This window comes from Reinekea sp. G2M2-21, assembly GCF_015687175.1.
Taxonomy (GTDB): domain Bacteria; phylum Pseudomonadota; class Gammaproteobacteria; order Pseudomonadales; family Natronospirillaceae; genus Reinekea.
This window is the reverse complement of the sequence record NZ_JADPQG010000004.1, coordinates 346,029-403,699: the sequence shown is the minus strand read 5'-3', so window position 1 is coordinate 403,699 and position 57,671 is coordinate 346,029. Positions and strand designations below refer to the sequence as shown.

The following is a 57,671-nucleotide window of genomic DNA, read 5'->3' as shown; positions in this document are numbered from 1 at the left end:
GCTTATCCGTGCAACCGATGTATGTCGGGCTTTATACCATCGCTATGACCATTAGCGGCATTGTAGTCAGCCAGTTCCTCGGGCATCGAACGGACCGAGGCATGAACGCAAAAAAAATCTTTTTGGTTGCGACCAGTGCCCTTGTCTTCGCCACCTTTATCTACGCCAACGCCAACGCGTTCTGGCAAGTTCTTCTGGTCGGCATCTTACTGATGGGCATCGCCAGTGCCGCCCAACCCCAGCTCTTCACCATTATTCGCTGGTACGCTGACCGCCAGGGTAAAGCCGCGGTTAGCATCAACTCAAAAATGCGCTCCCTGATGTCCGCTGCCTGGATCGTCGGACCACCTATCGCATTTCTGCTGGTTGACGCATTTGGCTTCCAAGCGTCCTTCCTAGTGGCAACGGTTCTTGCCGTAATTGTGTTGATCTTTGGCTATGTTGCACTGCCGGATTTAAATGCGCAGCCATCTAACACAAAAGACAGCGCAACCCCTGAGCATGCTCAAAACACACCTGTCAGAAAGCCCGTTTATTCTGCAGCCCTTTGGCTGATGAGTGTTGCCATGGCCTTCGGTTTTTTGGCCAACAGTCTTTATATCACAGCAATTCCACTGTATTTGGTCAATGAAACCGAATTGCCAGGTTATACCGCGGGTATTTTAATGGGGCTGACCGCAGGGCTTGAAATCCCGTTTATGCTTATGGTTGGTCGTTGGAGCGCTCGTTTTGGAAAAATCAAACTCTTGCTGATTGCTGCAACCAGCGGCGCCATTTTTTACACAGCAACGTTATGCGTTACGACCTTCTGGTCTTTGATTGCTATTCAGGTATTTAACGGTATTTATTTTGGTATTTTTGCCGGTCTGGGAATAACTATCATCCAGGACCTGATGCCCGGGCAAACTGGCACAGCGTCGGCTCTTTACAGCAACCTGTTAAAAACCGGCTCCGTTATTGGAACGTCGTTGACGGGTATTATTGCCCAGGTTCTCACGTTCAAAGCAGTTTTTGTCGGCGCTCTCATCGCCATTCTGTGCATGATTATTCTGATGCTGGTTTATCGACGCCGACAAAATCAAGAGTATTTCTGAAACGCGAGGGCAACTCTGAGTAATTGCTATCTACCTCAGCGGGTGTAGAAATGGGCAAATTTCGAGGCAAGTTCTACGGACCATATTCATTATCTTGGCAAAGGACTTAACAAAGAAATTTGGCATTTCAGGTCCGCCCTTCGGGCCCTTCAGATCGATGACTGAGCATTGTTGTGTGTTTTTAAAAGGACTTGCCATTCTCGGCGACACACGCCTCGCTCATCCTTCAATCTGATAGGACTGAGGTGATTTGCATTAATCAGAGTTGCCCTAGTTAAAATCCAAGTTGAAAAGCCGTTGCATCTACCTAAATTCGCTCTATTCTGAAGCCACTGTCACGGCTTTGGACGCCGATGGGGTTAATAAATGTTTGAAACGTTCACATGACCTCATCCATCTGTAAACTAAGTACGTACTAAATGTCGTTTTACCCATAAAAAGAAGAGCAACTGACATGACACCCTCCCAGCAAAGCGATGTGCACATAGTGATTCCTGCCGCCGGTGCCTCCTCACGCTTAGGGGTAGCCAAACAAAACATTGCTGTGCACGATAAACCCCTGTGGCGTCATACGCTCGACAAGGCTTTGTCGTTGAACTGCCCGGTCAGTCTAGTGACAGGTTGTTGGTCTCCTAACGAATCAATTCCACAGGGTGTCAACCTATTGCACTGTCCCGACTGGCAACAAGGGTTGGGAAATTCCATCGCGTTTGGTGTTTCAAATATCGTACCACCGTCCAAAGGCTATCTTATCCTGTTGATTGACCAATGGCGCCTCACTGGCAAAGCTTTATATGAGTTTATGCAACAGTGGGATGGCAAGCAGATCCAAGTCGCTAAAGATCTCAAATACACCGGTCCACCGGTTCTTTTTCCAGCGCATTTCCGCCAACAGTTAAGCACGCTTTCCGGCACTAAAGGTGCTCAAAAATTATTACACGAACAACGCTGTCATGTGGTTGCCGTAAAAAATGCTCGGTGGGATCTGGATACCCCGCAGGATCTAACCACGATGCAAGAACTCATCAACTCGAATAAAGAAAAGGAAGAGCACTATGATCTCACTTAACGTGAATGGTAAAACCATGACTGTCGATGTTGAACCCGATACACCTTTGCTCTGGGTGGTCCGGGAGAATCTTGGCTTAACCGGGACCAAGTTTGGTTGCGGTATCGCACAGTGTGGCGCTTGTACCATGCTGATTAACGGACAGGCAACGCGAACCTGTGTGTTTCCTGTGTCTGCGGCGGAAGGGCTGGATATAACCACCATCGAAGGCTTGAGTGAAGCCAACGATCACCCCGTTCAACAAGCTTGGCAGGAACTCGAAGTGCCCCAATGTGGCTATTGCCAGTCAGGTCAGATTTTATCTGCGGTGAGCTTATTGAGCCAAAACCCAAATCCCAGCGATGAGGATATAAACATTCAAATGATGAACATCTGTCGTTGCGGTACCTACCCGCGCATCCGCAAAGCAGTGCATCGCGCGTCTGAATTGTGGAACAACGCGGCAGCAAATCTGGAGACAAAAGGAGCCAACGTATGAACACGCTTTCCCGACGCCAATTTTTGCAGTCATCCGCGGCGCTAACAGGGGTATCACTGTTGATTGGCTGCAGCTCCAATGGTCAGGTGATCGTACAACCCGGCGAGTCTGAAACCATCGACAACCAGCTTTGGCTCAGCGTCGCCAGCGACAACCACATCCAGATCACGGTACCGGCAGCGGAGATGGGTCAAGGTGTAAATACGTCCTGCGCAATGCTGATTTCTGAAGAGCTCGGCTGCGATTGGCAAAATATCAGCGTAAAAACAGCACCGTGGAATAAGGCATTCAACAATCCCACTTTCCGTATGCAAATGACTGGTGGATCAACGACGATTTCCGGCTATTGGAAACCACTACGCAAAGTAGGTGCAACGGCCCGGCACATGTTTTTGCAAGCTGCAGCCAACCGTTGGAATACTGATCCTTCAGCCCTACGCATCGACAATGGTTATGTTTTCAATGCCAACGGTGAACGACTTTCGTTTGGCGAACTCGTCACTGAAGCGTCGGCATTGGATGCACCCGAAGACGTCAGCTTAAAGCCCCTAAGCGAGCATCAGCTCATTGGCAAGTCAGTACCACGAATGGACACGCCACCAAAAACCGAAGGCAGTGCTGAATTCGGTATTGACGTGAATTTCGACGGGCTCAAGGTAGCAACCATTCAGCACGCACCCGTCCTGAACGCAACTGTCGACACATTCGATAAGCAGGCCGCGCTGGCCATTAAAGGCGTTGAAGACGTTGTGTTACTCGAACATGCAATTGCGGTCGTTGCTGATACGTATTGGCACGCCAAAATGGGGATTGCGGCGCTGAAGGCAACCTTTGCCGGCGGCGAAATCGATCTGGACGATGCTGCGGTCAAAGCGCATTTGGTGCAACAACTTGATGATGAACCCTTGCCGACCATCAAAGGCGCCGCAAAAACACACGACTTCGAATATGAAGTGCCCTATCTGGCCCACTCAACGCTGGAGCCAATGAATTGCACGGTAAAGCTAACTGAAGATCGATGCGACATCTGGGTGCCCAGCCAATCACAATCGCTCACGGGTCAGATTGCAGAAAAACTGACCGATCTCAAACAAGAACAGATACATGTGCATCTGACCTACTTGGGTGGTGGCTTCGGCCGACGGGGTGAAATCGATTTCGTTGCGGAGACCATCGAAATCGCCCAGGCTACCGGCAAACCCATCAAGCTGGTTTGGTCCCGCGAAGAAGATACCAGCAACGACTTCTACCGACCCACCGCACTCACGCGGTACCGAATCGGTGTTGACGAAAAAGGTTTGCCGATTGCCTGGCATAATCAGTTGGCCAGCCCTTCAATTTTCGAGCGCATCTTTAAACTCTTTGCGCCCGGTTTTATCAGCTGGGTCCCGTTTACCCGAATCATCGATGACCCGGTTGCGGTAGAGGGAATGAAGGAAGTTCCTTACGTGCTTGAACCGGATTTTGAGTATCTGAAATCAAAGTTGCCCGTCCCGGTGGGATTCTGGCGCAGTGTCGGAAACAGCTATTCCGCGTTTTTCACCGAAAGCGTCATCGACGAACTGGCGCATCTTGCTGGACAGGACCCCGTGCAGTACCGTCTTAATACCATGCACGATGAGCGAGCAAAAAAAGTGTTAAGCACCGCGGCTGATTTGGCGAACTGGGGTCGAAGCAACGTCCATCAAGGTGTGGCATTTCACAAATCATTTGGCTCCTACGTTGCACAGGTCGTTGATCTGACGATTGATGACAATAAAGTGATTACATTACACAAAGTCACCATTGTGATAGATAGCGGCATTGTCGTGAATCCGGATACCGTTGAAGCGCAAATGGAAGGCGGCATGATTTTCGGACTGGTTGCCGCAGCGGAAGGGGAGATTAATTTCAAAAACGGGGAAAACGTACAGAAAAATTTTGACACTTATCCGATGCTCAGGATGTATCAAACGCCCAATATTGTGGTCAAACTTCTGCCCAGCGGTGACGCTCCTGGCGGCGTTGGTGAGCCCGCGACCCCCCCCATTGCGCCAGCGCTGACGAACGCTATCTTTGCCGCCACCGGCGAGCGAATTCGCAGTTTGCCGATCCGGAAAGCTGGCTACTCAATCGGTACGCGTGTAAATACCTGATACGAAAAAGGGCGACCAATAGGTCGCCCAATCACACTGACATGACTGACTGTTAGTACAACAACGTAAACAATTTCCGTTGATATTTAGCGGCTAGAGGGTCGCCCTTGCCTAAGCTGCTGATTATATCCAGCATGGTTTTCCGGGCAGCGCCTTCTTTATAATTTTTATCTCGCTGCAAAACTTCCAGAATAGTTTGCAGTGACTCTTCAATTCGCTCAGCCTGACTCAGTTGAATGGACAACTCGTATTTCAGTTCGAGATTATCCGGATCATCAGCCAACTTTGCCTGCAACTCCAGAATGGCTGGCGTATCTGCCGCTTCCAACATCAGCTCCAATCGAGACATCAGCTCCTTGTAGTGTGGGTGCAGCTGCTGCTCCATGGTAGCGCTCTGCAGCAGGACCTCGGCGTCTTTCACGCGCTTCAGATGCAGATAACAATCGGCCATCATCAGGCCAATCTCATACAATTCACCACTCACAGTATACGCCTCACGCAACAGAACCAGCGCCTCGTCAAACTTCTGTTCAGCGGCTAGCGCCTGTGCTTCGCGTACACCAGCTTCCCAGGGTGCTGGCAAGTGTTGCTGTAAGCGTTCACGAATAGCACTTTCGGGTTCTGCCCCCTGAAAGGCATCAATTGGTTGACCATTCTTAACAATGGCTACGGTAGGTAAACTGCGAATTCCGAATTGCGCCACAATATTCTGTTGTTCATCTGCGTTAATTTTTGCCAGTAGAATTTGACCATTGAACTCATGGGCTAGTTTTTCCAATACCGGAGTCAGCGCTTTGCAGGGTGCGCACCAATCAGCCCAGAAATCCAACAAGACTAGGCGTTGAGAGGATTCCTCGACCATCACCTGCTGAAAATTAGCTTCGGTGACGTCTACAATATTCACGGATGGCTGTTGCATAGATACCTCAATACATTCTTTGCCACCACTATAAGGCCAATTTTGTAAATCTCCAGCCATAACCGCCGTAGCATACAGCGAGGAAGTGCTTCTGGCTGGTGTAACTACCCCACCCTCGGTAAACTAGCCGTTTTTCAATAAGATACATTTTCGAGGATTCAGCTATGAAACGAGGCGTAACGCTCGCCTTAGTGGTCATTTTGGTCGCTACTGCCCTGGGTGCGGGCAGCTACTGGTTAAACAGCAAACAAAAACCAGAGGTAAACCCATCGAACATTGACATCAGCAACTTCGAACAACGTGTCTTTAAAACCGTTACCCTGAAGAATGGCCTGAAAGCCGTTTTGGTTTCCGACCCGAGTTCCGATAAGTCTGCGGCGGCATTAAATGTATTTACCGGTTCTTGGGCAAATCCGACGGACGTGCAGGGGATGGCGCATTTTCTTGAACACATGCTGTTTCTGGGCACGGAGAAGTACCCGGAAGTCGACGGTTACCAAACCTTCATCGAACAGAACGGTGGCAGCGATAACGCCTATACCAGCAACGAGAACACGCTCTACTATTTCGATATTAATGCGGATCAGTTGGAACCGGCGCTGGATCGTTTTTCACAATTCTTTATTGCCCCTTTATTTGACCCTGAATTTTCGGAACGTGAGCAGAACGCGGTGCATTCTGAGTATTCCGCGTCGCTGCAGAATGACGAGCGTCGTATCGAAGATGTCATCCGCGAACTGGTGTCAGCCCAACACCCAGCCTCGAAACTGGCCATCGGTAACCTGGTCACGTTAAACGCTCCCGATATTCGGGATCGTTTACAGGCTTTTTTCCGCCAATATTATGTGGCCGGAAACATGTCCGTCGCGCTTGTCGGTCCACAGGATATCGCAACACTGGAAGCGATGGTGGAAACCTATTTCTCGGGTATTCGAGATGTTGACTCCGATGAACAGCGCTATCTGCAACCGATATTTGATTCGAACACCCTACCGATGCTGGTCGAAATAAAACCACGTCGTGAAATGCGCCGTTTGGAGTTCCGTTTCCCAATATCCGGAACAGCTGATCAACTCGACTTAAAACCCCACCAATATGTTAGACATTTGCTCGGTCATGAGTCGACAGGCTCCTTACTGTCGGTACTGAAAGAAAAAGGTTGGGCTGAGAATCTGATGGCAGGCGGCAGCGAAGTGACACACTCTAATACAACCTTTGATATTCAGATCGAATTAACCCCTGACGGACTGAAAAACTGGCAAGCCGTTGCAGAACTCCTATTCAGCGAGATAGAACTGATTAGCACCGAAGGCGTACAACCGTGGATATTCGAAGAACAAAAAAACATCAATCAGATCTCTTTCCAATTCGCCGAAAAAGTCGCACCAGCATCGACTGCTGTAAGACTGGCTGAACGCTTGCGCTATTACCCTGCTCAGCAAATTTTGTCTGGCCCTTATCATTTAGGGGAGTTTCAGGCGGACCCTATTCAGCAGATTTTGGCACAGTTGAAACCCGACAACGCCCTGGTTGTTTTGGTCCATCCGGATGCCAAAACCAAGCAGGAAAGTGAATACTACAATACCCCATACACAACTTCTGCCTTAACTGGAAACGCCGTCGCGAGCTGGCGCAACCCATCCCAAACAGCAGAGTTAAAATTACCGGAACCTAACCCTTTTGTACCAACAGAGCTGACCGTTCAACCGCTCGAACGTGAAGAGTCGATTCTATACAAGTACAACCCACAATTAGTCGCCACCGGGGACAATCGAGTTGTTTGGTTCGAACAGGACGATGAATTCAAAACACCAAAGACGGACATCAACCTGTTGTTAGAATCCAACATCGGCAATGAATCGGTTGCCAATGCCGTTGCGTTGAACCTGTACATAGAATTGGTTAACGATGCCTTGAATGAAGTTCGCTACCAAGCCGGATTAGCCGGTTCCGGCTATGGCATCAGTCTGACGGATCGGGGCGTTCAAATTCGCCTGTATGGGTATCAGAACAAACTGGGGCTCCTATTGGATACACTGATCCTGGAACTGGTTGAGCACCGCATTGAACCGGAACGTTTCGCCATTAAGCGGGAAGAATATTTGCGACGGTTACGCAATGGCAGTGAAGACCCAGTCATCAATCAGGTCATCCGCCGCGTAAACGAATGGATGGTGTCCAATAGTTTCAGTTTGAGTGACCAAATCAAAGCCGTGGAAAAGCTCAACGCGCAACAGCTGCTGGACGTGCGAACGGGGTTACTGACCAACGCCAAGCTGACCATGTTAATCCACGGCAACATGCTCGAAGCTCAGGCCAAAACGCTGGCGGATAGAGTCGATGCCGTCATCCCACAACAGGGAACTCAGTCGGCCTATCGCAAGATTGCCAAGATCGACAATAAGAATTACATAGACCGGATGAATATTGATCATGCGGACTCTGCGTTCCTGCAATTTCACCAGGGTCTGAATTCAAGCTTACGCGAGCGTGCACTTTACGCTTTATTGGCTGAAGCGATGAGTGCGCCCTACTTTGCCGAATTGCGTACCAAAGAACAGTTAGGTTATATCGTCCTGGCTCGTGCTTATCCGATGGATGGCATGCCCGGGCTGATTCTGTATGTGCAATCACCAACAACAGACCCCGCTTTGTTGCAACTTTACTCTGATCGATTCCTCAGTCGATACGCCCAAGCGATTTCGGACATGAACGAACCCACATTTGAGGCGTACAAGCAGGGACTGGTAACCACATTAACGGAACCGGATAAAAACCTGTTCGAGTTGAGCAGCCGTTACTGGAGTAACATTTTGGAAAACAACAGTCATTTTAATACCCGATTACGGATCGCCAATGAGGTCGATAAAATCAGTCTGGATGGTTTCAGGCGGTTTTATAACAATCGCATTCTTGGAGACGAACGTCATTCACTGACAATTCATCAAATAGGAAAGGGAATGGGCGAAGATTACAGTGAACACGAAGAAAACATTATCGGTTTTTACCCAATCGACACGCCAAAAAATTGGCCGAAGGAGATCAAGTGGATAACACCAACCTTCAACAATCTGAAGGCCGTTAAGGTCGCGGATTAAAGCTAAAAAAGCCCCTTTTCAGGGGCTTTTTTTAATTATTGCGCTAATAAATGACGAGTTTTGACGCTCGCCAGATAAGTTGCCAGCGTCAGTTATAGGTCATCTCGTCATGTCGATCCGCCTCTTCTGGGTTTCTCGGCAGTACCACCAGCACTTCAACACCCCGGGCGCTGTTATCAATATCAATCGTGCCATTCAGCATTTGAGCCATACGCCGAGCGACTACGAAAGACAAACCAGGACCGACTTCCTGCCCATCTTCGATAATAGACACATATTCGGTCATCAGATGCTTAAGTTGTTGTTCCGAAAACTGACGGCCATCAATGCTGAAACCAATGCGTAACGCATCCCCCATTTCGGCATCCAAATATCCGATCAAATGCAAATGCAGCACCGTGTTTTCGTTCATGCGCAGCAATGCTTGAACGACACGGCTTAACAGATTGTCAATCCAATTCAGATCAGAATACAAGGGAATCTGATCTTCCGGGTTGTCCAACTTGATTTTTATTTTACGCATTTTGGCAAGAGCCGACCAACCTTCACTCAAGGTGTTCAATTCCTTAATGAAATCGAGTTCATCTCGAACCGGAATTTCGGATTTTAATTCCAGTTTCGCCAGCGCTTGTAAATCAGCGGCATATCGCTTCATGCCTTCGGCACGGGTTCGGATAAGCCCGAGTGCTTCCTCGTCTGTGTTTTCCGTCAGTTCAACAATTTCATTCATCACGTGGTCCAGTGCCTGCGCCATATTGCGTAACGAATGGTCTTTCTCCTGTGTCGAATTCAACACGATCCGTCGAATCTCACCGGATTTTTTCGCGTCATATTCGAAACGATCAATTTTCAGTTGATGTTCCTGTACCAAACGTTTGGTCCGACTGTGTTGTTTATTCACTTCTGCCACATGGAGTTGCGATTGATTGATGGCCATCAGGCTCACGGCCGCTGCTGCAACTAACAATACTATTAAGCCAACCCACAACGGCAACATTAGACTTTGGAAAGTCAAATAACCCACCAGACTCAAAGCCAACAACCAAAGTACGACACTGACCACCACATACTGTTTTAACCGGGACCGGTAATTCACCCAATATTCTCCACAAAAAAAAATAGCTCGGATTGAGCTGAAATCAATCGATGTTTGAACCCGGCATTTTGCCAGATTTAAACTAACTTTAGCAGTAACTCATCGAAACTTTGAAAATTATGGATGTTGGTATTATCAACCCGTTTCTGGAAGCCACGTTGGATGTGACCAACAGCATGGCCCAGTTAACCGCGGTTATAGGTGCGCCTGCACTGAAGCATGGCAAAATCGCGCAGGGTGAAGTCACCGGCTATATAGAACTGAATGGACCTCTGTACATTGGCTCGTTAGCCATTTCGTTCAGTAAAGCAGCTCTTCTGCTGATTTATGAGCGTATGCTTGGTGAAAACCTGAGCGAGTTGGACGATTCAACGGTCGACCTGGTCGGGGAAATCACCAATATGGTATGTGGCGGCGCCAAAAGACGTCTTGCCGAAAAGGGCTATCAATTCAGTCTGTCACGCCCGAAACTGTTGACCGGTCAGCAACATGAAATCCAGCATCAGGGCCCAGGGCCTGTAATTACGCTTCCGTTACGACTCGGTGACGGCGAAATGTTCATCGAAGTCTGCTTAAATCATTGAGTTAAATATGGTAAGCCCCTAGAATACTGAAAAAACTGACCTAACGGACAAGAATATGACAAAGTTACAAGAAGAAGCCCGCCTGGCATTGTCTCTAATGGATCTGACATCTCTCAATGAGGATGATACAGCCGCAGTCATCAGCCAACTGTGCGCTCAGGCAAATACCCCTGAAGGTTCGCCTGCTGCAGTATGCGTTTATCCTGCGTTTATCAGTACAGCTCGCAAAGCTCTGGCACAATTAGGCCTGCATGGCGTAAAAGTGGCGACCGTAACAAACTTCCCGCATGGCTCTACCGATATTGACCGCGCCGTTGCGGAAACCAAATCGGCTGTTGCCGAAGGCGCCCATGAGGTAGACGTCGTATTTCCGTATCGGGCACTGATGGACGGTGATACAACAACCGGACACGATCTTGTGGCCCAATGCAAGCAAGCCTGTGGCGATGCCGTTCTACTGAAAGTGATTATCGAAAGCGGTGAATTAAACAGTGACGAGTTGATTAGACAAGCGTCTGATATCTCGATCGCCGCTGGTGCCGATTTTATTAAAACCAGTACCGGTAAAGTACCGGTTAACGCGACGCCAGAAGCCGCCCGCATCATGTTAAGCGCAATTAAAGACAGCGGTAAAGACGTTGGTTTCAAGGCGGCGGGTGGCGTCCGCAACGCAGAAGATGCGGCACTGTATCTGGATATCGCGCGCACCATCATGGGTGAAGACTGGGTCAACACCGACCATTTCCGCTTCGGCGCCAGCAGTTTATTGAATAATTTACTGGCAGCATTGGGCCACGGCTCTGAATCCAGCAACGGCGGCCAATACTAAGCCACTAATAAGGACAACAATATGTTTTTGCCACAAGAAATTATCCGCAAGAAACGCAATGGGCTGGTACTGTCAACGGCCGAAATACAATGGTTCGTACAGGGTATATACGACAATTCGGTCACTGAAGGCCAAATCGGCGCCTTTGCGATGGCTATTTTTTTCAAGGGTATGAGCATCGATGAACGCGTTGCTCTGACACTGGCCATGCGTGACTCGGGTACCGTAATGACCTGGTCAGACCTCGACGGTCCGGTCGTAGATAAACACAGTACAGGCGGTGTCGGCGATGTCGTCAGCCTGATGTTGGGTCCTATGGTGGCCGCCTGTGGTGCATTTGTACCGATGATTTCCGGTCGTGGCCTGGGCCACACCGGCGGCACGCTCGACAAGTTCGAAAGCATCCCCGGCTATGACCCCTATCCATCACCAGAATTGTTTAAGAAAATCGTTAAAGACATCGGTGTGGCCATTATTGGACAAACCGGCAACCTGGCGCCTGCTGATAAGCGGTTCTATGGCATTCGGGATGTCACAGCCACCGTTGAAAGCATTGACCTGATTACCGCCTCCATCTTGTCTAAAAAACTGGCCGCAGGTCTCGACGCCTTGGTCATGGACGTCAAAGTGGGTGATGGCGCCTTCATGCCCACCTATGAAGACAGTAAGGCCCTGGCCGAAAGCATTGTGCAGGTCGCCAATGGTGCCGGCACCCAAACAACCGCCCTGCTGACCGATATGAACCAGGTCTTGGCGCGTTCCGCAGGTAATGCCGTGGAAGTTCGCGAAGCGGTGCGCTATTTGACCGGTGAATACCGAGACGAAGCCCTACACGAAGTCACGATGGCCTTATGCGCAGAAATGCTGTGTTCCGCGAAACTGGCGACCGACTTAACCGATGCCCGACAGCAGCTGCAAACAGCCTTGGACAGTGGTCTGGCATTGACTAAATTTTCGCAAATGGTCACAGCTTTGGGTGGTCCAGAAGATTTTGTCGAAAAAATGGACACCTACCTGCCCAAAGCACCGTTGGTTATTGACTTACCGGCACCGGCATCCGGCATCATCAGCAAGATTCATACGCGTGAAATCGGTCTTGCCGTGGTGCAGTTGGGTGGTGGCCGGTCGCGTGCAGATCAGCAGATCGACCATGCAGTGGGATTGGATCAGATCGTCAAACTGGGCGAAACCGTGACACAAGGCAGCCCATTGCTGCAGGTTCACGTTCAGTCACAGAAACAATACGACGAGGTCAAAGCCCGTTTACTGGAGGCGTTTGAAATTTCAGATTCCGCACCCACGTCTCCTACACCGGTTTATGAAACCGTACGCTAACAACGAGGTTCTGGTTATGAAACGTGTTCACATTATGGTCCTGGACTCCTTCGGGATTGGTGCCAGTGACGACGCCGAAAAATTCGGTGATGTCGGGGCCAATACACTTGGTCACATTGCCGAACAATGCGCACTGGGCAACGCCGATATCGGCCGGTCTGGTCCACTCACGCTGCCGAACCTGACTCGATTAGGCTTGATTAATGCGGCGACTGAAAGCGCGGGCAATGTCGTTCCGGCGGGGCTAAGCGAAACGCAACAGCCCATTGGCAGTTACGGCTTTGCTGAAGAATTATCTTCCGGCAAAGACACACCCAGCGGTCACTGGGAAATTGCCGGAGTACCGGTGTTATTCGACTGGGGTTATTTTGAGCAGAAAGAAAACTCCTTCCCCGAGGAGTTGCTGCAAGCGTTTATTGAGCGGGCCAAAGTGCCCGGCATACTGGGAAACTGTCACAGCTCGGGGACTGAAATTCTGAAACAGCTTGGCGAAGAACACATGGCCACTGGCAAGCCCATTGTTTACACCTCCGCTGACAGTGTTTTTCAGATTGCCTGCCACGAAGACACTTTTGGTCTGGATCGGCTCTATGAGTTATGTGCCATCGCCCGTGAGCTGGTGAATGAGTACAACATTGGCCGTGTTATTGCCCGCCCCTTCATTGGCCAAGGCGCGTCAAGTTTTGAACGTACCGGAAACCGTAAAGACCTCGCCGTACAGCCACCGTCCACTACCGTTCTGCAAAAATTGGCAGACGCAGAAGGTCACGTCATTTCCGTCGGTAAAATTGCGGACATATACGCGCACACCGGCATCACCGAAAAGCACAAGGCGACAGGTTTGCCAGCGCTGTTCGACAAAACGCTGGAGGTCATCAACACCGCGAAAGACCGTAGTATTGTGTTCACCAACTTTGTAGACTTTGACTCCAGCTACGGGCATCGTCGCGATGTTGCCGGTTACGCCGCCGCTCTGGAGTATTTTGACTCCAGACTACCAGAGCTACTGGATGCTGTCGCAGAGGATGACCTGGTCATCTTCACGGCTGACCATGGTTGCGATCCGACCTGGCCGGGTTCCGACCATACCCGCGAGCACATACCGGTATTGGTCTATTGTAAAAATCGTCAACCGGCTAACCTTGGACTGCGCCATTCGTTCGCGGACATTGGTCAGTCGATCGCCGATTATTTTGGACTTGATGCCATGGATTACGGCACCAGCTTCCTTGCCCAAATGCCCAAAATCGCCTGAGCGACATCACCTAAAGGGAGGTAACGCCGTTACCTTCCCTTCATTCAGCGGCACTGACACTTTTGTTGAAAACATTTGAACGATACCGTTCACGTACAACGGTTATACTGTGTGCTCATTGAGCTGGAGTGCATTATGTCTGCCATCAACGAAATTTTTGATCTGGGTTTTCCGTGGCAAACGCTGGACCCATTTTTATTCTGCGTCTATCACAAAGACGATTACCCAAAAGCTAACGGACAATTCGGTCCAGCTGCGTCGTTGAGTGGTCGTAATATTGGTCAGGATTTCCAAATGGTCAATGGCTGGAACATGTACCATGGTGACCGTATACCCGGATTCCCGGCACATCCCCATCGTGGTTTTGAAACGATAACTGTCGTTAACGAAGGGCTGGTGGATCACGCTGATTCGCTGGGTGCCGCCGGACGCTACGGGGGGGGCGATACCCAATGGATGACAGCAGGCAAAGGCGTGCAGCACTCCGAAATGTTTCCTCTGTTGAACACGGAACAGGATAATCCTTTGGTCCTGTTTCAGATCTGGATTAACCTTCCTGCCCGCAACAAAATGGTCGAACCGCATTTCGCGATGCTCTGGAATGAACAGATTCCACTGGTCGAATGCCCTGATGAGCAGGGAAATATCACCACTGTAAAAGTCATCGCCGGTGAGTTTAATGGTCAACAGGCACCCAAGCCACCACCAGAATCCTGGGCTGCCGAGTCGAATCATCATGTTGCGGTCTGGAATATAAAAATGCCAGCGAATGCAACGTTTGAATTACCGGCTACCGCCGCTGATGTAAATCGAATTGTGTATTTTTATCGCGGCGACCAGGTTCAGCTTGAATCGCAAGTTATGTCAGAAAAACAGGGGGCTCATCTGGTGTCAGACCAGGCCGTCGTCATCCGCAGTGGGGAACTGCCGTGCGAACTGCTGCTGTTGCAAGGCAAACCCATTGCCGAACCGGTCGTGCAATATGGTCCCTTTGTGATGAACACCGAACAGGAGATTCATCAGGCATTTGCAGACTACCGAAAAGATCAATTTGGGGGTTGGCCATGGCCGGATGCCGATCAGGTGCATAAAGACGCAGAAGGTCGATTTGCGAAACACGCAGATGGCCGACTCGAAACCAAATAGCAACCTGAAATCAATAAGCCAGCGGTTCAGCGTTTGATCACCTGATTCAGCCAGAGGTATTGGCGCATGCGCCGCACAAACAATGCCGCTTTAAACGCTTCCTCTATCGAAATACCCACAAACGCGCCAATCATGCCGAGCTGGAAATACACACCTAACAGCCAAGCTAACGGCGCACCACAGACCGCAAAACTGAGCAAGGTAATGTGCATTACCGCGGCGGCATCGCCACCGGCGCGCAATAAACCGGGAATAACCGCATTGACGGCGGTGAAAAACAGACTGCCGGCCAATATCCAAGTACACACATAGGCCAGCTGTTCGGTTTCGGGTGTTATCGCGTACAGAGCCAACAACGGTTTGGCAAAAACGATCAGCAGCAACGCTGGTATTGTCATGATCGTCATACCCACCACAATGGCAATCAAAGCGGTGGCCTTGGCCCGCTGAAACTGCCCTGCCCCGAGCAAATGACCTATGCGGACGGCGGTAGCGGTTTGCAATCCGCCAATGGGCAGCATAAACAGGGATTTTAACGTTCTGACAATGGTATAAGCGGCGTAGGCGAGCGCACCTATTGCGTTCATTAATACGGTGTAAAACACCCGAGCCCCCTGCCAGTAAAAACCGTCGACGGAGTTCGGATAACCCAATTTAAAAATGTGCCACTGTGTTGCGCGGTACCCGCCAAACAGACGGCGCAAACTCAGCTCAATACCATTGTCCTTCTGCCGTGCGATCCAGAATAAAGTCATGCCTTGTGCGGTGGCGGCAATTAAGGTGGCGATGGCGGCGCCCTGAAACCCCAAGGGAGTAAATAACGGTGCCCAAAGGCCGGGAAAACCCATTCCGAATATCAAGACATAGTTTAAAACGAAATTTACCACGTTAAAGGCGATGGCTATCTTTACCGGTGTTTTGGTATCACCAACCGCATTCAGGGCAGCAGTCAGTAACTGTCCCAGCAACATAAAGGGCATGGCAAAGGCCACCAGGCGCAAGTAGAGAGTTGCTTGTTGCGGCACCAGAGAGCGCGCTGTTTCTGGTTTGAAAACATCTGTTGTCAGTAACCCGACCAAAGGCTCACCAAAGAAAAACAGAATCGCACCGAGTATCAGGCCGGCAACCAAGCCGATCTGCACCATAGCCAGCGCACTTTCGTCAATCGCTTGGGGGTGGCCCGCACCTTTGTACTGCGCGATCAGAACACTTCCGCCAATGGACATGGCAGCCATTAACAGAAACAGAAAGCTCAACAGTTGCTGAGCGTTGCCGAGGGCAGAAATGGATAGCTCGCCAAGCTGGCCGATCATCAGCGCATCCACAAAACCCATCAGGTTCATTAAGACGCCCTGCACCATGATAGGCACCGCCAGCGTCACAATGGGCATGGCCAGACGTCGTGAAAATAACCGCTTCATCAACATCACGTTTGCAAGTACTCATCGATCGCGACGCGTAATCCATCGACAGTTTCCTGGAGATGAGTGAGTTGATAAGAGAACCAATCCGCGTGCGCCAAACACTCTTCTTCGCTGTTGGACAGGTTAAAAAAACGCACGGTAAACAACGGTAACGCTTTGGCGAACACTGGCAATAGGGCTATTTCTTTGTCGGGCAATTCATTGTGCTTACGGTATTCATCAATCATAAACGCCATGGCTTCACGCACCACCTGTGCTGACTGTTCGGTCGTTGGCTTCTGGCCCGAAGACGACGGCTTAAAACCGAACAACTGGGGACAAATGTAGGTCCACATGATGGAACGGCTGGCCCAGTAAAAATCTACCAGGCGATAATCCCGGCGGATGAAATCGAAATCAACGATGCCGCTGTATGATTGTTTGTCTTCGCTGAAAATCAGATTAAAACAATGCAAATCTCCGTGAATATACGCCTGCTGCAATTGCGATAAATCGACCTGTTGCAGATCTGCGGTCAAGTCATCCGCCACGGTCAGCAATTCGGCGACCAACGGCCGCATTTTCTTCACGGAGACACGCCCCGACGTATCGTCGTCAAGTTGCTGACTCAGATTCAACAACCAGGCTTTCGCCGCATCGATATCCAACGCATTTAGCCGTTTGTTGTCGAAAGGAGGTTTAAAGTTCTTAGTTGCACGATGATATTCAGCCATTGCACGCATGGTTTCACGGGCTAACGAGGGTGACAGGTTTTCTTCCCAGGTCGGTGTATAGCCATTCATGAATTCGCTCATGATGTAATAATGGCCATCGTATTTCAGGTATGGGTCGCCTTTAGCCGTAGGCACCAGAGCCGGGCAAGGAACGTTCTGTTTATTCAAGAATTCGATAAGTGCCGCTTCATTGGCAACCAGCTCTTCGGTGTTGTTTTTAAAACAATTCTTAACGACAAATTTGCCTTCTGCAGTGGTGATAATGTAGACCTCGTTGGCCAGGCCAAAATAATTGAGAATGACGTTTTCAGTTGGACGTTTGCCAAAGTGTTCTAGAACGAATTGAAGTCTGCGTTGAACGGGTTCACCGGCCATAATCTGCTACCACTGCCTACTGCGAATCAATGGATAGTAAAAGCTGATCTATCATTCGCAAGTGGATTTTATGACGGACAGGATTCTGGCGATGTTGTGAATTGTGCCGGCCATTAAAAGCGGGACTGTCGGATGGCCTGATAACTGCCCTGCACCAGTTTCGGCGCCACGGCATCTACGTTTTCTTCACACGCCATCAGAACATCTTCTTCAAAGCCGCGCTGCACCAACTCGCGACCGGATACAGTGTTATGCATACGCTGACCAACCTCACCCACAACACTTAAATAGGCCATTTCCGCGACCGCGGCTTCCGGGGAGCGTTCTCCATCCAACTCATTAATGATGGCACCGGCGCCAACCAGATCTTCCCATGCGGGTCGCAAACTATCATCCTCCCAGCGCTCCCCAGTAGGAATGACACCGATCGTTGACCCTAAGTGCATCGCAGCCGCGGCAACGGTACGGGCGTTACGCAGACATCCGGCCAACACCGGTGTATTGCCAGCCATTAACGACAAGGTTGCGCCATTGGGCGATGGTAAGACTATATTCTCGCCGCTGCTCAGGTTTTGCATGGACAGTGGCGACAGACAAACCTGATCGGAATCCGGCTGCCATTGACTGCGTTTTACGGCCAAACGGGCATTGTTTTCTTTCGCCAGTTCCGTGGCACTGTCTGAGTCCAACGCACAAGGATACACCTTTACACCTTTTGCACAGGCGATACTGACACAAGTGGAAAATGACAGAACATCGACGATAATCAGAACATCGCATTCATCGCGCAATTTCGCGACACCATGATGCCCCCATTCACAACGAACATCGAAGAGCGATTGTTTCATGGTGCCGTATCCTTTGGTTGACGTCGTGTGATGAACTTGACCCTAGTTTAACCCAGTGAACAAGCCTGTAAAGTCTGGCGTGGAGAGCGTCACGAACCCAACGCAGCCAATTCTTTTTCGATTTCTTCCAACCGCGCTTCGTTCGTCAACAGCGTCTGTTGCAAGGTTAGGCGTTCTTGCTTCAGACGGCGTATGGTTGACGATGATAAGCCGCTGCCAGCCAGCAACAGATCAATTTCCTGAATGCGAGCCGTCGCTAACGGTTGCTGCTCAAGAAGAGTTAACTTTTCCAACCTCAATTGATCAATGCGATCCTGTTTCTGACGCCGACTTTCACCATCGCTGTAGCCACGAAAGTACTCACGATGTGTGGTCCGTGAACAGGCCTCACTGGCCGCCACGCCCGCTAAAGCCATGTCGTATCCGCGTTCGACAGTACACCAGCTGAGTAAGCCGCGACTCAAGCCGTTTCGGTAGGACGAGGTATCCGGCGCAATCTCGAACCGAGGACAATTCAAAATCCTGAGTTGACTGCTCAACCCTTGCGCACCATGCTGCTTACCTAATTGCAGCCAATCATCGGTCAGGCACTGCAAATGCGCTTTCTGCAATTGACTGTCCGCGACCAACGCTTGCTCCTCTTTGGTCAACGCCGCAATTTCGTTAATAATTGTCAACCGTTGCGCACGGGTCAGACCGCTCTGATTCAAATCGTTGGTCAGCAGGTCGATCTCTTGCTGCATGTTCGCCAGCACCTTTTCCGATTGAGCAACCTCAACGGTAAGCAGCCGTTTCAGTTCAGTGCGTTGATAGGCCCGGTAGGCCGGCAGGTATCCGTCGAGAAAATCAGCTTCTGTACGCCGCGGACAGACATTGGCGTATTCAAGACCCTGAGCACCGACCTGTTGGCCGTTCGCTGCCGTGCAGTAATTGACCAACCCTAACTCATAACCGATGCGGAACTGTTCAGTATCCACCCGCAAACCATAGGCCTGACAACTCAGACTGTCGTTTTCATATACTGCGCCCTGTTCCCCAGCCTCAAAACCAATGGCTTGCCAATCCGCAATATAACAGTTCAACTCTGTCGCTGTTTCTTTCAGGTTTACCTGTTGTCGGGTCAGATCCAAACGAACACGATTTAGTTCGCGGGTCAGAGTCAGCTTCTGTTGACTGGTCAGGTCGGTTCGCTGCAATTCATTCTCCAGCCTAGCTTGCTCCTGCTCTAGCGCAGGTAGACTTTGTTCCAAGGTGTCGCGACGCATTTTCAGTCCGGCAACGGTAACCTTTGCGTTGTAATCCCGCAGTCCCTGCTCGTAACCCGCTTCGATATTTCGTTTGCCGGCACCCTGACAAAGATTGGACGGTGACCGCCCTCTTAAACCCAGGGCTTCACCTGTGGCAAAGGTACAATAGCGCTGAATACCCTCTGACTGCCCCTTGATGTATTCAGACTGACTGGGCAGTGGATGGTAGGTGTCGCATTGACGAACATGGCGCTTGTAGGTTGCACCGCTGCGACCGGCCAGACCATCGGTCAATCCTGCGGAATACCAGTCGCCGGAAGCACACGCTAGTTTGCCCAGGGCGGCCAGGGTGGATAACTCAGTGTTTTGAATCCGACCATTGAGATCATCGACGCTTTGCTGAGCGCTTGATTTCTGTTCGTCGCCAACGGCGCCATAAAGTGTCGCCGTCGCGCTTATCAATTCGTTTTCCAGGCTGGCAACATCACGCTCGCCTCGTTTAATTGCCTGCTCTGCGTCGCTGATGTCTCGTTTGAGTCGGTATTCCTGATATCCCCGTTCATACGCGGCAGCAAAGGCACTCTGCATATCCGTCGGGCAAACCGTCGGTAAACTGCGGCCTTTCAGTCCCTGTTGATAACCGTTGTCGGGTTGGCAAAACCGGCGAATGCCCTGTTCATGACCGATTTGATACTGATTTTGATCGATGCTTATGTCGTGTTTCGCACACATGGCGACATAGTTAGACACTCGGTTGGCAGTGTACCCAGCTTGCCCGTCCTGCACCCCCATCTGAAACCAATCCGCATTCACACAGTCTTTTTTTGACAAGCTGGAACAGCCCGTCACAAACAGACAACACACAACAACAGCAACAGTAATCGAACGAGACATCGTAGTTCCTACTTCTTACGAGACAATCAGCATAGGTTATACGCCAACGGTGAGTAACATTGACCCCAAACGTAAGGGATTGTAACTGAATATCACCTTAAGATGACATTGACATCTGCCTTGGTCAGGGCATTCTAGCGGAATCTATCTCTGTTCTGGATACTAAAACCCATGTCTTACCCGTTTCATCTCGCCATACATGTCACCAACCTGGATACCACTCGAGCCTTTTACGGCGACCTGCTGGGATGCCAGGAAGGCCGGAGCACAGACACCTGGGTCGATTACGATTTTTTTGGTCATCAATTGTCATTACATCTGGGTAAACCATTCCTGAAATCAAAAACCGGACAGGTCGACGGCGAACTCGTGTCCATGCCTCATTTTGGCGTGGTGTTACCGATGTCACAGTGGCATGCACTGGCCGAGCGTCTGCGTAACGCCGATGTGGTGTTCGAGTATGGACCGACAGTCCGCTTTGCAGGAGAAGCAGGAGAACAGGCGACCATGTTTTTCCGTGATCCGTCCGGCAATCCTTTGGAGATAAAAGGTTTTAACGATGTTAACGGCTTGTTCAGCAAATGAATCCAGTCATCCCTGTTTTTGGCGACCTAACGGACCCTGAACTTCATCATTGGTTGACGGCGTTAGGCAACGCCATACCCGGTGAACGCTTTATGGCGCTCGCCGAAATGACGGCTGAACAAAAACAACGGGCAACCTTTGCCATTGTTGCCAATCCGCACCCGTCGCTACTCCAACAATGCCCTAACCTGATCTGGGTGCAGAGTTTGTGGGCCGGTGTTGAAAAATTGTTGGCCACCTTCCAACAGACGGACATAAAACTGGTTCGGTTAATCGACCCGGGGCTGGCCAATACCATGGCTGAGGCGGTTCTCACCTGGTCGCTGTACCTGCATCGACAAATGCATATCTACCGTCAACAACAACTCAACCACACTTGGCAACCATTGCCATATGTGGCCCCAGAAGATCGCATTGTCACGCTATTGGGGCTGGGTGAATTGGGAAGAGCAGCCGCTGAGAGCCTGATTAAACAGGGCTTTCAGGTTCGGGGATGGAGCCGTCAGGTGAAACAGATTCAAGGTGTCCACTGTTTTCACGGGAGCGAGCAGTTGCAAGCGGCGCTGGATGGCGCGGACATTGCGATATGCTTATTGCCTTTGACACCGCAGACTCAGGGTCTAATCGACACACCACGATTGGGAATGTTGAAACCAGGCGCTTGTCTGATCAATTTTGCGCGAGGCGCGATTGTCGACGACCAGGCATTACTGGCTAGTCTGGAAAGCGGGCATTTGGCTCACGCGGTTCTGGATGTATTTATGACCGAACCGCTGCCTAAAGATCACCCCTACTGGCGGCATCAACAGGTTACCGTTTTACCGCATATCTCCGCCCAAACTCGCGCCGACACTGCCTGCAAGGTGGTGGCGAGAAACATCAGGCAATACCGACGTGACGCGGTCATTTCCGATGCGGTTGATTTTACGCGCGGTTATTAACAGCAAGTCTGGTTCGGTCAAATCAACGCAGTCTCGGTCAATGGCGTTTGAGGGTGTTGCGGAGTCAATGAACGATCTTTTGCAAAGCACCCAGCAACGCCTGTTAAAACTGATCAGCCAGACCTTGTGGGAGCGAAAGTATGTCCATCGCACACACCCTCTATAGGTTCAGGCCACTTGCTGCTGCATGTACTGCCCAATACGACTAACTATTTTGGGTTCATTCATGCCATAGCCGGTAAAAAAAACACTGCGGTACAGTTAAATTAATACCCCAATGGCTTGGGCGGATATACGATCACCATGGCTGCCTTGAAACAATTCAAAAAATGTCGTCCGCATAAAAATTCTGCTGCATTGTCATTAACACCACATGTTCTGAAGTCGGCGATGATTGCAGGCGCTGGGTCATCTGCAGCAACGCTTGGAGCAGCTATTCTGCCGCGTAAACGTCCCGCTTTGGCAGCTGTTTCAACACAATGGCTCTGGCTGTTGTTTTCATGGTACCCCCAAATAACCGCTTTTCGATCCCGTTGAGTTTGCCGCATACCGGCGTAAACGCTATGACACCCGCCGCCATCGGCATGGCAATTCAGCTCACAGAGAATGGCTCTCAATTCCGCTTTTTGAGACCCTGTGGTAGGCTAAACCGCCTCAGGAATCTAAAAGCGGCCATCAACACCAGTGAACGGGTCGCAACAAAAACAGTACACGATTCAGAATTCCGGCTGGCATACCAGCTGCACTAAAACTGTCTGTAATCGGCACACACCAAACTGTTCTCGCCAGATGCTGCGTTTCAGTCGCGTCTTGCGAGCTCAATAACGAAGCAACTGAGACTCATAAGGATGCACTCTATGACGTTAAGTGACCCATCGACTATTGAATCGTTGATTCAGGCGCTGTCGGTTTTTTCTGCCAATCACGCCGATATTCATGGTTGGAAGTTGCGCGCCAAAACCACGGAAGGCCGACAATCGTTGATGATGTCGACCGCCATGAACCAAATTCGGGTCTATCAAGATCGTCGCGTCACTGACAACAGTTATGAGGTTGAGCTGTTTATTCCCACCGCTGATGGTCAGCAAATGGGCACGGCCAAGGGCAGCCTGGATCCCGATTCAGACCTCACCGCTCAACTCACTACCCTGAGCAACAACGCCAAGCTGGCACTGAACCCCTACTTTGAATTGCCCGAGAAACCGACCGCAGATTATCCAGAGATACCCTCAGCTGATCCAAATCTGTTGGAACAACTGGACGCCAGCCATGAGGAGCTTTTGCAGCGTATCCAACAACACTGTCCAGGCTTAACGTCGGTGATCGTTAACAGTGCAGAACTGTACTGCAATCGGCATCATGAGGTTTTGATCACGTCGAAGGGGGTCCGTGCGTCGAAGAATACAACGGACATCTATTTTGAAGTTGCCATGGAAAAAGACCCGGCACCGAATGACCAGGAAGTGCTTAAGTACTGGCATTTTATCAGTCTGCCGGAGGCCGATATTGAACATAAACTGGATGCAGTGGCACAAGAAACCCTGCTGACATTGACAGCGACACTACCCCCGACCCGAGGCAACGCTGCGTTACTGATCGACAGCTACGCCATCAGCAAAATGATGGCTGCGGTCGCCAGTCAGCTCAATGCTCAGGCTGAATATTTTCAGGGTCCACATTTTAAGACCGGTCAACGAGTCACGGCAGGCGACAGCCTCGCTGGATCCGATCAGTTGACCATCGGTCTGGATCCCAAGCTGCCACAGATGGCAAAAAGCACGGCTTACACCGACGAAGGACAAATCGCCCAACCAGCCACGCTGATTGAAAATAATGTAGTCCTTCGGCAAACCATCGACTCCAGAATGGCGCAATATCTCAGTAAAGAAGCGAATCACATTGTCGGCAATCTGGTCGTTAGCGTCGGTTCGGAATCCAGGGAATCCTTGATCAGTGATCGCGAAGAAATCTTTGAAATTCTTGATTTCTCATCGTTACTGGTTAATCCAAGCTCGCTCACCTGGAGCAGTGAAATCAAACTCGGCCTCTGGCATCGTGTCGGTCAACCCTCGCTGGTACTTAAGGGGGGTATCATTTCCGGCAATATCAAAGAAAGCCTGCAAGCGTTCAAATTCAGCAACCAACAGGTTAAACGCAATACGACGGGTGGATATTTCGAGCCAGCAAACGGCTTTGTCGGCCCACAACACATGTTAATTTGGCATGGCGTCAGCATTGCTGGCCAACAGGAGAATTAAGATGAGCACAACCACACTCTTTCATCCAGAATTACCGGTTCGGCTGCAACAGTTACAAAAAGTTTTGAAGCAATGTCAGCAATCGATGGAATCCGGGCGCAGCAGCGAACTCTATGCGTTTGCTTGGTACGAAGAGAAACTTTCCTATGTTGTCGAAGCCGGACGGACCGTTAACACCAGCGAAAGCAAAGACAAGGGCATCGTGTTACGGATTCTGTGCGACGGCGTGCAGTACGAATCCGCCAGTAACAACCTCAAAGAGGAGGCTATTCAGGAACTGGCGGCAGAACTGCGCCGAACTGTCGACGCTAAACATCCGCAAGCCCAGCAAAAATCGTATTTACCTACCACTTGGCATCAGGAACTCGCGGAAGGTCTGCCAACTGAACTCGAGCAACAGATTCCGCCGCACGCGACCCAGGATACACCTGCGCACTTTGCTCCTTCATGCACCATGGACCCAGAAAAAATCACCATTGCAGATTTACTGCAACGCGTGCACGCGTATCGGGATCAAGCCCTCGCTCTGGCCAATCAGGTTAACCCCCAATTGAACGGTGCCAGCTGCCTAGCCGACGTTCAGCTGATGGCTCGTTTCCGAATGACCTACAATATTTTCGTCGATCGTGAAAAAACCATGTCTCAAGCTCTGCCTATAAGTGTTATCGGCGGTGGCGGTGTCACCACAACCGGGCAATCGTTGCGAGTGACCAAAGGTGGCCTTGGGACACTGGAATTGATAGACATGGATGAAGCCGACTTTAACGACATGGCCGTTGTGCCACAGGAATTGTCTTGCGCTGAAAAAATAAAACCGGGGCGATACAAAGTTATTACCGGTCCGGCTATTTCTGGGGTGATCGCGCACGAAGCGTTTGGTCATACTCAGGAAGGGGATACCTGGATGAAAGGACGCAGCATCGCCAGAGACCTGCACGCCAACAAAACACGTGTTGGCAACGAACACGCCACCATCATGAATAACCCGGCGATATTCAGCATGGAAGGCCAACAGGCTGGCTGTAACGGCAGCTATTTTTTTGACAACGAAGGACAGTTGGCACGGCCGCAAACTATTTTGGCCCAGGGCTATCTGTCGACGCCGATGACCGACCTGACCTCGGCGCTCGAATTAAACGCGCCACGCACGGCTAATGGCAAACGAGAAAGCTGGCGACGACCGCTGATGACCCGACAGACCAACACTTATTTCACACCTGGGGATAAAACACTCGAAGAGCTGATCACACTGGTGGATGAAGGCTTCATGGCGGTTGCCCCCCGTGGCGGCATGGAAGACCCAAAAGGCGGCAGCTTAACCGCCGGTGCGGCTTATTTTGAAGAAATCAAAAAAGGTCAGTTAACCGGTCGAAAATTCATCGGCCCGGCAGGCGGTCATATCGAGCTAACCGACTCCGTGTTTGATGTATTGGACCGGATTGAAGCCAAAACCGGTGTCACCCATGCGGACAAGACACCGGCCGTTAAACTGGGGGGCTGTGGTAAGTATCACAAAGAACTGGTAGACGCGGGCGTCGGTGGCCCTTACATTTTGTGGAGCAGCATCAACTGCGGTTAAACCTCGGTGAGCACTCTCCGTACAAGCGAAAATGGGTATGTCCGCTAAACTGATGACGTACATACGCATTGCAACTCTCAGCAGTACAGGATCCTTATGACTGAACAATACTTCAACAACCCACTGCATGGCCTCAAGCTGGAAGCGCTGGTCACCGAACTGGTGGATTTTTATGGCTTCGAGATTCTGGCTGCCGCATTGAATTTCAATTGTTTTAAACTTAATCCGTCCATAAAAGGCAGTGTTAAATTTCTGAAAAAAACGGAATGGGCTCGCCAGAAACTGGAGATATTCTACCTGTATAAATACAAAAACCTGCCCCGCCCGGATGCCAAACAATATGAGCTCCCACCGCGCGATCGTATTATTCCAGCGCATCAGAAACCCAGAGATCCGATTATTTTTGATCTGGATGAACTGTTGGCAGAACAGGCGCTAAAGGCACAACAGGCAAAAGACAGAGCCCGGCACCCTCGCCAGGATGCGCGCGCAGAACGCTCATCCGATACCCGTCCTGCGTCAGCACGAAAACCTAATAAAGAAAAATACGGCGCTCGCGCGGAAGACAAACCAAGACGCCATGTGAACAGCCGTACAGAAAAACCACGAGCACCCCGCTCATCCGACGTACCTCTGAACGATGACAACCCTTGGGCCAGCGCAAAAAAAGTATTCGATGAAAAACAGAAAAAAGACTGACCGACAGCACTACAAACATCGCGAAGACCTAAGCACCTCTGATTAATTCAAATCACGTCGGTATGGTCAGATAAATGACCCAAGCCCTGCGCTAAAATGGCAAATCTCTTTGTTAAGGGCATCTCTAGAAAGTCCATCTGACTCTGGATTTTAGAACGGGATTAGCGGTCCGACGGGTCGGGCGAGGCGAAAATTTGCAAACCTAGCGGGCTAAGTTAAGAATTTCCAACAATGCCATAAGTTCGTTCTTAACTCCCCGCAGGGCGCGGGCTAACAACGCACAACACATCGTTAAACACTTTGAAAAGGACTCGTCATTCCCTTCAGTGTTTGCCTTGTTTTGCACGTTGTTAGCACACGCGCAGAGATTGACGGACTTTTTAGAGATGCCCTTAAGTTCTTTGCCAAGATATTGAATAGTTACTGCAGAACTCACCTTGAAATAACCGAAATTCTGTACCCTGAAGTAGATGACCATTATTCTGAGGAACAACTGACTTGCCCGATCCCACCCATTTAGACGCTTCGCAGATTGCGGCTGCAGTCAACGCTCGGCAATTGAAATGTGTCGACATTATAGATGCGCACCTGAAGCGAATTGAACGGATAAACCCACAGGTCAATGCAATCACCCACACCTTGTCTGAGTCGGCTCTGTCTATGGCTACTGCCATGGATGCCAATCCTGAGTGTAAACCTTTAGCTGGCGTTCCGTTTACCGTAAAAGGCAATATCGATCTGTATGGCAGCCCGACTCATCAGGGCATACCGGCGTTCGCGTCCACAATGCCATTTGCGAACGCGCCCATAGTCGACCGGTTGATCGCCGCCGGCGCGATTCCGATTGCCCGCACCAACCTGCCGGAACTGGCCATGCGACTGTGTACGGATAATCCGTTGTTCGGCGCCACACTTAACCCTTGGAATGAATACCTGACTCCTGGAGGCTCCAGCGGTGGTGATGCGGTTGCCATTGCCACCGGCATGACACCGGTGGGGCTGGGCAATGATACCGGTGGTTCACTGCGCAACCCAGCATACTGTTGCGGAGTTGCAGCTCTGAAACCGACCGTAGGCCGGATGCCGACTGTGCGTTCGACCGGCCCCAAAGACATGGGGTTGGCGATGGAAGTCATGCAAGTGGAAGGTCCTATGGCCCGTTCCGTTGCCGATCTGCGCACGCTGTTTCATGTCATATCCGGTCACCATCCGGGCGATGCCCGGACACAGGACCAGCCGTTGACCGGTCCAGCCTACCAACACAAAGTCGGCTTGGTGTCTGCAGTCCCGGGCGTGACGCTACCCTCGGTCACACAATACGACATTGAGCGAGTCGCCACCCTGCTGACGGACGCAGGCTACGAAGTTGAGTCTGTTGAACTGCCTCAACTGAATGCGGTGAATAACCTCTGGGGAGACCTGCTGGCCACAGACCTTCAGCACACGATACGCACGCTGCAACCAGTACTGTCGCGTCCGGTCCACCTGTTCCTGGCTGACATGGTGCGCGCCTTTGATACGTCACAAACCCGTGAGCAACTGCTGGATCGCAGATCCCATTTGCAATCGTTATGGACCGCACTATTCGAGCGTACGCCTTGCCTGCTAACGCCAACCTGGACGCAACTGCCCTGGCCTGTCGATGCGGATCTGGATCCGATTTACGGCATTCCGCTGTTGCGCGATACTACGGCGACGGTCACACCGGCCAACATTCTTGGTTTTCCTGCAATCGCCCTGCCCACCGGTGTGGCCGATGGCATACCCACCGGAATCCAGATCATGGCACCTTGGTGGCGAGAAGATATCTGCCTGGATATTGCACAGGTCATAGAACGCCATTGCCCAATGCCCACGCCGATCATGCCGAGCTAACAGGCCATTCACCACCATAGAATTTGAGAAATCGATTCATATCTGCCAATCGCCGGTGGCAACAGTAACCCATCCATGGCCTCTGCGGTCCGATTCGCAGCCAATGAAGTCGTGTTTCTGAAAACACCCTTTCCCCGGAAGGAGGACAAGATTGTGACCAGCCGGATATACTCCAGCGACCTCATTTCGACGACCAAATAACCAAGGAGTCTGCATGGCAACGCCATCCCAACACGATCTGCGCAAAGATTTCCGCGCCTTACTCGACAGTAATCAGTGCTATTACACGGCGTCAACATTTGACCCGATGTCCGCTAGAATAGCAGCAGATCTCGGGTTTGAAGTGGGAATTCTCGGCGGCTCTGTCGCGTCACTGCAGGTGCTGGCGGCGCCCGATTTTGCGTTGATCACCCTCAGTGAGTTTGCTGAACAAGCCATGCGTATTGGTCGGGTAGCGCGTCTGCCGATTATCGCAGATGCCGATCACGGCTATGGCAATGCACTCAATGTCATGCGTACGGTTGTCGAACTGGAACGAGCGGGCGTGGCCGCACTGACATTGGAAGACACACTGTTACCGGCGAAATTTGGCCACAAATCAACCGATCTAATCCCCCTGGATGAAGCTATCGGCAAAATCGAAGCGGCACTGGAAGCGCGCATCGACCCTACCATGGCGATCATCGCCAGAACCAACGCAGGCCAACTCAGTATTGAAGACACGGTTAAACGGGTAAAAGCCTATCAAGCCAGTGGCGCTGACGGAATATGCATGGTGGGCATTCGAGACTTTGATCATCTCGAAGCCATCAGCCAGCATGTCAGCGTTCCGTTGATGCTGGTCGCCTATGACAATCCGGAATTAAGTGATCGTCAACGCTTGGCAAATAATGGTGTACGTATTGTCGTCAATGGTCATGCGGCGTACTTTGCGGCTATTAAAGCCACATACGATTGCCTGCGCGAACAGCGCCATGTAGAAGCCAGCCCATTAAATGCCTCAGAGCTTTCAACGCGTTACTCAACACTGGAAGAAAATCGGGAGTGGGCCAAAAAATACATGGAAGTACGCGAATAGTTCCGCGACAGCCGTTGTCAGGATGCTCGCGTGAACCACTGTTATCGATTATCCGGTTTCGCTAAGCTGCCCGGCCATTTTCTTAAACCATTGAGAGCGCCGGGAGCGACCATGCTGCAAAAACTGTTTACCGATTATATTAGTGCCTATGCCGCGAAAGATATCGACGCTATAGGCGAAATGTTTGCCGACGATATTTTACTGCGCGATTGGAAAATTTCCGTTTCCGGAAAAGACCGGGCACTTCAGGAAACCGCCATAAATTTTGCTAACGCCCAAACGATTTCCATCGACGTATTGCAGACCTATGCGTCAGACAGTGGGGTTGCCGGCGAGCTGAAGATTGTCGTCAATCATACGGAAATACTGTATGTAACGGATGTGATTCAGTTTAACGATGAAGCCAAAATATCCGCCATTCGTGCTTATATCGGTCGTGCAGATTAAGGAACAGATCGCGCCAGATTCCCACACAGAAATCTTCCATTTAAGAAGACTCAGTCGTTCTATTTCTGATCCGCTAAGAGCTATTAAGACATAAAAAAGGGTGCCAATGGGCACCCTTATCTTATGAGTCTCTTACCACTATTTTGCCGCAGCAGGTACACCCTTCATATGCCAAATGTAGTCTGCATAGTCCGCAATTGAGCGGTCGGAGTTAAACTTAGCCAAACTCGCGGTATTAATGATCGCCGCACGTGCCCAGGCTTTCTCGTCTCGATATAAGGCATCGATACGCTTATGCGCTTCGGAGTAAGCTTCAAAGTCTGGCAACACCATGAATGGATCAGATTCAACCAGGTTGCGCTTCACTTCACTCAACAAACCAGGTTCGCCCGGCGTAAAGAAATCGCCGTCCAGCCAATCCAGTACGGCTTTCAACTCATCATTGCCGCGGTAGAAATCGCCTGGGTTATAGCCCTTCTTCTCCAGAGCGACCACATCGTCGACTTCCATACCGAAGATAACCACGTTTTCACGACCCGCTTCTTCCGCAATTTCGATGTTAGCACCATCCATGGTTCCGATGGTGATCGCACCATTCAGAGCCATTTTCATGTTACCCGTACCGGAGGCTTCTTTACCGGCCAAAGAAATCTGCTCAGAAACATCGGCAGCCGGAATTAATTTTTCTGCCAGAGACACTCGGTAATTTGGCAGGAAGACCACTTTCAACTTGTCGTTGATGCGCGCGTCGTTATTGATTTTTTCCGCCACTTTATTGATCGCGAAAATAATTTCCTTCGCCAGCTTGTAGCCTGGTGCGGCTTTCGCGCCAAAGATAAATACACGTGGGTGCATATCGTAGCTTGGGTCAATCAACAGGCGACGGTACAACGCCATGATGTGCAACAGATTCAAATGCTGACGCTTGTATTCGTGCAAACGTTTAATCTGTACATCAAAGATGGCGTCGGCGCTGACTTCAACACCAGTCAGATCTTTAATGATCTTAACCATGTCTTCTTTGTTTTCTTTCTTAACCGTCATGTACGCTTTCTGGAATTTCGCATCGTCAGCCAAGGGCTTCAGACCTTCCAGTTTTTCCAGATAACGTGGCCAGTCAGCATCGATATGCTGCTCAATCAACGAAGACAGACGAGGGTTACAGGCTTTCATCCAACGACGTGGCGTAATGCCGTTGGTGACGTTGACAAACTTACCTGGCCACAGCTCATTCATTTCCGGGAATAGGTCAGTTTTAACCAACTCGGAGTGAATCTGCGCTACACCATTCACGGTGTGAGAACCAATGGCGGACATGTGCCCCATACGGATCATCTGAGCGCCACCTTCTTCGATAATCGACAACTTACGCTTGATCTCGTCGTTACCTGGCCATTTAGCCTCGACTTCGTCGTTCAGGAACCGAGCATTGATTTCAAAAATAATTTCCAGATGCCGTGGCAGTACCTTTTCGATCAATTTCAAAGGCCATTTTTCCAACGCTTCCGGCAACAACGTGTGGTTGGTATAAGCAAACGTCGCGCGGGTCATTTTCCACGCCTGATCCCAGGTTAAACCTTCCTCATCAACTAATACACGCATCATTTCAGGGATGGCAACGGCCGGGTGAGTATCGTTCAACTGCATCGCGTTCAGTTCGGCAAACTTGCTCAAATCGCTGCCATGGGCTGTTTTGTAGCGGCGCATCACATCGGCAATAGAAGCTGCACTGAAGAAGTATTGCTGGATCAAACGCAATTCTTTACCGGCTTCGGTTTCGTCGTTCGGGTACAGAACTTTAGATACCGTTTCTGCCTGCACAGACTCCGCATAAGCATCCACGTAACCACCTGAGTTAAATACATCCCAATCGAAGAACTTATCCGCACGGGATTCCCACAAACGCAAAACGTTTACGTTTTGACCGCCATAGCCAACAATTGGAATATCCCACGGAATAGCCCGCAATGTGCGACCTGGGTGCCAAACCTTCCGCGACGCGCCATTTTCATAAACGGTTTCCACATAACCGTACAACTTCACCGTCTGTTGCGATTCAGGACGACAGATTTCCCACGCAGAACCGAACTCGCGCCACTCATCTGGGCGTTCAACCTGGCGACCATTAAAAAATTCCTGACGGAACAAACCGTGCTCATAGTGAATACCGTAACCTACAGCAGGCAGATTCAACGTGGCCATAGAATCGATAAAACAGGCAGCCAAACGACCCAAACCACCGTTACCCAACGCCATATCCGGCTCTTCTTCAAGAATATCGGTCAGACTGTGGCCCAGATCAGTCATCGCCTCATCAGCAATTTCGTATAAGCCCAGGTTCTGCAGGTTGTTGGACATCAAACGACCCATTAGAAACTCAAGAGACAGATAATGCACCGCACGTGCATCTTTAGAGGCGTGAGTCTTCCGTGTACGGCTCACACCATCATAGACAAATTCATTAACAGCAGCAGCGACGGCAAGGTTCCAAGCCTGTTTAGACGCCTTTTCTTCATAGGTGCCTAAAGTAGAGTGCAAATGCTTGATAACAGACTCTTTAAACTGCTTTACGGTTAATTTCGGCTGAGGGGCCGCTGACTTTTTACTCGGCATAGTGAATACCACCCGTTTGTGTATGAAATTGGCTCTGTAAGCCTAGACGACTTACACAAGTAACAAATATTTCTTGAGGGCGAATCATAATGACCGAGCCTGAAAGGAAAAGTATGAAATGTAGGAAAACTACCAGGCAGCTTAGCTCCACCCTCAAGGTCCAAAAGAGAGCAAAACGGCAAATAAACTGTTCCAAATCAATAACTTGCTTGATTCGCCTTTACTTTGGACAGATTAGGCACTGCGTACATAGCCAAACTGGTTAAAAATCGCCCTACGTAAGAGGGTGTAATTCAGATTATTAAAACATTTTGAGGTTCTTGTTCAATTTTCTCAGACAATCCGCTGAGCGCAGCCTTCACGTAACAAAGGGGCACTTAACAACAACAGGAAAAACTTAACATGAAACTGACACAAATCATCGCGACCACTCTACTGTCTATCGCCGCCATTGCGTTTAACACCGCACAAGCTGCCGGGCATTCCATGCAGAAAGATATCGTCGACACCGCTGTAGGTGCCGGAAGTTTCACAACATTGGTCACCGCAGTACAAGCAGCTGGCCTTGTTGATAAATTGAAGGAGGCCGGTCCCTTCACGGTATTTGCGCCAAATGATGACGCCTTTGCTAAAATTCCAGCAGAGACGTTGAACGCTCTGGTAGCCGATAAGGAAGCCTTGACCAAGGTGTTGGGCCTACATGTCGTGGCAGGTAAGTTTATGGCCGAAGACGTCGTGGGTATTTATCAGGCAACTACCATAACCGGCCGAACGCTAAACATTAAAGTCAGCGGTGGCGAAGTCTTCGTGAACGGCTCTAAAGTGATTGCCACGGACATTGAAACATCCAACGGTGTTATTCACGTCATTGATACTGTCATCACTAAGTAATCCTCTACTTTTCGCAAGAGCGCACGGCTCTTGCGATTCTTTATCGTTGATTTCAACACCAGACGTTCGCAAAAAACCGGTAAACCCACTTGAAGCTGGGATGAACTGTCGTTAGTTTTCGCACTCCTTTCCAGATTCAGACGTGTTGAGAAATATGGACAGCAGCGCAGCGATAAAGTCATTAAATACCGCCCTTCAGGCCCGTATTATCGGTCAAGAAAAGCTCATTGAATCGTTAATTATCGGTCTGTTGGCCGACGGTCATTTACTCGTTGAAGGCGCTCCGGGATTGGCCAAAACCACTGCAATTAAAGCCCTCTCTGAAGGATTCAACGCCTCATTCAAACGAATTCAGTTTACGCCAGACCTCATGCCCAGCGACGTGACCGGTTCGGATATTTACCGAGTGGAAGAGCATCGTTTCGAGTTTCAACAAGGTCCGATTTTCGCCAACCTAGTGCTCGCCGATGAAATCAACCGCGCTCCCGCGAAAGTGCAGTCCGCCTTGCTTGAAGCCATGTCAGAACGTCAAGTATCGGCCAGTGGGCAAACCTATCCGTTGCCCAAGCCATTTCTGGTGATGGCGACGCAAAACCCAGTTGAACACGAAGGCACTTACCCTTTACCCGAAGCACAGCTGGATCGATTTTTACTGAAGGTTTCACTGGATTACCCAAGCCCGGATAACGAATTGAAAATTCTGCGTCTGGCTCGCGCAGAACAGGCCAATGAACTACCCGGTTATGAATCCATCAGCATCGATGAAATTCTGCAAGCCCGACATGCCGTAGAAGCCATACACGTCAGTGACGCAGTGGAACAATATATCGTGCAGTTGATCCACGCCACTCGACAGCCACAACTGTTTGATTCCACCCTGGCAGACTACATTCTCTATGGTGCTTCACCACGCGCCACCATTGCATTGGACCGTTGTGCTCGCGCGGTTGCCTGGTTGCAAGGGATGGACTATGTCACGCCCGCCCACGTCCAAAGTGTTGCTCACCGTGTTATCGGTCACCGGCTGGTGTTGAGTCTCGCGGCACAGGCAAACGGGGTCGATGGTAACGCGATGGTCGATTCGATACTGGCCGCCGTTCCGGTCGCTTGATAACCATGCAGGATTTCGTCATACAAGGCACCGAGGTCAGGGTCGAAGATTTATTGAAACTTCAGACCCTCGCGTTGGATTTGAAGAAACTGAATGCGCGACCATCCCGATCGCGTCGAATCGGCGAACAACGTTCCAAATATCGTGGTCAGGGTCGTGAATTCATTGAAATGAAACACTATCAAACCGGCGACGATGTGCGCCAGATAGATTGGCGGCTAACCGCGAAAAAACAGGAGCCTTTCGTTCGGGTGATGCAGGAAGATCGGCATATCGAACACGTCATTTGGCTGCCATTGAACGCCCGTCAATACTTTGGTACCCGAGTGTGTTTCAAGTCAGTTCTTGCCTGTCACTGGGCTGCGTTTCTGGTATGGCGGTTTCACCAACTAAAGCATCCGGTTCGTTTGCTGATAGACGTAACACCGGGTTGGCACCGGCAAATAAAAATCGCCAGCGCCCGACACGCAGCACAGGCCTGCAAACTCATTGTAGAGAGCCACGCCTATCTGGCACAGAATTTCAATCACAGCGCAGAACCGGCACTGGAGGCACCGCACTGGAGTGGCCACCCCAATTTATGGATCATTTCTGATTTCCTCGACGATCAACTGCCTTTGTACCAACAGGCGATTGCCTCGAAACCCGTTGCCACCGTGACCTGCCTGCAAACCATGGACAGTTTCGACGAACGTTTGCCGGATGTTGGATCGCTACCGGTGAAAAACCAACAGCAAACCGCTTGGCTACATACCTCTGAGCCATCTTTACAGCAACAATATCAGCTCTATTTCAAAGCTCACATCGAGGCGGTAAAACAGTTTTGCTGGCAACATCAGGGCGAATTGATTCAGCATTACAACCATAATTTTCACTGGAGGGAGGTGCAATCATGGCCGCTGTACCAGTGAATCAGACAATGGACCCTGCCCTGACAGAATTGTTGAACAATTTGGAACCCAACATTCTGCCAGCGGAGCCTTCGGTGTGGCCATTGGCCGTCGGCTACTGGCTTATCCTGTTCGCAACGCTGGTGGTTATCGGAGCGTCGATATACTGGAGGCGAAGCACCCGTCTGTCCCGGCAGGTCAAGCGAGAACTAAAACGATTGTCGCGACTAAACGATGTCAACGAACAACAGCAACAAAGTCATCGCCTGATCCGTTGGTTGTGTATTCACGCTGCGGGGCAATCCGCGGCGATGACCGATATTGAACTAGCAAACTTCGTGGCCAGCTTAACCGGTCGTATACCCGATTGGTTAAACAGCCACTATCAGAAATCCAACACAACGCCTGTGGATTCAAGCGAACTCTCCGCCTTGACAGAACAACTGTTACGCAAGGGGGCTGCATGAATATTGCGTGGCCATGGCTACTCGCCCTGCTGCCCCTGTATTGGCTGTTACCGACCGCCAAGAAGTCATCCACCGATGGGGCGTTGGAGCACGCTTTTTTAATGAGCCTGGCGCATCAGATTCCACAAACGCCACCATCGCGTCGTTTGAGCCAATGGTTGCCCGCCGTGATCTGGCTGAGCCTGATACTGGCGTGTATTCGCCCGCAATGGATCGGTGACCCTATCGACAATGAAACCAATGGTCGCAGCCTGTATTTGTCAGTGGATTTATCCGAAAGCATGTTGGAACGAGACATGACCTGGAATGGTCGGGCAATTGAACGCTATCAAGCCGTGCAGGCTGTTGTCGGCGAATTTATCGAAAGCCGTAAAAATGATTTCATCGGTCTGGTGGTATTCGGCAGCTTTGCGGAGATTCAATCTCCACTGACACCAGATACCCTTGCCATTAAAGAATTGCTCGCTGATTTGCGACCCGGCATGGCCGAAGGCAGCACTGCCATCGGTGATGGTTTAGCACTGGCGGTCAAACAGTTACGAGAATCGGACTCCCCGGATAAAGTGATAATTCTGTTGTCGGATGGTGAAAATAACAGTGGTTCCGTGACCCCTGAACAGGCAACCCAAGTCGCTGTGCAGAGTGGCATCAAGGTTTACACCATAGGCTTTGGCAGCGATGGCAGCAACTCAATCTTCGGTCGACTCGGGTTTGGCGGCAGTGGTATTGATGAAGCAACGTTAAAAGACATTGCCGAACAAACACAGGGGCAATATTTCCGCGCCACCAGCACCAGTGATTTGATCGATGTTTTCAACTTGATTGAACAACTCGAACCCAGTGAAGAATTCCAGGATCAGCAACGCGTTGTTACGGAACTCTATTGGTTACCGTTGAGCATGGCGCTATTACTGCTGATCCTACAACACTTTTTTCCTTTGTTTAACCGATGGGTCCAAACACGATGATATTGCTGCGACCAGAATTTCTGTGGCTGTTACTGTTGTGGTTACCGATCAGCGTCTGGTGGTTCCGACATCGACGCACCAGCGGATGGCATCAGGTAATAGACCCGTCACTGATCTCTGCCCTTACCCCCAGTAAAACATCCGCACGGATTGCCACGCGTTGGTGGCTGCCATGTTTGTTGTTGCTGGTTATTCTGGCGTTAAGTGGACCTGGCTTTTCCAACAGCCAACAAAAAACGGCCAGCCAGGGCAACCTGTATGTCATTCTGGATAACAGCTTATCCATGGCTGCTACCGATATCTCGCCCGACCGGCTTACCCGTGCAAAACGAATGATCATTGATTGGGCGAAAAGCGGCCTGTTTGATAAAACCAGCGTTATAACCTATTCCGCGTCTGCTCACACCCTGACACCCTTAACCAGCGACGCGCAGACCATCGAACTGCAGCTGCAAAGTCTGACACCCTATATCATGCCGGAGTTTGGCAATCGACCAGAGCTGGCTTTTGCTCAACTGCAGAAAACCTTGACCACCAACAATGAGCCGAAACCCCACATTTTGTGGCTGACCGATGACATTCCAGACAGCAAAGTCGATGCGCTAAAAAATGTTTTGCCTGACGTGAAATCAGCCAGTCTCGTTGCGCTGGGCACCGCGGCAGGCAGTCCCATCCCCTTGCCAAACAATCAAGGATACTTGATGAACGGCAATGAAATGGTGATCGTTAAAACAGACAGTTCACAGATTCTGGCTAACGGTCAGAAGCTGGGATTCAGTCCGGTCAGCCTGGGTGCGCAACCCAATCCTGATCGTTTTAACAGGCTTGACGCGCAAGACAGCACTCAAACCGGGAACAAAGATGTTGGTTACTGGTTGTTGTTTCCGGTACTGGTACTGTGGCTGATGTTTGGTCGCCAGCGTTCTATGTCACTAATCGCCGTTCTGGTGTTGAGCTTTGGTTTTACAACCAAACCGGCATACGCCTTTGACCTGTTTAAAAATTCAGAGCAACAAGCCTACGAAGCTCTGCAACGCAAGGATTCAGAGGCGGCGTTATCATTGACCGATCGTACCGACATTCGCGGGCAGGCTCTGTTTGACAGCCAACAGTATGAAGCCGCGGCGGAAGCATTTGCCCAACAGCAGGATGCAGACAATTTTTATAATCTGGGCAATGCATTGGCCCATGCTGGCAAATTGCGCGAAGCGATTAAGGCCTATGATCAGGCAATCGCGCTCGCCGACAATCCTCAGGCGCAAACGAACAAAGCCAAAATTGAGGAATATCTGAACAATCAAAATCAGAACAGCTCGCAGCAACAGTCCGGAGAACAAAACGACAATACGGAAAACGGTCAACAGAGCAGCGACCAGAACTCCGAGGCGCAATCCGGGCAAAACTCACAACAGAACCCGCAGGATTCGTCGTCTTCGCCACAGGACGCAGCGTCGGAAGCTGACGCTCAAGACACAGAGCAACAAAACGGATCGCCGCAAGACGAACAGACCTCGCAAGAAGCCGAACAACAAACACCGGCAACGGAACCTGCCGATGAACAAACTGGACAACCCCAGCAGGGGTTAGACCCACAACAGATGCGAGCAGAACAGGAAGCAGAAGCGGTCTTGAATCAATTGCAGTCGAACCGCAATTCTTTGTTGCAACAGAAATTCCGGTTTCAATACCAACAAAACCCAACTGAATCGGACGGTACACTATGGTAAGACAATTCCTTCTCATGTTCGCCCTGTTATTGACAGCCGTGCATGGTGCAGCACAGGTCACCGCGACGGTGAATCGCACAGAATTGTATGACGATGAATCTCTGTTGCTCACCGTCAGTGTGTCCCCTATTGGTGAACTGAACCAACGTGACCTCGACGCACTCGCCAGTCTGTTTACTATCGAGCAGAGTTTCCGTCAGGAAAGCCGACAATCGATTAACGGTAAAACCACCACCAAAGTAGACTTTCAGTTTCGTCTGACACCCAAGCAATCAGGCACACTGGGCATTCCAAACTTTCGCGTCAATGGCGAGCAAAGCCAACCGATGTTCATCACCGTGCTGGAGTCGACCAAGCGGGTGGATGACCTCGCAGAAGACGCCGTTATTTTTACAGCGACGTTAAGCAGCCAAGAACCTTATATCGACCAGCCAATCACCCTGACTCTCGAATTGGATTATAAAATTCAATTCCGCGACGCCAAGATTGCGGACGTACCCATGGACGACTTTGATACCGCATTGCTGGCTGAAAACCAGACTACCAAAACGCTGAATGGCCAAACCTATAACGTGTATTTGCGGACTTATCAGCTGACACCGAAAAAACCGGGCCTCTATCGGCTACCCGACTTCCGGTTCACCGCAGAATACCCGAACCAGAAGCAAGGTCGATTCATTCGCTTCACCCGTAAAGCTGAGACCCCCGCACTGACGGTGCGTGATATTCCAGCGGACTTTCCTGCCGGTGCGTATTGGCTGCCGTTGTCCGACCTGACGTTGACCGATAACCTGAGCACCCGCATTGAGAGCGAACAAAATGAGCACATCGACTGGCAGGTAACCATGACAGCGCAAGGTCTTCCCGCGAATCGTTTACCCGATGTTTTGAAAGGTCTGGAAAACTCTCTGTCCGATGACGTGAAACTGTACCGAAACGCACCCAAAATCACCGAGACCCAGCGTTTGGATTCGGCGGCGCTGTCGTTCCTGCAACCCGGCACAAAAACATTACCCAGCCTGCAAGTTCCTTGGTGGAATACGCGCACCGACTCTCTGGAATGGGCAACACTTCCCGGCAAAACTTTCTTGATCAACGCCAACCCTCAGGCTCAATCGCCACTACTAGAACCGGCCCCGCTTATTCAGCCAACGCCAGTACTGGAAGATATCCAAATGACGCCGTTACCAAAACAACCGGCGGAATCCAATGTATGGCAATGGCTCGCTATTGGCAGCGTGATGGGCTGGCTGTTAAGCAGTGTCATCTTTATCGTGATGTGGCGTCGTTGGCAACGACAGCTGAACGCAAAAGAGGATTCGGTAAACCCGCCAGCTAAACGCCACGCAGAGCCGGTCACGGCGGGGCAGTGTTATCAAGCATATTTACGCCTTCTGAGAACGCAGAAACTGGACGACGATGCATTGAGTGCTCGGCTCGCAGACGACGAAATTAAGTTGTTACAACAACTTGAATCGTCGCTGTTTTACAACCAATCGGCCTCACCGGACATCACTGCCATTCAGAAAATTCTGAAGAAATTAGAGAAGCCCCGACCAACACAAGAGACGCAGGGAGGTTTTAATCTTTACCCGTCTTCATAACCCATTTAACGGTTTAAAAGCCGTGCATCAAATCAACTTCGCCATCTGCAGTTCATCAACAAAGTCGCCATTCACTTTCAGCGAATGGCGTTTAATTCCTTCTTGGCGATAGCCGCACTTTTTGTAGAGTCTGATCGCTCGTTCATTGTGACGCATCACAGTCAGCTCCAAACGATGAAAATGCGTATCTCTGGCCCAGGCTTCCAGAGCATTCATCAGTCGAAAACCGATACCGCGCCCACTAAACTCCAGATCGACGCCAATCGCTATCACCAACGTATGCCGATTTCGGTTAGCATTACCGCCATTGCCAACCACGATGCCAACCATCTGCTGCGCAGACTTAGCCACTAGCATCTGTCTGCGTTCGGAATTCTGAAATTCACCGATGCGCTGAGTTTGTTGTTCAACATTGATGACTCGCTCGTCTGGCTCAAACAGCATAAAACTGGTTTGCGTATCCAGTTTTTTAAACAGATCGATAAGCAGAGATGCGTCACTTTGACGTGGCGGGCGGATTTGAATGGTCATAATACTTGGTTGTCAGTGGCCGAGAATCGAACATAGCATACTAAGAAAGGTAGCACCTCTGTCAACTTCTGAGTGAGTGATACCCATCATGCACAAGGGTTAGCCGACGTGGCTGCTCCGTCTTCAACCGACGACAGTACGATCGCGCCCCTCTGCCTTGGCCAGATACATAGCTTCGTCCGCGCGACGGATAACCTGATCCAGACTTTGCGGACGCTCCCATTGCGCGATACCAGCGCTGTAGGTTACCTTCAAGGCTACTTCAGTTTGCGCCGCTAAAGATTTGCGCAACTCTTCGTCCATCGTTTGCATTTGAATACTGTTGCCTTCGGCGACCACCAGAAATTCTTCACCACCAAGCCGTCCGACGTAACCTGAAATCTGTTCACTGTGTTGAGTCATCAGATCGGCCAACAGTACCAATACCTTGTCCCCTTCCTGATGGCCATACAAATCATTGATTTGTTTAAAGTGATCGACATCAATCAGCATCAAGGTAAATTCATTGCTGGTACTGCGCAGCCGTTCCACCTGAGCCAAAACAGTTCGGTGGTTCAAAAGTTTGGTCAGACTGTCTTGTTCTGCATTTCGCCGCAATTCATCTGCCAGACTGTTCGCTCGTTTTAACTCTTGGATAAACCGACGTGTATGTCCCATTAACAAAACACCCAGACTCACCGAGCACATCGCATAGGTTACGAAAAGGTCTATCAATCGATCGCGGCGAGTTCCGTATGGGTATATCCAATCAGGATATGAGATCTCCATGACCATCAGCACAACGGGCATCACAACAAAACCAACCATAGCGAGTTTCAGAATTGAGTCTTGGGCGCGATACACGCCAACACTGTAGGTTAATGCAATGGTAAAAATAATCAGTGAAGGACCATTGGAGCCTGCGTTAAAAAACCAGGTCGAGGGCAACACAATGTAACTCAATGACAGTAATATTCCGTTGGTGGTCACATTGACTTTATTGCGCCAACGCCCAAGGAACCAGAGCCAAACATTAAACGGCAGAAGCAAACTAAAAACCCAGTTCAATGGTGCTGCCGTCACGCCTGAGATTAAGTTAAATAACAGAGACACCGACAAAAAAGCCGTTGCTGTTAAGGCAAACAGCATCTTGGTTTGGCGCAACGGATCGGAATCATCCCCTAACAGAAAAATAACGATGTTACGCAAACGGCTCTTTTGGCGACGATCGAAACGGCTCAAACAACGCCCCCTCTTAAGACGGAACCCTAGGGCTCAAAAAGGTTGGATAAACTCAAACTGAACCCATTAGCGGCTAATTAAGACAGCCAATAGTCTTTATTACCATAGACCATTCTGCTCTGTCTGTTTGCTCAAGTTGATAAACCAGACAATTCCGTTAAGGAGAAAGCCGGCAAGGCGCCTGTTTCTCTTAAAGACTCCATTATGGGCGCCACTGCCTAACGGAAGCCTTACCCTGTTTGAACGCTATACGGGCTTTGGCCCCATTCATTAAACAGAGATTTGGCGGTAAATGACCAATATCCGCATCCAGTAACACGGGAAACTTCACTGAATCGAAGATCTCATGCAAGACGCATCGATAGGTTAATCCGTGACACGCCTCCGGACCCGCGTTGCGGCCAAAAACGACACCAGCGACGTTGGCAAATACACCACGCATGACCAAATTCAGCAAAGCCCGTTTCAATTCCGGAATCGACATTTCGCAGTTTTCCAGATACAGGATAATGTTGTCATCACGCCAACGTTGTCTTAGCTGCGCCAGATCGAAATACTCAGTTCCAGCAAGATGAAACAGGATATCCAGACAGCCACCCAGCAACCGCCCTTCCATTACCACGTCAGGAGAACCATCGAGAGCTTGCCAATGGGTTGGTTCGGTCAGGTTCAGGCACGCGTCAGTTTGCGCGGTAAAATCGATGTAATCGCGCTGAAAGTAAGCGGAGGATTGTTGATCGAACCATTGTCGATCGGCCAATCGCAGGTGAGTCAGCGTTTGAGCCGTCAACGGGTCACGTTGACCATTGTGTAAATCCATCAGGTTTGCGCTGTGTACGGTCACCCAGTTCAGTTTCTGCGTCAGGGCTACGGCCAGTGTACTAACATCGGAAAAGCCGAGAATCCATTTGGGTGATACTCGGCGTAATGCGGCGTAATCCAGCAAAGGCAAGAGTTCCATCGCATACTCACCGCCCCAAGGAGGAAATACCGCATCGATCGACGGATCCAGCAAAAACCGCATTAATTCATCTGCTCGATTCTGCGCAGAACCACTCACGCTGTTCACGTTACTGCGCAAACATTGGCCTTCAATAACCCGGTAACCTTTGGTTTTTAGATCGCGCAGAACCAAGTCCAGCCGCGCATGGCCCGCCTCACTGACACCACTTGAGAAGGCTGTAATGGCAATGGTAGAACCTTGAGCTAGCGGTTTCGGGAAACGTGCGAACATATGCCCTCGACGTCAGGCTAACTGTCGTTGGCGAACGACTTCAAACAAACACACGCCTGCCGCCACAGAGACATTCAAACTGCTCACGTCGCCAGCCATGGGGATGTGTATCAATTCATCGCACAAGTCGCGTGTCAGGCGACGCAATCCTTTTCCTTCTGCGCCCATGACCAAAGCCAAGGGGCCCTGCAACTTGGTTTGATAAATATTATGGCTGGCCTCGCCAGCGGTTCCGTACACCCAAATGCCCCGTTCCTTAAGCGATTCCAGCGTTCGTGCTAAGTTCGTTACCGCAAAGAACGGAACCGTGTCAGATGCGCCGCTGGCTATTTTTACGGCCGTGGGTGTTAATGAACCGGATTTGTCTTTCGGGACAATCACACCATGCGCGCCGGCAGCATCGCACGTCCGCAGGCAAGCGCCGATATTATGCGGATCGGTGACTCCATCCAACACCAACAATAGCGGTGCCGTCTGCAGCGAATCCAGCAGAGCGTCTAAATCGTGTTCCTTTAAAACCGGTGCGGCTGTCGTCAGCACTAAAACTCCTTGATGACGGGCGTCTTTCAGTTCCTGCTTTTGCAATGTTCGTTCAAACTCTTCCCGTGGCGCCAAGCGAAATTTCACACCTTTCTCGCGAACCAGGTCGAGCAAATTATTCATGCGGTTATCTTGCCTGCCTTTCAGAATAACCACTTCTTTTATGCGATCCGGATTGTTTTCGAGAGCACTTTGCGCCGCATGCAATCCAAAAATCCATAAAGACTCTGACATGAATTTTTCTCCAATTCTTAAACAGGTTGCTACACTCAATAAAACCTGCACATGAGTGCAATCTATGATTAAACAACGTAAACAGAACCGACGTTTTCATCGAGTTCAGTTAAAAGCGGCAGTCACATTGACCACGGCTAATGGCGTTTCTGTCCCCTGCCAATGCATCGATTTTTCAGAAGACGGGATCGATCTGGCAACGTTATCGATCGAAAGCCGTTTTTCAGACTATGCAGTTGCCGCTGGATCGGTCGTGACGTTGCAGATAGACGGTGTCAGCGAAGGACCCACTCTACGCGCAGCGGTTATACGTGCAGCGGCCCATACGCTGGGCCTCCGTTTTCTGTAAAACGCACTCAGGCGTTAGTGTTTACGACTTTTCTTGGCTTTCTTTTTGCCATTGGCATTGGCCGGTTTTTTACTTTTGGGTTTGCTACCTTGTGCCCGTTTGGTTTTTGCCGGAGGCCGATGTCCTGGTTTACCTGCACCTGCGCCACGTCGACTGCGGTCCGGCTTACCCACCTGAGCATCGGCTAACTCAAAATCAATTTTCCGTTCATCCAAACTTACCCGAACCACCCGAACCTTTAACTTATCGCCCAGACCATAACTAATCCGGGTTCGGTCGCCCACCAGTCGATGTGCGGCCTGTTGATATTGATAATAGTCAGATTGCAAACTGGAAATGTGGACCAAACCATCGACGTAAACATCATCCAATTGAACAAACAAACCAAAGTTCGTTACGGATGACACCGTTCCACTGTACTCGTCTCCGATATGGTCGCTCATGTATTCGCATTTTAACCAGGCGATGACATCCCACGTCGCTTCATCTGCGCGACGCTCAGTCATAGAGCAATGTTCACCTAATTCAAACATGCTTTTGGCGTCGTATGGGTAAATCTGTTTAGGATCCAGATTATCAGCCCCTTTCACGCGTTTCACATATCCAGTCCGTTTTTTACTGCGAATAACGGAGCGAATGGCACGATGCACCAGCAAATCGGGGTAACGCCGAATCGGTGACGTAAAGTGCGCGTAACGATCGAAAGCCAACCCAAAATGACCGATGTTGTCCGGTTGATAAACGGCCTGTGCCATGGAGCGCAGCATCACCGTTTGCAACAGTTCAAAATCTTCCCGTCCGGCGATCTGTGACAACAGTTTTTGATAATCTTTCGCCGTAGGTTTAAAGCCACCGCCTAACGCCAGACCCTGTTCGCCCATGTATTCACGAAGATTTTCCAAGCGTTCAAAAGACGGCACGTCATGTACCCGATACAGGCACGGAATACTCAACTCTTCCAGGAAAGTAGCCGCACTGACATTGGCAGCCAGCATACATTCTTCAATCAGACGGTGGGCTTCATTGCGTTCTGAAGCCACAATTCGGTCAATTTTCTGCTCGTCATTGAAGACAATCCGTGTTTCGCGGGTTTCATACTCAATAGCGCCCCGCTCCGTTCGTGCGATGCGGAAACATTGGTAAACCCGCTGCAGCGCATCAATGTTCTTGAGTACATCGGCACCGAAACTTTTCTTGAATTCCGCTCGATGCGTTGGCTCGCCCTCTTCCAACACGCGACTGACCTGCGTGTAGGTCAGACGGGCGTGCGAATGGATCAAGCCTTCCATAAACTTAAAGCTGATCACGTCGCCGTGTTCGGATACATCCATTTCACACACCAACGCCAAGCGATCGGTATTCGGGTTTAGCGAACACAAACCGTTAGAGAGCACCTCCGGTAACATCGGAATAACGCGTTCGGGGAAATAAACCGACGTGCCGCGTGAGCGGGCTTCGTGATCCAAAGGTGTATCCACCTGAACGTAATGAGAGACATCGGCAATGGCCACAAACAACTTCGTTGTGCCGTTCTTCATGGGCTGAGCGAACACCGCGTCATCAAAATCCCGAGCGTCTTCACCGTCAATGGTAACAAAGGCTTTGGCACGCAAATCGACGCGGTGCAGTTTGTCAGCTTCCTCGACATTCTTACCGTAGCCAACGATCTGTTCTTCAACTTCATACGGCCAGGTATGTGGAATATCATAGGTGCGCAGCGCAATATCGATTTCCATACCCGGTGCCATGTGCGCCCCCAACACTTGGGTAACACGACCAATAGGTTGTTTGCGAAACTCTGGTTGCTCCACAATATCCACGACCACAATGTCGCCGTCGCTAGAAGTGGATACATCTTTTGGCGGAATCAGTATGTCTTGGGCAATTCGTTTGTTTTCCGGATGAACAATGCCGAAACCACCCTCCCAGTGAAAGCGGCCAACGATCTCGATGGTATTGCGCTCCAGTACTTCTGTGATCGTAGCTTCTACACGGCCGCGATGGTCGCGACGCCCTTTTCGGGCCAAAACAACATCACCGTCAAAACAGCAACGCATCTGGCGGTGGTTAAGTAAGAAATCGTCACCGCCCTGATCGGGTATTAAAAACCCAAAGCCATCCGGATGCCCCTGAACGCGTCCACGGACTAAATCCATCTTATCAAGTAAGCCAAACGCACCTTTGCGAGAACACAGTAACTGGCCGTCACGCACCATGGCAATTAAACGGCGACGCAATGCTTCAATGGCATCTTCTGTCGTCAAATTCAGCTCTTCACAAAGCTCAGGGTGGGTTGCAGGGCCTTTGCGCCTCTCGAGGTGGGCCGTAATAAACTCCCGGCTAGGAATGGGGTTGTCGTATTTTTTTGCTTCCCGCTCTAAATGCGGGTCAGATGAGGAATTATTTTTTTTCACGATATCCATATATCATTGTTATTGTACGCAGAACAGTATAGCGAGAGATGCACTGGAACAGTAGGAAGAAGTCGGCAAATTACCGGCTTTCAGAGGAAAACTCCGGGCTTGATGCGCCCGGAGTAAAGTTTTCAGTTCTTACATTTCAAAAGAGTGCTTCAACACAATGGTTTCAACACGATCGGGACCTGTTGAGACGATGTCGATACGAGCACCAATGGCTTTTTCAATGTATTCAATATAATCGCGTGCGTTCTGTGGCAGATCGGCCAACGATTTTGCACCAAAAGTCGATTCTTTCCAGCCTGGCAGGTCAACGTAAACCGGTTTTACTGTGTCGAAGGCTTCAGAAGACTCTGGCCATTCCACTTCATTACCGTCAGCGTCTTCATAACCGACACAAACCTTCACCACATCCAGGCCATCTAGGACGTCCAATTTGGTCAGGCAAATAGCGTTGATCGAGTTAATCCGAATACTGTGCTTAACCAAAACTGCATCAAACCAGCCACAGCGACGGGCGCGACCGGTTGTGGTTCCGAACTCATGACCTTTTTCAGCCAGATGCTTGCCGTTGTCATCGAACAATTCAGTTGGGAAAGGTCCAGAGCCAACACGTGTCGTATAGGCTTTGGTAATGCCCATAATTTGGTCAAGATACAACGGACCAACACCTGAACCAGTGGCTACTCCACCTGCGGTAGTACTTGAAGATGTTACGAAGGGGTAGGTACCGTGATCGATGTCCAACAGCGACCCTTGAGCACCTTCAAACATAATATTGCCGTTCTGCTCACGAATGCTGTGCACTAGACTGACGGTATTCGTCGTAATGTCTCGAATACTTTCCGCCTCAGCGATAACTTCATCAATGACAGCGGTGACATCGACGGTCTCAGCGTGGTAATACTCTTTAAGGATAAAGTTATGGTATTCCAACAATTCCGTCAGTTTTTCACGGAATCCATTCTGGAACACATCACCCAAACGCACACCACGGCGGCTGACCTTATCTTCATAGGCTGGTCCGATACCTCTACCGGTTGTGCCGATCTTGTTATTGCCACGCTTGGTCTCACGAGCCTGATCCAGCGCTACGTGAATCGGCAATATCAGTGGACAACCGGCTGAGACATGCAGTCGTTCTCGCACGGGAACACCCATTTCTTCCAGCATGGCCATTTCTTTTAGCAGGGCCGTAATGGACAACACCACGCCATTGCCGATGACGCATTTCACACCATCCCGCAAAATTCCGGATGGGATCAGATGCAATGCCGTTTTCTTGCCATCAATAACCAGTGTGTGCCCAGCATTATGGCCGCCTTGGAAGCGAACCACGGCGTCTGCATTTTCAGTCAGTAGATCGACTATTTTGCCTTTACCTTCATCACCCCATTGAGTGCCTAATACGACTACATTCTTACCCATCTTAACTTTGCCTATGTTGAGAAATCGATTGAACTTGCCACTGGTTATCAATCAAAACCAGCTCCCGGTCACAGCCTAATTCGTCGATATCAGACTGCCCGTTAAATACGTGAATCACGCGCTCGCCGGAGCGACGCAGGTCAGCGACTTTAGCACGCAGGGCGCGATCATTATTCGCTGGCGCTAAAATAGCAGGCGTTTCAGACCACTGGGCTACTGTTTGCGACGCCAGCACTTTCAGATCGCTGGAAAAGCCGGTAGCTGGACGCGAACGACCAAAAACTTCGCCTGTATGATCGTAACGACCACCACGGGCGACAGGCTGCCCAAAACCGGGGACAAAAGCCGAAAACACCAATCCGGTATGATAGTTAAAATCTCGCAATTCCGCTAAATCCAAATGCACCCGAACATTCGGGAAACGCGCTATTAACTCATCCGAAATCGTCTGCAATGTATCCAATGCCCGCGCAACCTCAGCGGGTGCGGAAGCCAGTTTCTGCTTCCAGGCTGAAATTTTATCGACCGAACCTGCCATACCCGGCAATTCTTTAAATTGGCTCCGCTGAGTATCGGTTAAGGCTGACTGATGCAGCCAACAGTCAAGTTCGGGCAACGCCCGCTGACGCAACAGGCTATAAAGCTCGGTTTGCTGGTCGATACTGAGATCTGTTTGCGCGACGAGGGCCTGATATATACCGATATGCCCCAAATCGACCGTGACTTCTTCCAAACCGGCACATTCCAACGACCGAAGCATCAGTGAGACTATTTCAATTTCACTGTCGATACCAGAATAACCATAGAGTTCCGCACCAATCTGGATCGGACTGCGAGATGACAATAAATGGGTTGGTTTGGTGTGGAGTACTGATCCGCAATAGCAATAACGGGCGACTCCACGTTTTGGCATGGAGTGAGCATCCATTCGGGCGACCTGCTGGGTTCGGTCAGCGCTGATACCCATCATCCGTCCGGTATGCTGGTCGGTAATTTTAAAGGTCAGCAAATCCAGGTCATGACCGACACCGGTCAGCAGTGATTCCAGATATTCCGCGCTTGGCGGTTGTAACAAGTCGTAACCCCAGGCTCGATATTCATCAAGCAAGGCTCGACGCAAAGCTTCGATTCGGGCGGCTTGTGGCGGCAGAATTTCTTCAATTCCGTCCGGCAATAGCCAGCGTTCTGCAATGGTCATGCGATATCGGATCCCATAGTTTGATTTCTTAGGGCACAAAAAAACCGGGCAAACTGCCCGGTTGCGGGATTATACACATGGGTGCAGAAAACACCCAATGGAATTTTTTCTATTTACCCGTTTGACTATTCAAGAAGCGGAAGAAATCGCTCTCAGGTTCCAGAATCAGCATGTCGCCACTGGAACTAAATGATTTACGATAGGCTTCCAAACTGCGGTAGAACGCATAAAAATCGGCATCTTCCTCGAACGCTTTAGCATAGATAGAGGCTGCCTCAGCATCCCCCCGACCTTTAATCTGCTCAGCTTCTCGGAAAGCGTTTGCCAACGTAATTGTCCGTTCTTGATCAGCGTTCGCCTGAATAATTTCAGCCTGTCGTTGGCCTTCTGAACGGAAACTTCTTGCCAACTGATCACGTTCGGAACGCATACGTCGGAAGACGTCGCTGGATACCTGTGACGGCAAGTCAATTGCTTTCACTCGAATATCGACGACCTCAATACCCAAACCGTCCAGCGCAACCGTGTTCACTTTGCGCAGAACTTCATCCATCAACACATCGCGCTCACCCTTGTTAGAATCGATCACATTGCCTTCAGGCAGCTCTTCGTCATCTTTCAAACCGGTCACTACTTCACGCAAAGGCTTATCACCAAACGCGTCGCGCAAGGCGGCATTCACCCGCGAACCCAGTACCTGATTCGCCGCAAAGAAATCACCGCCGCTGTTCGCGGTGTAGAACTTCAGCGTATCGGCAATGCGCCACTGTACATACGAATCTACTTCCAGGCTTTTCTGTTCACTGGTCAAGAAACGCTCAGGTTGGCTATCCAGCGTAATAATTCGGTTGTCGAACTTACGAATGGTATTGACGATTGGAATCCGGAAATGAATACCGGGTTCCACGTCCCACTCGACTACTTCACCAAACTTCAACTTAATCGCAGTCTGCCGTTCTTCCACGATATACAAGAATGTCGTGGCCGCTAAAATCACCAAGGCGGCTAAAATGGTGAATACGCTACTCTTTCCACTCATCATTTCGCTCCTTATTGGTTATTTCGACGACGGTCGATTTCACGCAAAATCTGGTCGGTGAGGTTACTCACTTCCGATTGCGTCAGATTATTCACATTGGCAGCGCCGGTGGTCAGGTCACTGATTGCACTGGCCGTACTATTTTTACGCAGTTGATCCAGTGGCAGATACATCATGTTATTACCATTTTCGACATCCAACAGAACTTTGGAACTTTTCGCGTAGATTTCTTCAATTGTGTTCAGATACAAACGCTGACGGGTAATATCTGGTGCCTTCTCGTACTCTGCCAACAACGCACTGAAACGGTCTGATTCACCCGTTGCTTTTGCGACAACTTCCTGACGATAGGCTTCTGCTTCAGCCAATTGGCGCTGTGCCTGACCCTGCGCAACAGGAACAATCTGATTTGCGTAAGCCTGCGCTTCGTTGACCAAGCGCTGCTGATCTTCCCGAGCCTTAATTACGTCATCGAATGCATCCTGAACCGCGCTCGGTGGTGCCGCATCGGTAATTTTGAGCTGCGCCAATTGGATACCGACATCGTAGTTATCCAAGTAGGTTTGTAAGCGCTCTTTAACCAACGCCTGAACCTGATCACGACCTACGGTCAGAATCTGCTCCAAACGTGCAGAACCAACTACGTGACGCAACGCTGACTCTGCGGCATGGGCAATAGTCGACTGAGGGTCGCGAACATTCAATACATAGGCTTTCGCGTCAGCAGCACGATATTCCACGGTCATTGACACTTCAACGATGTTTTCATCCGCAGTCAACATGGAATTTTTTAAGCTGTGCTCACGCACCTGAGTGACATTTACTTTGTCTGCTATCCGGTCAATAAAGGGGATTTTCATCTGCAGACCTGGGTTTTCGACGCTGTAGAATTTACCCAAACGCAAAACGACGGCTCGCTCGGATTCATCAACCGTGTAGAACGAGTCGTAAGCCACATACAGAACGCCGGCGACAATCACCAGAGCCAACAAAGAGGCAAAGCCCCCGCCGGAACCAGAGGAATTATTGTTTCCGCCTTTGTTGCCACCACCGCCCAACCATTTGTTCAGCTTGGTGTTTAACTGTTTAAAAAGGTCATCAAGATCCGGTGGACCGTCATTACCTTTATTACGATTTCGGTTACCCCAAGGGTCCTGATCGTTATTCCCACCTGGTGGTTCGTTCCACGCCATGGTCAACTCCATCTCTTTTTATCATTGGCATAGCTAGTAAACAGCTATCGTTCAAAAAACTCTTTTTCCCGGGAAACCCCGAAACGTTCTTCAGAGAGACTGAAACGTTTTAACAACTGTTTAAAGTCTTTCTTCTGCATTCTAATGTCTAGTTCTACGTGCCCATAATCATCATAGTTCTCTGCAAGAATTGCATTTTGTTCAAATAAGGCCGCTCTTAATGCCGATTCATTAGGGGCTAATGTCACTTTTTGTGAGATTACCTCGTCACCCAGCAATTCGGTGATTGCACCCAATATCAGCGAAGTTCCTTCACCGGTGTGAGCCGATACCCAAACCCTTACTGGCACGCCTTCATCGTTACGTTCAATGGCAGGCTTGAAATTGTCGAGCAAATCAATCTTATTAAACACCTCTAAACGGGGCACTTCATATGAACCAATTTCTTCAAGCACGTTTTCGACTTGTTCAATATTACTCAACCGATTCTCATCCGCACAATCAACGACATGAATCAGTAAATCCGCCTCCGCAGTTTCCTGCAGCGTCGCCTTAAACGCCTCTACCAATTTATGGGGGAGATGACGGATAAATCCAACTGTATCAGCGAGAACAATATCACCCATATCAGGAATTGCCAGACGCCTTAACGTGGGGTCCAGTGTTGCAAACAATTGATCGGCAGCATATACACTTGCCTCGGTCAGATAGTTAAACAGCGTAGACTTACCGGCATTCGTGTATCCCACCAGCGAGACTGTTGGGGTATCAGAACGCGCTCGGGCCCTTCTGGACTGGTCACGTTGTTTCTCAACCTTTACCAATCTTTTATGAATTGTACTGATACGAGCACGCAATAAACGTCGGTCGGTTTCCAGCTGAGTTTCACCGGGTCCGCGCAAACCGATACCGCCTTTCTGTCGCTCCAGGTGCGTCCACCCCCGAACTAACCGGGTACTCTGATACTGCAACTGGGCCAGCTCAACCTGCAACTTCCCTTCATGCGTGCGCGCACGCTGCGCAAAAATATCCAGAATCAGGCCCGTTCGATCTAATACCCGACATTCAATGGCCGCTTCCACATTGCGTTCCTGAGAAGGACTGAGGGCATGATTGAACAACACCACATCGGCATCATGCGCCTGCACAGCCATGCGAATTTCTTCCAGCTTGCCGGTACCGACAAAATACTTGGGATGAGGTGTGGTCCGGGAAGCGCGGATATAGGTAGCGGGGTCAGCCCCCGCCGACACGACCAATTCTTCAAACTCGATCGGGTCTTCTCGATGATCAGATTCAGGGAAATCCACATGGACCAGAATGGCCCTATTACCGCCCTCTACACGTTCAAAAAACAATCACAAACTCCGATGCCCGGCTTTGCCGGGCGAAGAGAAAAAAACATCCTATACGGCCAGAAACGTTACTCGATAGTAACGGCTTCTTCGCCATCTTGAGAAATTTTCACATTTCGGGCTGGCACAACCGTTGAAATCGCGTGCTTATAGACCATTTGGCTGACTGTGTTTTTCAACAAAATGACAAATTGATCGAAACTTTCAATCTGACCCTGCAACTTAATTCCGTTTACCAGGAAAATTGAAACTGGAATGCGCTCTTTACGCAGCGCGTTTAAGAAAGGGTCTTGTAAAGATTGCCCTTTTGACATGATCTGCTCCTTTTTCTTAAGGATTGTAATAGTAATCGGCTTAGTCAATCGGCGTTATTGCCCCATGCTGGCTGTCAATAACGGTGACATCGAGTGCCCCACGAATGCTCCAGCGTGCCCATAGCCAGCGAAAACGTAGCATTGAGTCACAAAAAGTCTGGAATAGCCGCATTCAGAAATCTTAACAGTGAGGATTCTAGTTTATTTTCATTCTATTGTGGATGGGACAAGGCCATTATTTTCGGAATACCCACACTTTTTTGACCCAGAGCGTCCGGCGAGGCCAGTCCTCTTGTAATACATACCCTAATCGGTGTTCTGAGTGTACTGCGCACAAGCATCAACAAAGAGTCAGAAAAGCACGGGCTTCAAAGGCAATGCTCGACCTCTGCTCGCAGGATTAGGCTTTTCAACGAAAACATCAGCAACACCCTTCAGCCAATTCATTCGGCTTTATGGCGAGTGTGGTTTTAGGAGTTAAGATATAGTAGCCATCCACATTAATTCAAACGGCTCAATATCTGCGAAGCGTACCGTATGCTATTGGTTTGGGTGGTATCCAGAACGTCCATTGGCATCCATCCCCGGAGCCAAGTTAGCTGACGCTTTGCCAACTGACGAGTTGCGACAATGCCTTTCTCAATCATGGTGCTGTAATCGAAATCGCCATCAAAATACTGCCACATCTGTCGATAGCCAACGCTACGCATCGATGGCAGATCCAAGTGCAAGTCACCGCGTTCATACAATCGACGAACCTCAGCCTCAAACCCCTGCTCCAACATAATGTGGAAGCGCTTAGCAATCCGCTCATGCAAAACTTTCCGGTCGGTTGGCATAACTGCGTACTGCAATAATTCGAAAGGAAACTGATCCACGGCCTTTGCGGCGAGATTACCCTTACCATCATGAACGCCTTCGGCCCAGAAACTGGAAATCGGTCGACCGGATAATCGAAACACTTCCAGGGCACGTTGCACGCGTTGAGGGTTCTGTAAATCAATTCGGGCATGCGCGACAGGGTCGACCTGCAGTAACTCAGCCACCAGAACCGGCAAGCCCTCACGCGATAGTGTATCAGCCAACTCTGCCCGCACTTCTGCATCGCCACCGGGAAGCTCAGCCATTGGTTCAACCAGAGTCTTGAAATACAACATAGTACCACCGGTAAGCAGCGGAACCTTACCACGCAGACGAATGGATTCCATGATTGTCAACGCATCGTTGCGGAATCGCACGGCTGAGTAGCTTTCAGAAGGGTCACAAATATCAATCAACCAGTGTGGAGCGCGGCGCAGGGTTTCTGCATCAGGCTTCGCGGCCCCGATGTTCATATCTCGATAGACCTGAGCAGAATCCACCGAAATAATTTCACAACGGCCCGACTCGACCAATTCAATAGCCAGATCTGTTTTGCCGGCAGCGGTCGGACCCATCAAAAAAATGGCCTGAGGCTTGGGCGATACCATTAGCGGCCCCTCAGGAAAAGTTTATCGAGCTCCGGTAACGTCATTTGTGTCCAGGTCGGTCGCCCATGATTGCATTGACCACTGCGCTCTGTCCGCTCCATGTCCCGCAGCAATGCGTTCATTTCTGGAATCGTTAGGCGGCGGTTGGCTCGAACTGAACCATGGCATGCCATGGTCGACAAAATCTCGTTCCGGTGCGCAAGAATCGCATCGGATGACTCATGCTGGATCACATCCGATAACACCGAACGAATCAGAGGCTCCACATCAGCTTGCTGCAGATAAACCGGAATTTGCCGCACGGTCAGGCTTTCAGGACCGGAGCGTTGAAGTTCGAAGCCGAACTTCAACAGCAGCTCGCTAAATTCTTCGGCAGCGTCTGCTTCTTTTTCACTGACCGATATTTTTAACGGGACCAATAAAGGCTGAGCCTGCAGTCCTTGCTGGTCGTATTGAGACTTCATGCGCTCATAGGTAATACGCTCATGCGCGGCATGCATATCAACCACAATCAAGCCGTGCTCCGACTGGGAAAGAATGTATATTCCGTGCAATTGTGCAACCGCGAAACCCAGCGGGGGAATATCGTTTTGATCTGACTGAGGCATGGTGTTCAACCCCAGTGAACGACCTTCCTGATTAGCCGGCGGTGATTGCAAAGCCTGATAGAACGAAACCTGCTCCCGAGCGGCCATAGGCTGAGGGCTAGTACCAAAAGAGCGACCATAATCCGCCGTTGGCGCCCCCATATTCAAACTTGTCTGTCCGGCAAACTCGCCTGCTTCAAGGCCACTGATTCTAACGGGTTCGGGTGTCGCCACTTCAATGGATTGATTCGCCTGCGGCCGGACTTCGGCTAAAGCCCGATGCAGCTGACTGAACAGAAAATCGTGCACCAGCCGCTGATCTCGAAACCGGACTTCATGTTTCGTCGGGTGCACGTTAACGTCAACACCACTGCTGTCGAGTTCGAGATACAACACAAAGCAAGGATGGCGTCCGTGATAGAGCACGTCGCGATACGCTTGCTTTACAGCATGGCCGATGACCTTGTCTTTAACCACACGACCGTTCACAAAAAAGTACTGCATGTCGGGCATCGACCGAGAAAAGGTTGGCAACCCTACCCAGCCAGACATTTTCAAGCCAGCCCGTTCGGTTTCAATCACCAGCGCATTGGTCATAAAATCAGGATTCAATAATTGAGCGATCCTTCGCTGCTGCTCCGCAGGCGTTGTTGCCGGGCGCAGAGAATGAATGGTTCGATTATTGTGCCGCAGCGTAAAACCCACATCGAAACGTGATAATGCCTGGCGTTTGATCACCTCTTCCAGATGATTGAATTCCGTTTTTTCAGTTCGCATGAATTTGCGACGCGCAGGTGTATTAAAGAACAGGTCTCGCACCTCGACGGTAGTTCCGTCAGTATGGGCTGCGGGCGTCACATCTGTAGACATTTCCCGACCATGAGACTGAACCTGCCAAGCTTCTGTCTGCTGCGTCGGCTTACTGGTCAGCGTCAGGCGAGATACAGAGGCCACCGAGGCAAGAGCTTCACCGCGAAAACCCAATGACCCCAGCGCTTCCAACTCATCAAGCGAGTAAACTTTCGATGTCGCATGGCGCGCGAGCGCCAAGGGCAAATCATCCTTAACAATACCACGCCCGTTATCACGTACCCGGATCAACTTGATACCACCCTGTTCGATCTCGATATCAATGCGAGTCGCCCCGGCGTCCAGGCAGTTCTCAACCAACTCCTTAACCACCGACGCCGGGCGCTCAACCACCTCACCTGCGGCGATCTGGTTAGCCAAACGCGGCGATAAGATTTCTATTTTTCGATGTAACATAAAAGCTCTTTCAGTTGTCCAGTCGTCATGCGTCTGGAATCAACAGTACTTGACCCACGCGGATCGTACTGCTGTTTAATTTGTTCAGGGAAATCAGCTGCAAGACGGAAACACCGTTTTTAGAAGCAATACCAGACAGGGTATCACCGCGCGCTACGGTATATTTTTTCACGGTGCCTTTTTGTTGCTGTAACCAAGCAATGTAACTGCCTTCCGGCGGTGATTTTTCAAAATAACGCACGATACCGTCGCGGATGGCACTGGCCATTTTCGCCCGATAGGCTGGCGACCCCAGATTTTTCTCTTCGGTAGGATTACTGATAAATCCGGTTTCTACTAAGATAGACGGAACGTCTGGCGCGCGCAGTACCACGAAGTTTGCTTGCCCAACCTTCTTTTTATTGCCATGCAACTTGGCAAACTTACTCATTTCTTCCAAGACCAAATTGCCGACTGATAGCGATCGCTGCAATGTTGCAGTCATGGAAAGGTCGACCAACACCGACTTAAGGACGTCATCCTTGTCTTCCAGGCTAACGCCATTAATACCGCCAATCACGTCCGCCGCGTTTTCCTGATCTGCCAGGTATTTTGCTACCGCGCTGACCACGCCACCGTTCGACAGAGCGTACACCGAGGCACCATTAGCGGACGATTTGTGGAACGCATCTGCGTGAATCGAGACGAACAGATCGGCGTTTTTCTCACGGGCAAAATCCCGGCGTTTCTTCAACGCAACGATATAGTCCCCTTCGCGCACCAAGATTGGCTTGAAACCCTTGGTGGCTTCTAGCTGAGCGTAAACCTCTTTCGCCATTGCCAGAACGACGTTTTTTTCTCGCAATTTGGTTGGGCCAATAGCTCCGGGGTCTTCACCACCGTGCCCGGCATCAATGACGACGACGATATCCCGTTTCTGGGTATTGTACTGATCAATGGTCTTGCTAACGGTTGGCTCCACCGTGGTTTTACCAGCAATGGAGACTAAAGTTGGCCGTTCCAGATCTACTACCAGTCGGTGACC

The 57,671-nt window shown here is 50.3% G+C and carries 47 protein-coding genes (2 of these 47 cut by a window edge); 26 read left to right on the top strand and 21 right to left on the bottom strand.

What is annotated here, in order from left to right:
* From IYN85_RS16960 to IYN85_RS16945, 4 genes are all read left to right on the top strand, one after another.
* On the top strand, window positions 1–1,094 hold the 3' portion of the coding sequence (locus IYN85_RS16960; protein ID WP_196160104.1) for a sugar efflux transporter. Its footprint begins 100 nt before the window's first position; 1,094 of the gene's 1,194 nt are visible here — the last part of the coding sequence; its start codon lies off the left edge, out of view; the stop codon is at window positions 1,092–1,094.
* A 454-nt stretch (window positions 1,095–1,548) separates the two neighbouring features.
* Entirely contained in the window at window positions 1,549–2,163 is a 615-nt protein-coding gene (locus IYN85_RS16955) for an NTP transferase domain-containing protein (protein WP_196160103.1), read from the top strand.
* Complete coding sequence (locus tag IYN85_RS16950) at window positions 2,150–2,641, top strand: (2Fe-2S)-binding protein (protein WP_196160102.1); 492 nt, start codon at window positions 2,150–2,152, stop codon at window positions 2,639–2,641. Before IYN85_RS16955 ends, IYN85_RS16950 begins: the two co-directional genes overlap by 14 nt.
* Window positions 2,638–4,776 (top strand): molybdopterin cofactor-binding domain-containing protein, encoded by a 2,139-nt coding sequence (locus IYN85_RS16945; protein WP_196160101.1) that lies wholly within the window; start codon window positions 2,638–2,640, stop codon window positions 4,774–4,776. Before IYN85_RS16950 ends, IYN85_RS16945 begins: the two co-directional genes overlap by 4 nt.
* Window positions 4,777–4,828: 52 nt before the next feature.
* On the opposite strand, the gene trxA is transcribed toward IYN85_RS16945, so the two are convergent.
* Window positions 4,829–5,695 (bottom strand): thioredoxin, encoded by an 867-nt coding sequence (gene trxA / locus IYN85_RS16940; RefSeq protein WP_196160100.1) that lies wholly within the window; start codon window positions 5,693–5,695, stop codon window positions 4,829–4,831.
* Window positions 5,696–5,859: 164 nt separating this feature from the next.
* Here trxA and IYN85_RS16935 point away from each other — a divergent pair, with 164 nt between their 5' ends.
* A complete protein-coding gene (locus IYN85_RS16935; RefSeq protein ID WP_196160099.1) occupies window positions 5,860–8,793 on the top strand; it encodes an insulinase family protein in 2,934 nt (977 codons plus the stop codon).
* Between the two features lie 88 nt (window positions 8,794–8,881).
* Here the strand turns inward: IYN85_RS16935 and IYN85_RS16930 are convergent, their stop codons facing one another.
* Entirely contained in the window at window positions 8,882–9,889 is a 1,008-nt protein-coding gene (locus tag IYN85_RS16930; protein ID WP_196160098.1) for a HAMP domain-containing sensor histidine kinase, read from the bottom strand.
* A 119-nt stretch (window positions 9,890–10,008) separates the two neighbouring features.
* Here IYN85_RS16930 and IYN85_RS16925 point away from each other — a divergent pair, with 119 nt between their 5' ends.
* The 5 genes from IYN85_RS16925 (at window position 10,009) to IYN85_RS16905 (ending at window position 15,038) form a co-directional block, all read left to right on the top strand.
* Window positions 10,009–10,473: a chemotaxis protein CheX gene (locus IYN85_RS16925; protein ID WP_196160097.1), complete on the top strand. Its 465-nt coding sequence runs from the start codon at window positions 10,009–10,011 to the stop codon at window positions 10,471–10,473.
* 55 nt (window positions 10,474–10,528) lie between these two features.
* On the top strand, window positions 10,529–11,302 hold the full coding sequence (deoC, locus tag IYN85_RS16920; RefSeq protein WP_196160096.1) for a deoxyribose-phosphate aldolase: 774 nt from the start codon (window positions 10,529–10,531) through the stop codon (window positions 11,300–11,302).
* A 21-nt stretch (window positions 11,303–11,323) separates the two neighbouring features.
* Window positions 11,324–12,637 (top strand): thymidine phosphorylase, encoded by a 1,314-nt coding sequence (gene deoA, locus IYN85_RS16915; RefSeq protein ID WP_196160095.1) that lies wholly within the window; start codon window positions 11,324–11,326, stop codon window positions 12,635–12,637.
* A gap of 16 nt (window positions 12,638–12,653) precedes the next feature.
* Window positions 12,654–13,892: a phosphopentomutase gene (locus tag IYN85_RS16910; RefSeq protein WP_196160094.1), complete on the top strand. Its 1,239-nt coding sequence runs from the start codon at window positions 12,654–12,656 to the stop codon at window positions 13,890–13,892.
* 135 nt (window positions 13,893–14,027) lie between these two features.
* Complete coding sequence (locus IYN85_RS16905) at window positions 14,028–15,038, top strand: pirin family protein (RefSeq protein ID WP_196160093.1); 1,011 nt, start codon at window positions 14,028–14,030, stop codon at window positions 15,036–15,038.
* A gap of 26 nt (window positions 15,039–15,064) precedes the next feature.
* Here IYN85_RS16905 and IYN85_RS16900 read toward each other — a convergent pair whose 3' ends face one another.
* From IYN85_RS16900 to IYN85_RS16885, 4 genes are all read right to left on the bottom strand, one after another.
* Complete coding sequence (locus tag IYN85_RS16900; protein WP_196160092.1) at window positions 15,065–16,459, bottom strand: MATE family efflux transporter; 1,395 nt, start codon at window positions 16,457–16,459, stop codon at window positions 15,065–15,067.
* 5 nt (window positions 16,460–16,464) lie between these two features.
* The gene (locus tag IYN85_RS16895; protein ID WP_196160091.1) at window positions 16,465–17,550 is read right to left on the bottom strand and encodes a phosphotransferase enzyme family protein; all 1,086 of its coding nucleotides are present in this window, start codon (window positions 17,548–17,550) and stop codon (window positions 16,465–16,467) included.
* A 113-nt stretch (window positions 17,551–17,663) separates the two neighbouring features.
* Window positions 17,664–18,398, bottom strand: a complete 735-nt coding sequence (locus IYN85_RS16890; RefSeq protein ID WP_196160090.1) for a 2-phosphosulfolactate phosphatase — start codon at window positions 18,396–18,398, stop codon at window positions 17,664–17,666.
* 89 nt (window positions 18,399–18,487) lie between these two features.
* Window positions 18,488–20,539: a DUF2799 domain-containing protein gene (locus tag IYN85_RS16885; RefSeq protein WP_196160089.1), complete on the bottom strand. Its 2,052-nt coding sequence runs from the start codon at window positions 20,537–20,539 to the stop codon at window positions 18,488–18,490.
* A 171-nt stretch (window positions 20,540–20,710) separates the two neighbouring features.
* On the opposite strand from IYN85_RS16885, the gene IYN85_RS16880 reads away from it, so the two are divergent.
* From IYN85_RS16880 to IYN85_RS16845, 8 genes are all read left to right on the top strand, one after another.
* Window positions 20,711–21,124 (top strand): VOC family protein, encoded by a 414-nt coding sequence (locus tag IYN85_RS16880; protein ID WP_196160088.1) that lies wholly within the window; start codon window positions 20,711–20,713, stop codon window positions 21,122–21,124.
* Window positions 21,121–22,065 (top strand): glyoxylate/hydroxypyruvate reductase A, encoded by a 945-nt coding sequence (locus IYN85_RS16875; protein ID WP_196160087.1) that lies wholly within the window; start codon window positions 21,121–21,123, stop codon window positions 22,063–22,065. The genes IYN85_RS16880 and IYN85_RS16875 overlap by 4 nt, the downstream gene beginning before the upstream one ends.
* A gap of 857 nt (window positions 22,066–22,922) precedes the next feature.
* Window positions 22,923–24,323, top strand: a complete 1,401-nt coding sequence (locus tag IYN85_RS16870; protein ID WP_196160086.1) for a metallopeptidase TldD-related protein — start codon at window positions 22,923–22,925, stop codon at window positions 24,321–24,323.
* Between the two features lies 1 nt (window position 24,324).
* Window positions 24,325–25,902: a TldD/PmbA family protein gene (locus IYN85_RS16865; protein ID WP_196160085.1), complete on the top strand. Its 1,578-nt coding sequence runs from the start codon at window positions 24,325–24,327 to the stop codon at window positions 25,900–25,902.
* Between the two features lie 96 nt (window positions 25,903–25,998).
* Window positions 25,999–26,601: a VF530 family DNA-binding protein gene (locus IYN85_RS16860; protein WP_196160084.1), complete on the top strand. Its 603-nt coding sequence runs from the start codon at window positions 25,999–26,001 to the stop codon at window positions 26,599–26,601.
* Window positions 26,602–27,099: 498 nt separating this feature from the next.
* Complete coding sequence (locus IYN85_RS16855) at window positions 27,100–28,476, top strand: amidase (protein WP_196160083.1); 1,377 nt, start codon at window positions 27,100–27,102, stop codon at window positions 28,474–28,476.
* Window positions 28,477–28,690: 214 nt separating this feature from the next.
* Complete coding sequence (locus IYN85_RS16850) at window positions 28,691–29,554, top strand: oxaloacetate decarboxylase (protein ID WP_196160082.1); 864 nt, start codon at window positions 28,691–28,693, stop codon at window positions 29,552–29,554.
* Window positions 29,555–29,665: 111 nt separating this feature from the next.
* The gene (locus tag IYN85_RS16845) at window positions 29,666–30,001 is read left to right on the top strand and encodes a nuclear transport factor 2 family protein (RefSeq protein ID WP_196160081.1); all 336 of its coding nucleotides are present in this window, start codon (window positions 29,666–29,668) and stop codon (window positions 29,999–30,001) included.
* A 138-nt stretch (window positions 30,002–30,139) separates the two neighbouring features.
* Here the strand turns inward: IYN85_RS16845 and IYN85_RS16840 are convergent, their stop codons facing one another.
* The gene (locus IYN85_RS16840) at window positions 30,140–32,614 is read right to left on the bottom strand and encodes a glycogen/starch/alpha-glucan phosphorylase (protein ID WP_196160080.1); all 2,475 of its coding nucleotides are present in this window, start codon (window positions 32,612–32,614) and stop codon (window positions 30,140–30,142) included.
* Between the two features lie 402 nt (window positions 32,615–33,016).
* Between IYN85_RS16840 and IYN85_RS16835 the strand changes: the two genes are divergently transcribed.
* From IYN85_RS16835 to IYN85_RS16805, 7 genes are all read left to right on the top strand, one after another.
* Window positions 33,017–33,505 carry a fasciclin domain-containing protein gene (locus tag IYN85_RS16835; protein ID WP_196160079.1) on the top strand — a complete coding sequence of 163 codons (489 nt, stop codon included), beginning with the start codon at window positions 33,017–33,019 and terminating at the stop codon, window positions 33,503–33,505.
* 154 nt (window positions 33,506–33,659) lie between these two features.
* Window positions 33,660–34,616: a MoxR family ATPase gene (locus IYN85_RS16830; protein ID WP_196160172.1), complete on the top strand. Its 957-nt coding sequence runs from the start codon at window positions 33,660–33,662 to the stop codon at window positions 34,614–34,616.
* A gap of 53 nt (window positions 34,617–34,669) precedes the next feature.
* Window positions 34,670–35,527, top strand: coding sequence for a DUF58 domain-containing protein (locus tag IYN85_RS16825; protein ID WP_196160078.1), 858 nt, complete (start codon window positions 34,670–34,672; stop codon window positions 35,525–35,527).
* A complete protein-coding gene (locus IYN85_RS16820) occupies window positions 35,509–35,973 on the top strand; it encodes a DUF4381 domain-containing protein (RefSeq protein ID WP_196160077.1) in 465 nt (154 codons plus the stop codon). The genes IYN85_RS16825 and IYN85_RS16820 overlap by 19 nt, the downstream gene beginning before the upstream one ends.
* Entirely contained in the window at window positions 35,970–36,941 is a 972-nt protein-coding gene (locus tag IYN85_RS16815; RefSeq protein ID WP_196160076.1) for a VWA domain-containing protein, read from the top strand. The genes IYN85_RS16820 and IYN85_RS16815 overlap by 4 nt, the downstream gene beginning before the upstream one ends.
* Window positions 36,938–38,668, top strand: a complete 1,731-nt coding sequence (locus IYN85_RS16810; protein ID WP_196160075.1) for a VWA domain-containing protein — start codon at window positions 36,938–36,940, stop codon at window positions 38,666–38,668. The genes IYN85_RS16815 and IYN85_RS16810 overlap by 4 nt, the downstream gene beginning before the upstream one ends.
* The gene (locus tag IYN85_RS16805; RefSeq protein ID WP_196160074.1) at window positions 38,662–40,272 is read left to right on the top strand and encodes a BatD family protein; all 1,611 of its coding nucleotides are present in this window, start codon (window positions 38,662–38,664) and stop codon (window positions 40,270–40,272) included. The genes IYN85_RS16810 and IYN85_RS16805 overlap by 7 nt, the downstream gene beginning before the upstream one ends.
* A gap of 27 nt (window positions 40,273–40,299) precedes the next feature.
* Here IYN85_RS16805 and IYN85_RS16800 read toward each other — a convergent pair whose 3' ends face one another.
* The 4 genes from IYN85_RS16800 to rlmB form a co-directional block, all read right to left on the bottom strand.
* Window positions 40,300–40,803: a GNAT family N-acetyltransferase gene (locus tag IYN85_RS16800; RefSeq protein WP_196160073.1), complete on the bottom strand. Its 504-nt coding sequence runs from the start codon at window positions 40,801–40,803 to the stop codon at window positions 40,300–40,302.
* A gap of 123 nt (window positions 40,804–40,926) precedes the next feature.
* Entirely contained in the window at window positions 40,927–42,024 is a 1,098-nt protein-coding gene (locus IYN85_RS16795; protein ID WP_196160072.1) for a GGDEF domain-containing protein, read from the bottom strand.
* A 202-nt stretch (window positions 42,025–42,226) separates the two neighbouring features.
* Window positions 42,227–43,258 (bottom strand): S66 peptidase family protein, encoded by a 1,032-nt coding sequence (locus IYN85_RS16790; RefSeq protein WP_196160071.1) that lies wholly within the window; start codon window positions 43,256–43,258, stop codon window positions 42,227–42,229.
* Between the two features lie 12 nt (window positions 43,259–43,270).
* On the bottom strand, window positions 43,271–44,032 hold the full coding sequence (rlmB, locus tag IYN85_RS16785) for a 23S rRNA (guanosine(2251)-2'-O)-methyltransferase RlmB (RefSeq protein ID WP_196160070.1): 762 nt from the start codon (window positions 44,030–44,032) through the stop codon (window positions 43,271–43,273).
* Window positions 44,033–44,096: 64 nt separating this feature from the next.
* Here rlmB and IYN85_RS16780 point away from each other — a divergent pair, with 64 nt between their 5' ends.
* Window positions 44,097–44,381 (top strand): PilZ domain-containing protein, encoded by a 285-nt coding sequence (locus IYN85_RS16780; RefSeq protein ID WP_196160069.1) that lies wholly within the window; start codon window positions 44,097–44,099, stop codon window positions 44,379–44,381.
* A gap of 14 nt (window positions 44,382–44,395) precedes the next feature.
* Here the strand turns inward: IYN85_RS16780 and rnr are convergent, their stop codons facing one another.
* The 10 genes from rnr to IYN85_RS16730 form a co-directional block, all read right to left on the bottom strand.
* Window positions 44,396–46,804 (bottom strand): ribonuclease R, encoded by a 2,409-nt coding sequence (gene rnr / locus IYN85_RS16775; protein ID WP_196160068.1) that lies wholly within the window; start codon window positions 46,802–46,804, stop codon window positions 44,396–44,398.
* A 129-nt stretch (window positions 46,805–46,933) separates the two neighbouring features.
* Window positions 46,934–48,226 carry an adenylosuccinate synthase gene (locus IYN85_RS16770; protein ID WP_196160067.1) on the bottom strand — a complete coding sequence of 431 codons (1,293 nt, stop codon included), beginning with the start codon at window positions 48,224–48,226 and terminating at the stop codon, window positions 46,934–46,936.
* A 1-nt stretch (window position 48,227) separates the two neighbouring features.
* Window positions 48,228–49,424 (bottom strand): ATP phosphoribosyltransferase regulatory subunit, encoded by a 1,197-nt coding sequence (locus IYN85_RS16765; RefSeq protein WP_196160066.1) that lies wholly within the window; start codon window positions 49,422–49,424, stop codon window positions 48,228–48,230.
* Between the two features lie 109 nt (window positions 49,425–49,533).
* Window positions 49,534–50,463, bottom strand: coding sequence for a protease modulator HflC (gene hflC, locus IYN85_RS16760; RefSeq protein ID WP_196160065.1), 930 nt, complete (start codon window positions 50,461–50,463; stop codon window positions 49,534–49,536).
* Between the two features lie 11 nt (window positions 50,464–50,474).
* Entirely contained in the window at window positions 50,475–51,656 is a 1,182-nt protein-coding gene (hflK, locus tag IYN85_RS16755; RefSeq protein WP_196160064.1) for an FtsH protease activity modulator HflK, read from the bottom strand.
* A gap of 44 nt (window positions 51,657–51,700) precedes the next feature.
* A complete protein-coding gene (gene hflX, locus IYN85_RS16750) occupies window positions 51,701–53,014 on the bottom strand; it encodes a ribosome rescue GTPase HflX (protein WP_196160063.1) in 1,314 nt (437 codons plus the stop codon).
* 65 nt (window positions 53,015–53,079) lie between these two features.
* Window positions 53,080–53,325, bottom strand: a complete 246-nt coding sequence (hfq, locus tag IYN85_RS16745) for an RNA chaperone Hfq (RefSeq protein WP_196160171.1) — start codon at window positions 53,323–53,325, stop codon at window positions 53,080–53,082.
* Between the two features lie 500 nt (window positions 53,326–53,825).
* The gene (miaA, locus tag IYN85_RS16740) at window positions 53,826–54,794 is read right to left on the bottom strand and encodes a tRNA (adenosine(37)-N6)-dimethylallyltransferase MiaA (protein ID WP_196160062.1); all 969 of its coding nucleotides are present in this window, start codon (window positions 54,792–54,794) and stop codon (window positions 53,826–53,828) included.
* Complete coding sequence (gene mutL / locus IYN85_RS16735) at window positions 54,794–56,647, bottom strand: DNA mismatch repair endonuclease MutL (RefSeq protein ID WP_196160061.1); 1,854 nt, start codon at window positions 56,645–56,647, stop codon at window positions 54,794–54,796. Before mutL ends, miaA begins: the two co-directional genes overlap by 1 nt.
* Window positions 56,648–56,672: 25 nt before the next feature.
* Window positions 56,673–57,671: the 3' portion of an N-acetylmuramoyl-L-alanine amidase gene (locus IYN85_RS16730; protein WP_196160060.1), read on the bottom strand. Its footprint extends 345 nt past the window's final position; 999 of the gene's 1,344 nt are visible here — the last part of the coding sequence; the start codon falls outside the window, past its right edge; it ends in the stop codon at window positions 56,673–56,675.

Coding starts and splice junctions, on each gene's coding strand:
- IYN85_RS16955 (WP_196160103.1), top strand. CDS start 1,549: ATGACACCCTCCCAGCAAAGCGATGTGCACATAGTGATTCCTGCCGCC.
- IYN85_RS16950 (WP_196160102.1), top strand. CDS start 2,150: ATGATCTCACTTAACGTGAATGGTAAAACCATGACTGTCGATGTTGAA.
- IYN85_RS16945 (WP_196160101.1), top strand. CDS start 2,638: ATGAACACGCTTTCCCGACGCCAATTTTTGCAGTCATCCGCGGCGCTA.
- trxA (WP_196160100.1), bottom strand. CDS start 5,695: ATGCAACAGCCATCCGTGAATATTGTAGACGTCACCGAAGCTAATTTT.
- IYN85_RS16935 (WP_196160099.1), top strand. CDS start 5,860: ATGAAACGAGGCGTAACGCTCGCCTTAGTGGTCATTTTGGTCGCTACT.
- IYN85_RS16925 (WP_196160097.1), top strand. CDS start 10,009: ATGGATGTTGGTATTATCAACCCGTTTCTGGAAGCCACGTTGGATGTG.
- deoC (WP_196160096.1), top strand. CDS start 10,529: ATGACAAAGTTACAAGAAGAAGCCCGCCTGGCATTGTCTCTAATGGAT.
- deoA (WP_196160095.1), top strand. CDS start 11,324: ATGTTTTTGCCACAAGAAATTATCCGCAAGAAACGCAATGGGCTGGTA.
- IYN85_RS16910 (WP_196160094.1), top strand. CDS start 12,654: ATGAAACGTGTTCACATTATGGTCCTGGACTCCTTCGGGATTGGTGCC.
- IYN85_RS16905 (WP_196160093.1), top strand. CDS start 14,028: ATGTCTGCCATCAACGAAATTTTTGATCTGGGTTTTCCGTGGCAAACG.
- IYN85_RS16900 (WP_196160092.1), bottom strand. CDS start 16,459: ATGAAGCGGTTATTTTCACGACGTCTGGCCATGCCCATTGTGACGCTG.
- IYN85_RS16895 (WP_196160091.1), bottom strand. CDS start 17,550: ATGGCCGGTGAACCCGTTCAACGCAGACTTCAATTCGTTCTAGAACAC.
- IYN85_RS16890 (WP_196160090.1), bottom strand. CDS start 18,398: ATGAAACAATCGCTCTTCGATGTTCGTTGTGAATGGGGGCATCATGGT.
- IYN85_RS16885 (WP_196160089.1), bottom strand. CDS start 20,539: ATGTCTCGTTCGATTACTGTTGCTGTTGTTGTGTGTTGTCTGTTTGTG.
- IYN85_RS16880 (WP_196160088.1), top strand. CDS start 20,711: ATGTCTTACCCGTTTCATCTCGCCATACATGTCACCAACCTGGATACC.
- IYN85_RS16875 (WP_196160087.1), top strand. CDS start 21,121: ATGAATCCAGTCATCCCTGTTTTTGGCGACCTAACGGACCCTGAACTT.
- IYN85_RS16870 (WP_196160086.1), top strand. CDS start 22,923: ATGACGTTAAGTGACCCATCGACTATTGAATCGTTGATTCAGGCGCTG.
- IYN85_RS16865 (WP_196160085.1), top strand. CDS start 24,325: ATGAGCACAACCACACTCTTTCATCCAGAATTACCGGTTCGGCTGCAA.
- IYN85_RS16860 (WP_196160084.1), top strand. CDS start 25,999: ATGACTGAACAATACTTCAACAACCCACTGCATGGCCTCAAGCTGGAA.
- IYN85_RS16850 (WP_196160082.1), top strand. CDS start 28,691: ATGGCAACGCCATCCCAACACGATCTGCGCAAAGATTTCCGCGCCTTA.
- IYN85_RS16845 (WP_196160081.1), top strand. CDS start 29,666: ATGCTGCAAAAACTGTTTACCGATTATATTAGTGCCTATGCCGCGAAA.
- IYN85_RS16840 (WP_196160080.1), bottom strand. CDS start 32,614: ATGCCGAGTAAAAAGTCAGCGGCCCCTCAGCCGAAATTAACCGTAAAG.
- IYN85_RS16835 (WP_196160079.1), top strand. CDS start 33,017: ATGAAACTGACACAAATCATCGCGACCACTCTACTGTCTATCGCCGCC.
- IYN85_RS16830 (WP_196160172.1), top strand. CDS start 33,660: ATGGACAGCAGCGCAGCGATAAAGTCATTAAATACCGCCCTTCAGGCC.
- IYN85_RS16820 (WP_196160077.1), top strand. CDS start 35,509: ATGGCCGCTGTACCAGTGAATCAGACAATGGACCCTGCCCTGACAGAA.
- IYN85_RS16815 (WP_196160076.1), top strand. CDS start 35,970: ATGAATATTGCGTGGCCATGGCTACTCGCCCTGCTGCCCCTGTATTGG.
- IYN85_RS16810 (WP_196160075.1), top strand. CDS start 36,938: ATGATATTGCTGCGACCAGAATTTCTGTGGCTGTTACTGTTGTGGTTA.
- IYN85_RS16805 (WP_196160074.1), top strand. CDS start 38,662: ATGGTAAGACAATTCCTTCTCATGTTCGCCCTGTTATTGACAGCCGTG.
- IYN85_RS16800 (WP_196160073.1), bottom strand. CDS start 40,803: ATGACCATTCAAATCCGCCCGCCACGTCAAAGTGACGCATCTCTGCTT.
- IYN85_RS16790 (WP_196160071.1), bottom strand. CDS start 43,258: ATGTTCGCACGTTTCCCGAAACCGCTAGCTCAAGGTTCTACCATTGCC.
- rlmB (WP_196160070.1), bottom strand. CDS start 44,032: ATGTCAGAGTCTTTATGGATTTTTGGATTGCATGCGGCGCAAAGTGCT.
- IYN85_RS16780 (WP_196160069.1), top strand. CDS start 44,097: ATGATTAAACAACGTAAACAGAACCGACGTTTTCATCGAGTTCAGTTA.
- rnr (WP_196160068.1), bottom strand. CDS start 46,804: ATGGATATCGTGAAAAAAAATAATTCCTCATCTGACCCGCATTTAGAG.
- IYN85_RS16770 (WP_196160067.1), bottom strand. CDS start 48,226: ATGGGTAAGAATGTAGTCGTATTAGGCACTCAATGGGGTGATGAAGGT.
- IYN85_RS16765 (WP_196160066.1), bottom strand. CDS start 49,424: ATGACCATTGCAGAACGCTGGCTATTGCCGGACGGAATTGAAGAAATT.
- hflC (WP_196160065.1), bottom strand. CDS start 50,463: ATGAGTGGAAAGAGTAGCGTATTCACCATTTTAGCCGCCTTGGTGATT.
- hflK (WP_196160064.1), bottom strand. CDS start 51,656: ATGGCGTGGAACGAACCACCAGGTGGGAATAACGATCAGGACCCTTGG.
- hfq (WP_196160171.1), bottom strand. CDS start 53,325: ATGTCAAAAGGGCAATCTTTACAAGACCCTTTCTTAAACGCGCTGCGT.
- miaA (WP_196160062.1), bottom strand. CDS start 54,794: ATGGTATCGCCCAAGCCTCAGGCCATTTTTTTGATGGGTCCGACCGCT.
- mutL (WP_196160061.1), bottom strand. CDS start 56,647: ATGTTACATCGAAAAATAGAAATCTTATCGCCGCGTTTGGCTAACCAG.